The sequence below is a fragment of the Nocardia sp. CY41 genome (genome assembly GCF_009829325.1).
Taxonomy (GTDB): Bacteria; Actinomycetota; Actinomycetes; order Mycobacteriales; family Mycobacteriaceae; genus Nocardia.
In genome coordinates, this window is record NZ_VUOS01000034.1 from 1 (window position 1) to 57,671 (window position 57,671).

The 57,671-nt window shown below is 69.5% G+C and carries 50 protein-coding genes; 31 read left to right on the top strand and 19 right to left on the bottom strand.

Features of this window, described 5'->3' with window-relative positions; translation table 11 throughout:
• Positions 1 to 343: 343 nt before the first annotated feature.
• From GVY64_RS31605 to GVY64_RS31615, 3 genes are all read right to left on the bottom strand, one after another.
• Positions 344 to 808, bottom strand: coding sequence for a MarR family winged helix-turn-helix transcriptional regulator (locus GVY64_RS31605; protein WP_159849484.1), 465 nt, complete (start codon positions 806 to 808; stop codon positions 344 to 346).
• Between the two features lie 9 nt (positions 809 to 817).
• Positions 818 to 1,228 (bottom strand): EVE domain-containing protein, encoded by a 411-nt coding sequence (locus GVY64_RS38180; RefSeq protein WP_268895688.1) that lies wholly within the window; start codon positions 1,226 to 1,228, stop codon positions 818 to 820.
• A gap of 158 nt (positions 1,229 to 1,386) precedes the next feature.
• Complete coding sequence (locus tag GVY64_RS31615; RefSeq protein ID WP_159849487.1) at positions 1,387 to 1,809, bottom strand: SRPBCC family protein; 423 nt, start codon at positions 1,807 to 1,809, stop codon at positions 1,387 to 1,389.
• A 121-nt stretch (positions 1,810 to 1,930) separates the two neighbouring features.
• On the opposite strand from GVY64_RS31615, the gene GVY64_RS31620 reads away from it, so the two are divergent.
• On the top strand, positions 1,931 to 2,161 hold the full coding sequence (locus tag GVY64_RS31620; protein ID WP_157115098.1) for a mycoredoxin: 231 nt from the start codon (positions 1,931 to 1,933) through the stop codon (positions 2,159 to 2,161).
• 42 nt (positions 2,162 to 2,203) lie between these two features.
• Here GVY64_RS31620 and nudC read toward each other — a convergent pair whose 3' ends face one another.
• Both nudC and GVY64_RS31630 read right to left on the bottom strand, forming a co-directional pair.
• Positions 2,204 to 3,109: an NAD(+) diphosphatase gene (gene nudC, locus GVY64_RS31625; RefSeq protein WP_159849489.1), complete on the bottom strand. Its 906-nt coding sequence runs from the start codon at positions 3,107 to 3,109 to the stop codon at positions 2,204 to 2,206.
• A 46-nt stretch (positions 3,110 to 3,155) separates the two neighbouring features.
• Positions 3,156 to 4,211: a potassium channel family protein gene (locus GVY64_RS31630; RefSeq protein WP_159849491.1), complete on the bottom strand. Its 1,056-nt coding sequence runs from the start codon at positions 4,209 to 4,211 to the stop codon at positions 3,156 to 3,158.
• A 539-nt stretch (positions 4,212 to 4,750) separates the two neighbouring features.
• Here GVY64_RS31630 and GVY64_RS31635 point away from each other — a divergent pair.
• Positions 4,751 to 5,164 (top strand): DoxX family protein, encoded by a 414-nt coding sequence (locus GVY64_RS31635; protein ID WP_159849493.1) that lies wholly within the window; start codon positions 4,751 to 4,753, stop codon positions 5,162 to 5,164.
• Here the strand turns inward: GVY64_RS31635 and GVY64_RS31640 are convergent.
• Both GVY64_RS31640 and GVY64_RS31645 read right to left on the bottom strand, forming a co-directional pair.
• Positions 5,121 to 9,293 carry a UvrD-helicase domain-containing protein gene (locus tag GVY64_RS31640; RefSeq protein WP_159849495.1) on the bottom strand — a complete coding sequence of 1,391 codons (4,173 nt, stop codon included), beginning with the start codon at positions 9,291 to 9,293 and terminating at the stop codon, positions 5,121 to 5,123. The genes GVY64_RS31635 and GVY64_RS31640 overlap by 44 nt on opposite strands.
• Positions 9,294 to 9,336: 43 nt before the next feature.
• Positions 9,337 to 12,753, bottom strand: coding sequence for an ATP-dependent helicase (locus GVY64_RS31645; protein WP_442939657.1), 3,417 nt, complete (start codon positions 12,751 to 12,753; stop codon positions 9,337 to 9,339).
• A 72-nt stretch (positions 12,754 to 12,825) separates the two neighbouring features.
• Between GVY64_RS31645 and GVY64_RS31650 the strand changes: the two genes are divergently transcribed.
• The 13 genes from GVY64_RS31650 to narI all read left to right on the top strand — a co-directional run bounded on the left by GVY64_RS31650 (position 12,826) and on the right by narI (position 28,625).
• The gene (locus GVY64_RS31650) at positions 12,826 to 13,602 is read left to right on the top strand and encodes an alpha/beta fold hydrolase (RefSeq protein ID WP_159849497.1); all 777 of its coding nucleotides are present in this window, start codon (positions 12,826 to 12,828) and stop codon (positions 13,600 to 13,602) included.
• Positions 13,603 to 13,606: 4 nt separating this feature from the next.
• Positions 13,607 to 13,918 (top strand): MGMT family protein, encoded by a 312-nt coding sequence (locus GVY64_RS31655; RefSeq protein WP_159849499.1) that lies wholly within the window; start codon positions 13,607 to 13,609, stop codon positions 13,916 to 13,918.
• Positions 13,919 to 13,972: 54 nt separating this feature from the next.
• A complete protein-coding gene (locus GVY64_RS31660) occupies positions 13,973 to 14,728 on the top strand; it encodes a VOC family protein (protein ID WP_159849501.1) in 756 nt (251 codons plus the stop codon).
• An 82-nt stretch (positions 14,729 to 14,810) separates the two neighbouring features.
• Positions 14,811 to 16,553: an NTP transferase domain-containing protein gene (locus GVY64_RS31665; protein WP_159849503.1), complete on the top strand. Its 1,743-nt coding sequence runs from the start codon at positions 14,811 to 14,813 to the stop codon at positions 16,551 to 16,553.
• Between the two features lie 495 nt (positions 16,554 to 17,048).
• A complete protein-coding gene (locus GVY64_RS31670) occupies positions 17,049 to 17,219 on the top strand; it encodes a hypothetical protein (RefSeq protein ID WP_159849505.1) in 171 nt (56 codons plus the stop codon).
• 170 nt (positions 17,220 to 17,389) lie between these two features.
• Entirely contained in the window at positions 17,390 to 17,731 is a 342-nt protein-coding gene (locus tag GVY64_RS31675; protein ID WP_159849507.1) for a DUF1330 domain-containing protein, read from the top strand.
• Between the two features lie 74 nt (positions 17,732 to 17,805).
• Positions 17,806 to 19,503 carry an S-methyl-5-thioribose-1-phosphate isomerase gene (gene mtnA / locus GVY64_RS31680; protein ID WP_159849509.1) on the top strand — a complete coding sequence of 566 codons (1,698 nt, stop codon included), beginning with the start codon at positions 17,806 to 17,808 and terminating at the stop codon, positions 19,501 to 19,503.
• Positions 19,500 to 20,075, top strand: coding sequence for a 1,2-dihydroxy-3-keto-5-methylthiopentene dioxygenase (locus GVY64_RS31685; protein WP_159849511.1), 576 nt, complete (start codon positions 19,500 to 19,502; stop codon positions 20,073 to 20,075). Before mtnA ends, GVY64_RS31685 begins: the two co-directional genes overlap by 4 nt.
• A complete protein-coding gene (gene mtnC / locus GVY64_RS31690; protein WP_159849513.1) occupies positions 20,072 to 20,764 on the top strand; it encodes an acireductone synthase in 693 nt (230 codons plus the stop codon). The genes GVY64_RS31685 and mtnC overlap by 4 nt, the downstream gene beginning before the upstream one ends.
• A gap of 877 nt (positions 20,765 to 21,641) precedes the next feature.
• Positions 21,642 to 25,352, top strand: coding sequence for a nitrate reductase subunit alpha (locus GVY64_RS31695; protein ID WP_159849515.1), 3,711 nt, complete (start codon positions 21,642 to 21,644; stop codon positions 25,350 to 25,352).
• A 71-nt stretch (positions 25,353 to 25,423) separates the two neighbouring features.
• Positions 25,424 to 27,193: a nitrate reductase subunit beta gene (narH, locus tag GVY64_RS31700; RefSeq protein WP_236567414.1), complete on the top strand. Its 1,770-nt coding sequence runs from the start codon at positions 25,424 to 25,426 to the stop codon at positions 27,191 to 27,193.
• Complete coding sequence (narJ, locus tag GVY64_RS31705) at positions 27,190 to 27,870, top strand: nitrate reductase molybdenum cofactor assembly chaperone (protein ID WP_159849519.1); 681 nt, start codon at positions 27,190 to 27,192, stop codon at positions 27,868 to 27,870. The genes narH and narJ overlap by 4 nt, the downstream gene beginning before the upstream one ends.
• Entirely contained in the window at positions 27,867 to 28,625 is a 759-nt protein-coding gene (narI, locus tag GVY64_RS31710) for a respiratory nitrate reductase subunit gamma (RefSeq protein WP_159849521.1), read from the top strand. Before narJ ends, narI begins: the two co-directional genes overlap by 4 nt.
• Before the next feature lie 75 nt (positions 28,626 to 28,700).
• Here the strand turns inward: narI and GVY64_RS31715 are convergent, their stop codons facing one another.
• Positions 28,701 to 29,156: a VOC family protein gene (locus GVY64_RS31715; RefSeq protein ID WP_159849523.1), complete on the bottom strand. Its 456-nt coding sequence runs from the start codon at positions 29,154 to 29,156 to the stop codon at positions 28,701 to 28,703.
• A gap of 318 nt (positions 29,157 to 29,474) precedes the next feature.
• Here GVY64_RS31715 and GVY64_RS31720 point away from each other — a divergent pair, with 318 nt between their 5' ends.
• The 11 genes from GVY64_RS31720 (at position 29,475) to GVY64_RS31770 (ending at position 35,757) form a co-directional block, all read left to right on the top strand.
• Positions 29,475 to 30,248, top strand: a complete 774-nt coding sequence (locus GVY64_RS31720; RefSeq protein ID WP_159849525.1) for a hypothetical protein — start codon at positions 29,475 to 29,477, stop codon at positions 30,246 to 30,248.
• 6 nt (positions 30,249 to 30,254) lie between these two features.
• Positions 30,255 to 31,436 (top strand): SRPBCC family protein, encoded by a 1,182-nt coding sequence (locus GVY64_RS31725; RefSeq protein WP_159849527.1) that lies wholly within the window; start codon positions 30,255 to 30,257, stop codon positions 31,434 to 31,436.
• Positions 31,433 to 31,843 carry a gas vesicle protein GvpJ gene (gene gvpJ / locus GVY64_RS31730; RefSeq protein WP_159849529.1) on the top strand — a complete coding sequence of 137 codons (411 nt, stop codon included), beginning with the start codon at positions 31,433 to 31,435 and terminating at the stop codon, positions 31,841 to 31,843. The genes GVY64_RS31725 and gvpJ overlap by 4 nt, the downstream gene beginning before the upstream one ends.
• Entirely contained in the window at positions 31,843 to 32,607 is a 765-nt protein-coding gene (locus tag GVY64_RS31735; RefSeq protein ID WP_159849531.1) for a GvpL/GvpF family gas vesicle protein, read from the top strand. Before gvpJ ends, GVY64_RS31735 begins: the two co-directional genes overlap by 1 nt.
• Positions 32,608 to 32,610: 3 nt before the next feature.
• Positions 32,611 to 32,841, top strand: a complete 231-nt coding sequence (locus GVY64_RS31740) for a gas vesicle protein GvpG (protein ID WP_159849533.1) — start codon at positions 32,611 to 32,613, stop codon at positions 32,839 to 32,841.
• 28 nt (positions 32,842 to 32,869) lie between these two features.
• Positions 32,870 to 33,205, top strand: coding sequence for a gas vesicle protein GvpO (locus GVY64_RS31745; protein ID WP_159849535.1), 336 nt, complete (start codon positions 32,870 to 32,872; stop codon positions 33,203 to 33,205).
• Positions 33,202 to 33,588: a gas vesicle protein gene (locus GVY64_RS31750; RefSeq protein WP_159849537.1), complete on the top strand. Its 387-nt coding sequence runs from the start codon at positions 33,202 to 33,204 to the stop codon at positions 33,586 to 33,588. Before GVY64_RS31745 ends, GVY64_RS31750 begins: the two co-directional genes overlap by 4 nt.
• On the top strand, positions 33,585 to 34,376 hold the full coding sequence (locus GVY64_RS31755; protein WP_159849539.1) for a GvpL/GvpF family gas vesicle protein: 792 nt from the start codon (positions 33,585 to 33,587) through the stop codon (positions 34,374 to 34,376). The genes GVY64_RS31750 and GVY64_RS31755 overlap by 4 nt, the downstream gene beginning before the upstream one ends.
• Positions 34,373 to 34,588, top strand: a complete 216-nt coding sequence (locus tag GVY64_RS31760; RefSeq protein WP_159849541.1) for a gas vesicle protein — start codon at positions 34,373 to 34,375, stop codon at positions 34,586 to 34,588. Before GVY64_RS31755 ends, GVY64_RS31760 begins: the two co-directional genes overlap by 4 nt.
• On the top strand, positions 34,581 to 34,880 hold the full coding sequence (locus GVY64_RS31765; protein WP_159849543.1) for a gas vesicle protein K: 300 nt from the start codon (positions 34,581 to 34,583) through the stop codon (positions 34,878 to 34,880). The genes GVY64_RS31760 and GVY64_RS31765 overlap by 8 nt, the downstream gene beginning before the upstream one ends.
• Before the next feature lie 142 nt (positions 34,881 to 35,022).
• Positions 35,023 to 35,757 (top strand): TVP38/TMEM64 family protein, encoded by a 735-nt coding sequence (locus tag GVY64_RS31770; protein WP_159849545.1) that lies wholly within the window; start codon positions 35,023 to 35,025, stop codon positions 35,755 to 35,757.
• Positions 35,758 to 35,789: 32 nt separating this feature from the next.
• Here the strand turns inward: GVY64_RS31770 and gcvH are convergent, their stop codons facing one another.
• Positions 35,790 to 36,182, bottom strand: a complete 393-nt coding sequence (gene gcvH / locus GVY64_RS31775; protein WP_159849547.1) for a glycine cleavage system protein GcvH — start codon at positions 36,180 to 36,182, stop codon at positions 35,790 to 35,792.
• A 725-nt stretch (positions 36,183 to 36,907) separates the two neighbouring features.
• Positions 36,908 to 37,354, bottom strand: coding sequence for a cupin domain-containing protein (locus GVY64_RS31780; RefSeq protein ID WP_159849549.1), 447 nt, complete (start codon positions 37,352 to 37,354; stop codon positions 36,908 to 36,910).
• 154 nt (positions 37,355 to 37,508) lie between these two features.
• Between GVY64_RS31780 and GVY64_RS31785 the strand changes: the two genes are divergently transcribed.
• Together GVY64_RS31785 and GVY64_RS31790 are read left to right on the top strand one after the other, a co-directional pair.
• Entirely contained in the window at positions 37,509 to 38,216 is a 708-nt protein-coding gene (locus GVY64_RS31785; protein ID WP_159849551.1) for a TetR family transcriptional regulator, read from the top strand.
• A 161-nt stretch (positions 38,217 to 38,377) separates the two neighbouring features.
• Positions 38,378 to 40,081, top strand: a complete 1,704-nt coding sequence (locus tag GVY64_RS31790) for a metallophosphoesterase (RefSeq protein ID WP_159849553.1) — start codon at positions 38,378 to 38,380, stop codon at positions 40,079 to 40,081.
• A gap of 6 nt (positions 40,082 to 40,087) precedes the next feature.
• On the opposite strand, the gene GVY64_RS31795 is transcribed toward GVY64_RS31790, so the two are convergent.
• Positions 40,088 to 40,423, bottom strand: a complete 336-nt coding sequence (locus GVY64_RS31795; protein WP_159849555.1) for a TfoX/Sxy family protein — start codon at positions 40,421 to 40,423, stop codon at positions 40,088 to 40,090.
• A 490-nt stretch (positions 40,424 to 40,913) separates the two neighbouring features.
• Here GVY64_RS31795 and GVY64_RS31800 point away from each other — a divergent pair, with 490 nt between their 5' ends.
• Positions 40,914 to 43,112, top strand: a complete 2,199-nt coding sequence (locus GVY64_RS31800) for a hypothetical protein (protein WP_159849557.1) — start codon at positions 40,914 to 40,916, stop codon at positions 43,110 to 43,112.
• A 56-nt stretch (positions 43,113 to 43,168) separates the two neighbouring features.
• Here the strand turns inward: GVY64_RS31800 and GVY64_RS31805 are convergent, their stop codons facing one another.
• The gene (locus GVY64_RS31805; protein WP_159849559.1) at positions 43,169 to 44,143 is read right to left on the bottom strand and encodes an alpha/beta hydrolase; all 975 of its coding nucleotides are present in this window, start codon (positions 44,141 to 44,143) and stop codon (positions 43,169 to 43,171) included.
• 428 nt (positions 44,144 to 44,571) lie between these two features.
• Positions 44,572 to 45,483: an NAD-dependent epimerase/dehydratase family protein gene (locus GVY64_RS31810; protein WP_159849561.1), complete on the bottom strand. Its 912-nt coding sequence runs from the start codon at positions 45,481 to 45,483 to the stop codon at positions 44,572 to 44,574.
• 141 nt (positions 45,484 to 45,624) lie between these two features.
• Between GVY64_RS31810 and GVY64_RS31815 the strand changes: the two genes are divergently transcribed.
• On the top strand, positions 45,625 to 46,632 hold the full coding sequence (locus tag GVY64_RS31815; RefSeq protein ID WP_159849563.1) for a GlxA family transcriptional regulator: 1,008 nt from the start codon (positions 45,625 to 45,627) through the stop codon (positions 46,630 to 46,632).
• 36 nt (positions 46,633 to 46,668) lie between these two features.
• On the opposite strand, the gene GVY64_RS31820 is transcribed toward GVY64_RS31815, so the two are convergent.
• On the bottom strand, positions 46,669 to 49,539 hold the full coding sequence (locus GVY64_RS31820) for a TIR domain-containing protein (protein ID WP_159849565.1): 2,871 nt from the start codon (positions 49,537 to 49,539) through the stop codon (positions 46,669 to 46,671).
• 459 nt (positions 49,540 to 49,998) lie between these two features.
• On the opposite strand from GVY64_RS31820, the gene GVY64_RS31825 reads away from it, so the two are divergent.
• A complete protein-coding gene (locus tag GVY64_RS31825) occupies positions 49,999 to 50,775 on the top strand; it encodes an SDR family oxidoreductase (RefSeq protein ID WP_201298246.1) in 777 nt (258 codons plus the stop codon).
• 172 nt (positions 50,776 to 50,947) lie between these two features.
• Here the strand turns inward: GVY64_RS31825 and GVY64_RS31830 are convergent, their stop codons facing one another.
• The 5 genes from GVY64_RS31830 to GVY64_RS31850 all read right to left on the bottom strand — a co-directional run bounded on the left by GVY64_RS31830 (position 50,948) and on the right by GVY64_RS31850 (position 57,459).
• Positions 50,948 to 51,697: a sirohydrochlorin chelatase gene (locus tag GVY64_RS31830; RefSeq protein WP_159849569.1), complete on the bottom strand. Its 750-nt coding sequence runs from the start codon at positions 51,695 to 51,697 to the stop codon at positions 50,948 to 50,950.
• Entirely contained in the window at positions 51,694 to 52,935 is a 1,242-nt protein-coding gene (locus GVY64_RS31835) for a uroporphyrinogen-III synthase (protein WP_159849571.1), read from the bottom strand. Before GVY64_RS31835 ends, GVY64_RS31830 begins: the two co-directional genes overlap by 4 nt.
• Before the next feature lie 6 nt (positions 52,936 to 52,941).
• On the bottom strand, positions 52,942 to 53,343 hold the full coding sequence (gene nirD, locus GVY64_RS31840) for a nitrite reductase small subunit NirD (RefSeq protein ID WP_159849573.1): 402 nt from the start codon (positions 53,341 to 53,343) through the stop codon (positions 52,942 to 52,944).
• A gap of 64 nt (positions 53,344 to 53,407) precedes the next feature.
• Positions 53,408 to 55,933, bottom strand: coding sequence for a nitrite reductase large subunit NirB (nirB, locus tag GVY64_RS31845; RefSeq protein WP_159849575.1), 2,526 nt, complete (start codon positions 55,931 to 55,933; stop codon positions 53,408 to 53,410).
• A gap of 29 nt (positions 55,934 to 55,962) precedes the next feature.
• Entirely contained in the window at positions 55,963 to 57,459 is a 1,497-nt protein-coding gene (locus GVY64_RS31850) for a nitrate/nitrite transporter (protein WP_236567415.1), read from the bottom strand.
• Positions 57,460 to 57,671 lie beyond the last annotated feature (212 nt).

A 57,671-nucleotide genomic window follows, 5' to 3' on the forward strand; every position in this document is an offset into this window, starting at 1 on the left:
ACCGCAATGGGCACCTACGTCACCAAAATCTGCCGCACCGAACTAGGCACCTACCCCGACTACGAACTCGCCCAACGCTATCGCGCATGGCTCGCCGCAGCATGACTTGACACAAATAGGAGCATCAGCCCCGGGGCCGCCTTCGCGATCTCGCGGTCGGGTCGGCGCAGTATCGCCTCTACGTGTTCGGCCTGCGGCGTAGGCCCTTGAAAGGTGTCAGGGATGGCGTGTTCCACCGGAATCATCACCGAGCCCGAGCACCGCTCGCCCGCTGCGCCATCGCTCGGCATGCGAGGTCGGTCGTACGCGAGGGAGCACGAACGGTCGAAACTTCGCGGACGGTTCAGCGGTCGCGCAGCAACCGCAGCGACCGCACGAAGGCACTCGTCCGGTCGTCGAGCGGCGCGAAGAACTCCGCGTCACACGCCTCGACCGCGACGATGGCCCGGTTGGCCAGTGCGACGCCGGTTTCGGTGGCGACCAGGGCCTTGGCCCGGCGATCGCTCGGATGGTCGCGGCGTTCGATCAAGCCCTTCTGCGCCAGCGCGCGCAGCACCTGAGAGGTCATCATCGGGTCGGTGGCGGCGTAGTCGGCCAGGTCACGTTGCCGCACCGGATCCGCGCGGCCCGCCGCGAGATAGGTGAGCGACGCCAGCAGCACGAATTGCACGTGGGTCAGGTCGAAAGGGGCGAGCGCCGCCCGCTGCGCGGCCTGCCAGCGATTGGTCACCTGCCACAACAGCAGACCGGGGCTTTCCTCGGCCGTGCCGAACCTGGAGCGCAGCTTTCCGTCCCCCGCCTCGTGCATCGGCCTCCCTCACTCGTCCGTCATCGCCCGCGCGATCAGCGCGTAGTCGTGCGGGCTGAGTTCTACCAGGCCACGGCGCAGGATCATCCCCCAATTCGGCGCCCTGGTGAACTCCAGGTCCCCGCGCAGCGCCTCGATCGGAGTCTCACGCGCCCCGGCTCGGTAGCTCACCGCACGCCGCCAGGGCTGGAAGCAGCCGCCGTCCTGCGGGCCGGCCTGCCAGGCCGGCCGGTCGTCGATGGCGCCGATCGCGGTGAACGAGCGCACCGGAGGTCCTGCGCGCATGCCCTCCCGTGGCGAGTAATAGACCAACCCGTCGCCGGGGCGCATGCGTTCCACCGCTGCGCGCTTGCCATGGTTGGCTTGCGCGATGCCCAACTCGACACCGCGCCGGACATGTTCCCTGGACACGACCGCCAGCCAATATCTCGTGTTCGGGCCGGAACAACCGCCGGCGGCGGCCGGACGCCCTCTCCGCTCCTGAGTCCCCGCCTCGGGGTGACCGGCCCCGCTCCGCCGCGCCTCGCCGACGCGGGAACCCGCCCCGGTGACGGCGGCGTCCGTCCCTCGCCCGTCGCTCACGCCGCGACCCCCTCGGCGACGGCGACCAGTGCGTCGAGGTCGGGTTGCACGGATCCGGCCAGGCCCGCGCCCAGGATCCTCGTCCACAGCCATCGCAGTGGTCCGTCGATCGAGACGGTCACCGTGATCGTGGTGCCGCCCTCGGCGACGGTGACCTCGTGAGCGAAGGTGAGCCGCGCGCCGAGCAAACGGGAGACGTCGACGAACTCGCGGTCGGTGAGACGGGCGACGACGAACCGGATGTTCGGACCGCCCTTCGGCCGCAACGTCCCGGTGGCGCCCTCGGCGAACGGTCCTTCCAGGCGCACCCACTCGATGTCGGTGTTCCATTCCGGCCAGGTGGCCATGTCCGCCCAGCGAGCGAAGAAGGCGCTCGGCGGCGCATCGGAGGTGGCGTGCGCGGTCGCGATGATCGTCATGCATTTAGTATGCGCGCATACTAAATGCAGGCGCAAGACCCTCCGAAAAGGTTCGAGTTGGAACAGTGAACGGCTCTCCGGCGTTGCAGTGTCCGTGACTGACGCGAATCCCACCCTGACGATGTACTCGACCACCTGGTGCGGCTATTGCCGCAGGCTCAAGAAGCAGCTGGACGAGGCGGGCATCACCTACGTCGAGATCGACATCGAGGACGACCCGGCGTCGGCCGAATTCGTCGGCAGCGTGAACGGGGGCAACCACGTCGTGCCCACCGTGAAGTTCGCCGACGGCTCCACCGCGACGAACCCGTCGCTGGCGACCGTCAAGCAGGTCCTCGCCGGACTGTCCTGATCAGCCGACGCGCGCGGGTCGCATCGCCCGCGCGCGGATGCGCTAGTCGAGCGCGGCCCAGGATTCGATGATGGTGCGAGCGATCGAGATCGAACCGGGCAGCAGCAGCTGGGCGCCCTCACCCCGCTTCGACCAGTCGCCCACCGCCAGCGCTTCGCGCACCTGCGCGCGCGTGAACCAGGCGGCCTCGGCGATCTCCCCGTCGGAGAAGACGAGCGGCTGTTCGGGATCGGCGACCGCCGCGAAGCCCAGCATGAGCGAGCGCGGGAACGGCCACGGCTGGCTGCCCAAGTAGCTGATCTCGCGCACGTCGAGACCGACTTCCTCGCGCATCTCCCGCTCCACGCAGCGCTCCAGCGACTCGCCCGCCTCGACGAATCCGGCCAGCAGCGAGAACAGCGATTCGGGCCAGGCGTGCTGGCGGGCGAGCAGCGCCCGGTCGCCGCCGTCGTGGATCAAGCAGATCACCGCCGGATCGATGCGCGGGAACTCCTCGTAGCCGCTCTCGGTGACGCGCGACCAACCGCCCTTCGCCGAGGTGGTCACCGTGCCGTCCGCGCCGTGGAAACCGGCCTTGTCGTGCCAGTTCAGCAGCGCGATCGCGGTGGACAGCAACCCGGCGGTGCGGTCGTCGACGGCGCCGCCCGCCAGCACGCGCAAGTCGGTGAGCGTGCCCTCCAGCTCCGGATCGCGCACCGCCCAGAGATGGATGCCGTCCTCGACCCCCAGGAATACCGCGGCCGGGCTCGGCTCCGCGGACAACTCCAGGGCCGGTTCCAGGAGCAGCACACCGTCCTCCAAGCGCACCTGCCCGCGGCGGTCGACCCGCAATAGTTTCGCGTCGGCCCAGCCCTCCTTCAGAGCCTGCGCATCACCCCGGATCAGCTCGGCGCGATCGATCACGGAACGGGACAGCAACGGAACACCATTGAGCTGAAAAGCCGGCACGCTTCGAGACTATCGCGCCCGAGCTACCGCCCGGCTCCCGGTGGGGTCACTTACCCGCCCGGCGGATGTACAGCAGTTTGTCGCCGGCGTCGACCGCGTCGACTTCCGGCTCGCCCACCCGGTACAGCACCCCGTTGCGCACCACGCCGAGGACGATGTCGCTGAGATGTCGTGGCGAACCGCCGATCTCGGACGACTCCACCTCGCGCTCCGCGACGGCGAATCCTTCCTCCGGGGTGAGCAGGTCTTCCATCATCTCCACGACCGTGGGCGTGGTGGTCGCGATGCCGAGCAACCGGCCCGCCGTCTCCGACGACACCACCACCGAGTTCGCGCCGGACTGCCGCACCAGGTGGGTGTTCTCCGCCTCCCGGATCGACACCACGATCTTGGCGGCCTTGTTCAGTTCCCGGGCGGTCAGAGTGACCAGCACGGCCGTGTCGTCTCGATTGGTGGCGACCACCACCGACTCCGCATGCTGCACGCCGGCCAGCCGGAGCACGTCGGATTGGGTAGCCGACCCGTGCACCGTGACCAGGCCGGCGTTCGCGGCCGCCTCCAACGCGACCACGTCGGTGTCGACCACCACGATGTCGGCGGGCTGCACTCCGTCGCCGAGCATGGCGTCGATCGCGGTCCGCCCCTTCGTGCCGTATCCGACGACCACGGTGTGATTGCGCACGGTGTGCCTCCATCGCTGAATCTTGAAAGCCTGCCGGGAACGTTCGGTCAGCACGCCCAATGTGGTTCCGACCAGGACGATCAGGAACAGGATGCGCAGCGGGGTGATGATGACGATGTTCGCCAGCCGCGCCTCGGGCGTCACCGGATGGATGTCGCCGTATCCGGTGGTCGACAGCGACACCGTCGCGTAATAGAACGCGTCGAGGAACGACAGTTCGTTACCCGAGTTGTCGTGGTAGCCCGCGCGCCCGAGATACACCACCAGCGCGGCCAGGAACAGCAACGTCGTCGCGAACAGCACGCGCCTGGTCAGCGAGATCCACGGGCTGCTCTGCACTTCCGGGATGCGCAGCACCCCGACCAAGGCGAAATCGGGACGGCTGGCCAGCCCCAGGCCGCGCGCTCGCTCACCGAACACCGGACGCACCCGTCATCTCGTCGCTCGTGTCGGTCATCCCCGGTATTCCTTGTCCCTCCGGCACAGCAGGGGAGCCTACTGTGTTTGGTTCTCCAGCGCTGTGTCGGTTTGCCGCGACTACGTCGCGGCGTGTTCGCGGCCCCTGGTGGCTCGCTCGGAAGACGTGGTTGCGGTGCGCGGGGGCGTCGGCGCTCGAACTCGTATGTGGGCATGCTGTCGAAGCGGCTGTCCGTCGAGTCGTCGCGTTCGCCGCTTTCGCGGTCGCCACTCGAAGGAAGCCGAACCGCGAACGGCTGATGCACAGGGGATGCATAGGGATCGCTTCGCTTGAAACCCGCGGCGGGGTCGAGCAGGGCTCGTGTGCGGTCGGAGATCGAGACATGGCACGGTCGTCGGCCCTCCGGCTCATGCGAAGGGCGCCTGGTCGGTATCGCACGGCACGAGAAGGCTTGTTCGGCGGACGTGCGGTGTATCGGGGGCCCGCGAGGCTGCGGGTGGCCCGGGTTCGACGCGCAGCGGCGTAGATGTGAGGGTGCCTCATGGCTGAAAATTCGCTGACATCCGTATCCGACGACGGGCGGCGGCCTGCGCTGGTCCTCGCCGGCCTGCTGTTCGGGGCCGGAGTGTTGCATTTCGTCCGGCCGAAGCCTTTCGATTCGATCGTGCCGCGCTTCCTGCCCGGCAAGGCTCGTGACTACACCTACGCTTCCGGCGTGGCCGAGATCGGCGTCGCCGCCGCCCTGGCGATCCCGCGTACCCGCAGCTTCGGCGGACGGATCGCGGCGCTGCTGTTCATCGCGGTGTTCCCGGCCAACGTGCAGTTCACCGCGGACATGCTGGCCAGCGAGAAAGCGCCGCGGTTGCTGAAAGCCGGCTCGGTCCTGCGGCTGCCGCTGCAAATCCCGCTGATCACTCAGGCGCTGGCGGTGAGCCGGCGGGCGCGGCGTTCCTGATCAGCTCGGCCAGTTCCTCCGGACCGGCCAGGTTCACCGGCGCGATGGTCCGCCCGGTGCACACGTAGTGGAACGCGGCGCCGATCCGGTGCAGCATCTCGTGCTCCGGCCGTCCTTCCCGCGCGGCCATCAACCGCGCCCAGGCCAGGCGATAGACGGCCAGCTGCATGGCGACCGCCGGTTCCTCGGCGGCGCCGGGTTCGGCGCCGGTCTTCCAGTCGACGACGATCCAGCGCCCGCCCGGTTCGGCGAACACCGCATCCATCCGGCCGCGGATCACGGTGCCCGCGATCGAGGTCTCGAACGGGATCTCGACCTCGATCGGGCTGCGATCGGCCCAGCGAGAATTCAGGAACGCCTGCTGCATCGCGGTCAGCTCGGCGTCCAGCCCCGCGTCGGCCGCGCCGCTGTCGGCCGCCCCCGGCAACTCGTCCAGACCCAGCAGTCGCGTGGAGCCGAACCACCGCTGCACCCAGGCGTGGAAGGCGGTACCGCGACGGGCCAGCGGGTTCGGCGGGTAGGGCAACGGGCGACGCAGGCGAGCGGCGAGTCGCGCCGGGTCGGCGCGCAGCTCGACCAGGGCGGTCGCCGCGATCTGTCCGGGTAGCTCGACCTCCTCGGCGGCCGTCGCGGCCGCCTGGTGCTCGGCCAGCAGGGCATCGACATCGGCGGCCCAGCCTTCGGGATCGTCGGGATCCGGGGCGGGCTGGATGTGCTCCGGCCGATACGGGTCCTCGGGTGGCGGCGGCGCGAAGCCGGTCGCGGCGAATGCACGGTCGTCGGACAGGTACTCCTCGACCGGGTCGGGTCCCGGGCCGAAGTAGGGCTCGAGGTCCGCGTAGGGGTCGGCGTACTCGGTTGCCGTGAAATCCGCGAAATCCTCGGGCGGATACTCATCGTCGGGCGGGTAGTAGAACGGTTCATCCGCTGAACCACCCGTCTGGTCGCCAGGCGGAAGGTAGATCGCTCGGCTCGCGGGCTTAAGCGCGTCGCGCGACGGGGACGAAGCCGCTGCGTCCATGAAGCTCGGATCATCGTCGGCGGGTGCAGAGCGGTCCTGGGTCCGGCGGTTCGGGCCCGCACCGGGCTCTTGATCGCCGCGTCCGGCATCGGCGGGGCGGGCGCGGAGGTCGGCGAGGGCGGCGCGGACCAGCGCGGCGCCCTGTTCGATCGGGTCGCGGCGGGTGCTGAGCGGGTCGCGGGGCCACTCGGCGGTTGCGGGGTTGTCGGTGAACGGGTTGACGGCGTCGGCGGCGGGCGGGTCGTCCCAGCGGTCGATTGTGAGGACGCCGTGCGCCGGGCTGCCGGTGTCGTCGTTCGCGTGCTTCAGTTCCAGCAGGAAGTCCGAGGGGCCCTTCGGGGTATTGCCGGTCTCCGCCCAGTAGTGCGCCGAAACCAGCAGCACACGTTCGGTTCTGGTGAGCGCGACGTAGAACAGGCGACGTTCTTCGTCGATCCGGCGGCGCTCCAGCGCTTCCTTGTGCGCCTTGATCGCGCGATCGAGGTCCGCCCGGTCGTACAGGTCGGTGAGATCGAGCACCGGCACGCCCTCGGCCGCGTCGTCCTGCTGACGGTCTCCCCGCAGCGAGGTCGGCAGCTCGGCGAGCGCACCCAGCCACGTGCCGGAACCGACCTTGGACGGGAACACGCCCTCCACCACGTGCGGGACCGCCACGATCTCCCATTCCAAGCCTTTGGCGGCGTGCACGGTCAACACCTGCACCCGGTCCTTGGCGACCTCGACCTCGCCGGGCTCCAGTCCGTTCTCGACCTCCTCCGCGGCGGCGAGGAACGCGAGTAACCCGCCGATCGAGGCGCCGGTGTCCGCGGCGTACCCGGCCACCACCTCGGCGAACGCGTCCAGATGCTCGCGCCCGGCTCCGGTGCCCGCCATGGCGCGCCGGGTCTGGGTCTCCACCCCCACGCCGATGGTGCGCTCGACGTCGGCGACCAACTCCGCCAGCGGCTGCCCGCTGCGTTCGCGCAAGGCGGCCAGCTCCCGGCCCAGCGCCTCGATACGGGCGAAGCCTGCGGGCGAATAGTTCTCCGCCGGACCGGGATCCGCGATCGCGTCGGCCAACCCGGCCTGTTCGGCGGGCTCCGGCGCCACTTCGCGCAACGCCTCGTCCAGCGCGGCGCCGTCGGTGATCTCGGCCGGGCCCTCCGACCCCGGACGCCGGATGGACAGGTCCCTGGCGCGCCGGGCGAGCGCGGCGATGTCGGCGACTCCGATGCGCCAGCGCGCGCCGGTCAGCACGCGCATGCCCGCGCTGCCCGACCCCGGTTCGGCGATCAACCGCAGGGTGGCGACGATGTCGGCGACCTCCGGTGTGGCGAGCAACCCGCCGAGCCCGACGATCTCCACCGGCAGTCCTCGCGCGCGTAGCGCTTCCGCGAGCGGCGCGGCATCGGCATTACGACGCACCAGTACCGCCGACGTGGGCGGCTGCTGTTGCGCCGCCCGCCGGGCTGCCCACTCCGCGGCGATCCGCTCGGCCACCCACTCCCGTTCGGCGGCCACGGTCTCGGTCGACGCCAGCGCGACCATTCCCGGCCCGGCGTCTGGTTTGGCCCGCAACGCGTCGACCGTCACGCCGCCGCCCTCCAGCGCCTTGCGCCGCAATGGTTCCGCGACGAGATTGGCCAGCGCCAGCGCTTCCGGCGGATTGCGCCAGCTGGTCAGCAACGCCAGCGTCGGAGCGGGCACGCCCGCCGCGCTGGGGAAGTCGGTGGCGAACCGGGGCAGATTCGCCGCCGAAGCGCCGCGCCAGCCGTAGATCGACTGCATCGGGTCGCCGACGGCGGTCACGGCAAGGCGCTGGGCTTCGTGCGGGCCCGGGGTGTGGTCGCGTCGCCGAGGTGCGGCGTGCGGGTCGTGCGCACCGGCAAACCTCGGTTGCCCTGCTCTTTCCGTATCGACGTCGAGGTCGTGCCGCGGAGAGTCACCGGCGCGAGCGTCGGCAGTCTGCGAGAACCCGATGCCCGGTGACGCATTCGGATCGCGCTTGCCCTCGGCCGACCGCTGCGCACGGCTATCCTGCGCAGGCCGGTCGGTGGCCGGAGCCAGAGCGTCGTCCGAGGACCACAGTTGCCCCGCAGACGGCTCGAGATGCGCCGCCCGCCAGACATCGGCGGGAACGTCCGCGTCAGCCGAATCTCGCCCTCCGGCAGCACCCAGATCACCGTGCGCGGCTTGCGTCGGTGCCGCCGAGTCCGGCGCACCGCCGAACAGGGCGGCGAGCAGAACTCGCTGCGCGTGACCGGTGTCCTGGTACTCGTCGAGCAGGACCAGGCGGAAGCGCGCGCGTTCGGCGGCGGCGACCTCCGGATGCTCGGCGGCCAGGCGGGCGGCGAGGGACATCTGCGCGCCGAAGTCCAGTGCGCCCCGGCGACGCAATGCCTCGGCGAGCTCCTGAACCAGGGGCAGCAGTGCTACCCGCTCCCGCTGCACCTGCACGATGTTCAGCAGCGTCTGGCTCGGTCCGCCCCGCTGCCGCGGACCGGCGGGCAGTGTGTACACCAGCTTCGCCAGTTCGGTGTGCGCCTCGGCCAGATCCTCGGGTTCGACCAGATGCTCGGCCAGTTGCCCGGACAACGCGAGCACCGCCTCGGTGACCGACACCGGGGTGCGCTCGGTCTCCAGGTCGCCGTCCCAGGTGCGAACTACCTGGTGGGCGAGCTGCCAGAGCTGGGTCTCGGTGAGCAGGGTCGCCGAGGGTTCCACCGGAAGCAGCAGGCCGTGTTCGGTGAGCAACCTGCCCGCGTACGAGTGGTAGGTGCTGATCTCCGGTTCCGCGCCGCTCAGCTGGGCGCGCAAGCGGCCGCTGGGGTCGAGTTCGCGCAGCAGCGGCGCGCCGGCGAGCCGGGCCAGTCTGGTCCGGATGCGGGCGGTCAGCTGCTGGGCGGCTTTGCGCGTGAAGGTCAGTCCGAGCACTTCGTCCGGGAGGACGAGCCCGTTCGCGACCATCCACACCACTCGCGCGGCCATCGTCTCGGTCTTGCCCGCGCCCGCGCCCGCCACCACCAGGGTGGGGCCGGGCGGCGCGGCGATCACGGCGGCCTGTTCCTCGGTGGGCGGTGGCAGGCCCAGCGCCTGCGCCAGCTGCTGCGGCGTCACCCGCCCGGTCATGGCGGCGCCCCGGCGACCGGCCGCGGCGAGACCGACGGCGCGCTCACTCGTCGGTCACCTGCCTCCCGCGGTCCTGCACGGGGCAGCTGCCCGCCACCGGGCAGTGGCGGCATCCGTCGTTGCGCATGGCGAGGTAGCCGGGGCCCTGAGTGGACGCGGCGGCCTGATGGATGGTGTCGCGCCAGTGCTCGAGCGCCTCGGCGTCCAGCGGCGGCTGCATGCGCTGAGTAGCGCCCTCCGCCTTGCTCGGCTTCGCGACGTACACCAACCGCGCACCACCGGGTTCACCGGTGCCTGCTTCCGCGTCGGCGGAGCCGGATTCCGCCGGTGCGTCGAGAGCGCCCGCGGCGGCCGCCACCTGATAGGTGGCCAGCTGCGCGTGATCGACGGCGGCCTGCTTGGTGATCGGGGACTTGCCGGTCTTCACGTCGACGATCACGAATCGGCCTTGCGCGTCGCGCTCCAGCCGGTCGATGCGGCCTCGGATCCGTACCGCGGGTTCGTCTTCGGTGCGCCCGGGCAACACACAGTCCACCGGCACCTCGACGCCGGCCTGGGTGAGTTCGCCGCGGGTGTTACGGACCCAGGCCAGGAAGGTCTCCAGCATCGCCTCGGTGCGGCGCAGCTCCTGGCGGGAATGCCAGCCTGTTCCCGGATCCACCGCCTGCCAGGCGCGATCCAGCGCCGCGTGCACTTGGTCCTCCGGCACCCGGCCCGCCAGCGCCTGCACCAGCGTGTGCACCAGGTTGCCTTTGACAGCGTGCGGATTGTCGCCGTCGGTGCCGCCGTGGCGTTCCAGCGCCCAGCGCAGCGGGCAGGTGCGCAGCAGTTCGACGGTGGAGGGCGACAACGCCACCGCGCCGTCGTCCTCGGTCCACAGCGGACGTCCGGAGCTGAGTTCGGCGGTGCCGTACCAGTCGTCGGGGTGGGTGCCGCGCACGCCCGCGTCCGCCAGGCGCGCGAGCTGGTACGCGGCGCGCCGCCTGCGTTCCGGGTCGGCCTCGGGATCGCAGACGACGCCGCGCAATTCGGCGACGAGCGAGTGCATCACCAGGGCGCGGCCGGGGTCGACCACCGGAAGCGCACCGGGCTCGCCGTCGTCGTCGTGGCCGAGCAGTTCGGCGAGAAAGCGCGAGGGCACCAGGTCGCGTTCGCCCGAGACCGACTCCACGGCAGTGACCAGCAGCGATCGCCTGGCCCGGCTGCACGCGACGAGCAGCAGCCTGCGCTCCTCGGCGAGGATCGGCGCAGCACGGCTCACCCACTCCCCCGCGTCCGACACGCCGGCGGTGAGATCGATCAAATCCTCGGTGTGCAGCAGGGTGCCCCGGGCGCGCGGGTTGGGCCAGATGCCCTCCTGGACGGCGGCGACGGCGACCACATCCCATTCCCGCCCGGCGGCGGCGTGCGCACTCAGCAGCGCCACGGCCTCGCCCGGCAGCGTGCGCGGCGCGGCGTCCTGCGGAATCTCTTGCTGAGACAGGTATTCGACGAATCCTTCGATGCTCGCGCGCGGCAGCCGGTCGACGTAGGCGGCGGCCGCGTCGAACAACGCGACCGCGGCGTCCAGATCGCGATCGGCCTGCATGCCGACCGCGCCGCCGCGCTCCGACTGCGCCACCCAGCGCCGCTCCAGCCGGGAACCGGTCCACAGCGCCCACAGCACGTCTTCCAGACCCGCACCGCGCCCGCGCGCCTTGCGGGCCCGGTGCAGTGCGTCCAGCACCCGGCGCAGCGGCGCGGCTTCGACCTCGGTGAGCCGGTTCAGGATCCCCGGATCGCCGGTTCCGATCAGCAAGTCACGCAGGACCAGTGCGGAGGGGCGGTCGAGGTCCGCGTCGCGGTCCGGATCGTCGTCGATTTCCCCACTTCTCACCCCGGCGCGTACCGCTTCCAGCACCGCGCGCCGGATGCCGCGCCGCAGCCTGCGCAAGGCGATCTGGTCGGCACCGCCCAGCGGCCCGGACAGCAGGTCGAGGGTGTCCTCGGGTTCGAACGCAGTCTCCGCGCCGTGCTGCGCCGCTTCACCGGCCAGGACCGCGCGCAGCGACAGCAGCATCCAGGCCGCCCCGCGCCTGCGCGCCAGCGGAGTGTCCAGCGCGGGCTGCTGCACCGGCACGCCCGCGGCGAGCAAAGCGCGCCGCAGCGGGGCCAGCGACAGCGGCACCGAACGGACGATCACCGCCATCCGCGACCACGGCACCCCGCCGGTGAGATGCGCGCGACGCAAGTGGTCGGCGATGAGCGCGGCCTCCTTCGCGGGCGTGGCCAGCACGCGCACCCGCACCTCGGTGCCGTCTTCCAGCGCAGCGGCGTGTTCGGGCACGGGAATGCGCTGAGGCTCACTGCCCGGCAGACGTGCCGCGATCCGCGCGACCGCCAGCTCCACCTGACCGCCGAACCGATGACTGTCGCGCAGCACGATGCGCCGCTCGGGCGGCACGTCGAGCTCGGCGACGAACCGCGCGTCCGCGCCGCGGAAGGCGAAGACGGCTTGATCGGGATCACCCGCGATCACCGTGGTCCGCGCGCTGTGCCCGATCGCCTTGATCAGGATCGCCGCCTGCGGGTCCAGGTGCTGCGCGTCGTCGACCAGCAGGTATCTGATCCTGGCGCGTTCGGCGGCAAGCAGATTCGGATCGGCGGCCAGCGCGTCCAGCGCCGCGCCGACCAGTTCGGCGGCGTCCAGCGCGGGCGCGGTGGCCTCCGGCGCCTCGACCCCGACCGACCAGCGCAGCAGCATCGTCTGCTCGTAGCGGATGGCGAACCGGCCCGCCGCCACCCACTCCGGCTTGTCGTGTTCCCGGCCGAGTCGCACCAGGTCTTCCGGCCCGATGCCGCGTTCGGTGGCGCGGAGCATGAGATCGCGTAATTGCTCGGCGAACCCGCCGAGCGCGAGTGCGGGCCGCAGCCGCTCCGGCCACAATCCGCGCGCGCCGTCGGCCATGTCGGCGAGATCACCGCGCAGCATCTCGCGCAGCACCGCGTCCTGTTCGGCCCCGGTCAGCAGACGCGGCGGCGGGTTGCCGTGCGCCGTGGCATGTCGGCGCAGCACGGAGAAGGCGTAGGAGTGCAGGGTGCGCACCAACGGTTCCCGGGTGGCGCCGGGCACACCGCCCTCGGCGCCGGGCTCGGGTCCGCTCAGCCGCGTGGTGACGGCGTCGCGCACGGCACTCGCCGCCTGCTTCGAATGGGCCAGTACCAGCACGGATTCCGGGTCTGCCCCGGCCGCGATGCGCTCGGCGGCGAGATCGACCAGCAAAGCGGTCTTGCCCGTGCCCGGCCCGCCGAGCACTTGCCAGGGCCGCCACCCGGGACGCGTGGGACCGGCCGCGGCCGCGGCGTCCAGCAGCGCGCGAACGTCGGCGCCCCAGTCTCGCGGCCGGGGCGCCACCACATTCCGGCGAACCAGTCGCACCGCGCCATCCGATCGCACCACGCGGGCTATTGCAACAGACACGACCGACACGCCGGTACACGCCTCCGCCCGACCGGCGCTGCGGCCGATCGCGACGCAGGTCAGAATGGACCGGTGTCTGTCTTGAATGTCCACCGGTTCGGTCCGACGACGGGACCGGTGGTGCTCGCCCTGCACGGTGTGACCGGTCACGGCAAACGCTGGGAAGACCTGGCGACCCGGCACCTGCCCGACGTCCGGGTCCTCGCACCCGATCTACGCGGGCACGGACGCTCCACCTCGCTGCCGCCGTGGAACTTCGAAACCATCGTCGAGGACCTGGTCGAACTGGTCGGCACGGAGGCCGACGGCCCGGTGGTGGTGGTCGCGCACTCCTTCGGCGGCGCGTGCGCGCTGCACCTGGCGCATCGGCATCCCGAGCTGGTGCGCAAGCTCGTACTGCTGGATCCGGCCATCGCGCTGGAACCGGAATGGCTCAACGAGATCGCGCTGTCCACCCTGGTCTCGGCCGACTACGACAGCGTCGAGCACGCGCGCCAGGACAAATTGGACACCGGCTGGGGCGACGTCGAGCCGCGGCTGCTCGAAGCCGAACTCGACGAACATCTGATGCCCACGGCGGACGGGCGCTTCGGCTGGCGGATGAGCCTGCCCGCCGTCAACTCCTACTGGGGCCAGCTGGCCCGGCACTGGGTGCTGCCGCCCGCCGATCTGCCGACCGTGCTGGTGCAGGCGATGAAGGTGCACCCGCCGTTCGTCACGCCGGAGTTCCGCGCGGCGCTCACCGAGCACATGGGCGCCAACTTGACCGTGCTCGAATGGAACTGCGATCACATGGTCGCCCAGGCGTATCCGGCGCAGACCGGTGAGCTGGTGCGCTCGGTGCTCTGAGCCGATGCCGACCACCGACGCCCAGATCGAGCAGGTCCGTGCCCTGGTGGCGGCGGTGCCACCCGGCCGGGTCGTCACCTACGGCGACATCGCCGCGGCCGCCGGGCTGTCCACACCGCGCACGGTGGGCTGGATCATGCGCACCGACTCGGCCGACCTGCCCTGGCATCGCGTGCTCGGCGCGAGCGGCAGACCCGCCGCGCACCTGGCCCATCGCCAGTTGCGCCTGCTCGCCGCGGAGGGCGTACCGATCCGGGACGGACGCGTCGACCTGCGCGCCGCGCGCTTCCCGTTGCCCGATCTCCCGGGTGCGTGAGCGCCCCTCACCGAAATTCCTCCCTGCCGCAACGGCGGCCAGTACCGTTGATCCATGCCCACCCGCCTGGCATGTGTCGTGTTCGACGCCGACCGGCCGCGTCCGGTCGCGGATTTCTGGGCCGAACTGCTCGGCTGGAGCGTGACGCTCGACCGTCCCGACGAGGTGAACGTCGCGGCCCCCGACGCCGACGGCGGCGAACTGGCGCTCACCTTCCTGCCCGCGATGCGGGCCAAGGTCGGCAAGAACCGCCTGCACCTCGATCTGGCCACCCGCTCGCTGGACCACCAGCGCACCCAGGTGGACCGGGCGCTGGCCCTGGGCGCGCGAGCGGTGAACATCGGCCAAGGCGCGGTGCCGTGGGCCGTGCTCGCCGACCCGGAGGGCAACGAGTTCTGCGTGCTCGAGCCCAGGGAGGAGTACGTGGACACCGGAGCCGTCGCCGCGGTCGTGGTCGACACGCGCGACCCGCAGCGCCTCGCCGAGTTCTGGTCGGCCGCCACCGGCTGGCCCGCCACCCGGCGCGGCGAGCGGCTGGCCGGGCTGCGTTCACCGACCGGTCTCGGCTCCTGGCTCGAGTTCGTGCGCACCCCCGACGCGGGATCCGGCCGGACCAGACTGCGCCTGGATCTCACCTCGTTCCCGGCCGACGACCGGGCCGCCGAGGTGGCCCGGCTGCAGGCCGCGGGCGCGACGACGGTCGACCGGGGCGCACCGGCGCCGGACCGGCACACCGATCTGGTCCTCGCCGACCCGGAACGCAACGAGTTCCGGCTGCTGCCACCGGCCCGCTTCTGGTCGAACGCCTGATCGACGCCGTCCGCTGCCGGGCTTCCCGGCGGTGACGAATTAGCATGGCCGCCATGGTGTACCTAGCTCGAGGTCGTGGCGTGTGACCGCCGCCGACGCGATCGTGCTCGCGGGCGGCCGGGCCAGCCGGATGGGCGGTGTGGACAAACCGGCCATCGTCATCGGCGGCCGTTCCATGCTCGAGGTGGCGCTCACCGCCGTGGCCTCGTGCGAGCACACGGCGGTGGTGGGGCCGCACCGGCCCGAGCTGGCGCCGGAGATCATCCAAGTTCGCGAGGTGCCGCCCGGTTCGGGTCCGGTGGCGGCGATCGAGACCGGTCTGCGCGCGCTCGGCTCCGCCGCCCCGCTGGTGGTGGTGCTCGCCGCCGACCTGCCGTTCCTGTCGCCGTGGGCGGTGACCGAGCTGATCCGGCACGCCACCGAATCCGGCGCGGACGCGGTGTTCGCGGCCGACGAGTCGGGGCGGCCGCAGTACCTGATCGGGGTATGGCGGCGCTCCGCGCTGGCCGCGGCGCTGGACGAGCTCGGCGCGTTGGTCAACCAGCCGATGAAGGCGCTGATACCCGCCGCCGCGGCGATCATCCCGCTCGCCGGCGTCGGCGACTGCGACACCGAGGAGCAGGTGCGGCAGGCAAGGGCGGCGGTCGACGTACCGCGGCAGCAGCCACCGATGGATCTCGCCGAGGCGCGAGATATGCTGCGCCACAGGCTTTCCCGGCTCACCGCCTACGAAGCCGACCTGCGTTCGGTGCTCGGCGCCGCGCTCGCAGGCCCGCTGACGGCCGCCGGTCCGCTGCCTCGTTTCGACGTCTCGGCGATGGACGGATACGCGGTGGCGGGCGACGGACCGTGGCGCCTGCGCCGCGACATCGGCTTCGCGGGCGGGCGGCGACCGGTGGGGTTGCTGCCCGGCGAGGCGGTGCGCATCGCGACGGGCGCGCACGTCCCCGACGGTACGACGCGCGTGCTGCGCGACGAGTTCGCGCATATCGCCGACGAAACGCTCTACCGCCTGCCGGACACCCCGCTGCGCGACGACATCCGCCGCCGCGGCGAGGACCGGGAGGCCGGTGATCCGGTCGCGCCGGAAGGCACGCCGGTGACCGCGGCGCTGATCTCCGCGGCCGCCAGCGTCGAGGTCGGCGCGGCGCCGGTGCGCGGCCCGGTACGCGCGCGCATCGTCATGACGGGTGACGAGATCCGCAGCGAGGGACCCCTGCAGGCGGGGCAGACGCGCGACTCGATCGGCCCGATCCTCCCGGACCTGTTGTCCTGGTGCGGTATTCGCACCACCGATCGGGTGCACCTGCGCGATACCCCGCACGGCTTCGACGAGGTCCTGACCGTCGCGCCGGATTGCGACCTGCTGACGATCGTCGGCGCGACCGGCGGCGGGGCGGCCGACCAGCTCCGCGCCGCCTTGACCCGCGCCGGAGCCGAGATCGTGGTGCCACGGCTGCGGCTGCGGCCCGGCGGTTCCACCGTCGTCGCGCAGCTCGTCTCGGGCACCACGGTGCTCGGCCTGCCCGGCAACCCCTTCGCCGCAGTGGCGACGCTGCTGGCGCTCGCGCCCGCGATCGTCGAGGGCCGCACCGGCGCCTCTCCCGCCCGCCCGCTGCGCGGCCCGCTGCACAACGCCGCGGAGATCGCCGCGCCGGTACCGCGCATCGTTCCGGCACGCGCCGCAGACGAAGGCGGCTGGATCGGTGACCCGGCGATCCGCACGGCGCATCTCGGGGGCCTGGTCGACCGCGACGGCCTGGTCGTCGTCCCACCCGGCGCCGAGGACGGCGCGATCGTCGAATTCCTGCCGCTGCGCCGCTGAGCGCTCGAGCGGCGGGCAGCGAAACAGATTGCGTCCCTTGACTATCAAGGCGACCACGAGCGCGCGGGAAGACGAGACACCGCCGACATCTCGGCGATCTTGCCGAAAGTCGTTCTGTCGCAGCATGTTCCGTCGCCCCGGGTAACGCCACTCGCATCGCATGTCCGCGTCCCCGCGACAGCGGAATTCAATTCGACGCAATATGCCGACAGTGCCGAACCAAGCGATATCGAAACTAACGGCCACACGTCTGCCGCGTTTGTTCCGAGTCACTCGATATCAGCCCGCCCACAGCCGTAGCAGGAAAATCCGACGCGCGGTAGATGCGAGTCTTATTTGTTATTCAAAACCGCGTCTCTAGGCACTTCACCTGGGCATATGCACGAACCAGCCGCTCATGGCCATATTTTTCAGTTCCCCTTCCAGAAGCCATACCCGCTCGCTATCGTGAGTTCGTTAGGCGAATATCAATCCCCCGGAAAGGACCGTGTGGAGATGACTGAAAAGTCGAAGAAAACGCCTAAGAAAATGCCGAAGCAGATGCCGAGGCAGCAGCAGCAACAGCGCCAAGAGCAGGACATGCGCGAGGGCGCGGACATGGAAGGCCGTCGGGGCATGAAGAACGATATGCCCGACCGGCGCGGCGAGCAGGAGCGCCGCCGCTAATTTCATCTGCGCCACCCGCGCCGCCGGCCCCACCTCCTCCCGGGACCGGCGGCAGCGGTCGTTTCGGACCGGCGTGCTTACCCCGAAGGTAATTGTCACCCGCGCAAGGCGGACCTACCGTCGATTCGACGCCATTCCCGGTGTCATCGAACGAAGGAATGCCAAACGCCATGCCCGCCTATGGCTTCGCCCACCTCCGCAGTCGCAGGCCCCATCCCGACATCCTCGAGTACCTGGAACGCATCCAGGCCACCTTGGACCCGTTCGGCGGTCGCTTCGTCATTCATGGCCCGCCGGCCGAAGTCGTCGAGGGCAGCTGGCCCGGCAGCATGGTGCTGATCGAGTTCCCCGGGATGACCGAAGCCCGGGAGTGGTACCACTCGCCCGCCTATCAGGAGATCCTGCCGTTGCGCGCCGAGCACATCGACGGTGACCTGCTGCTCATCGAGGGCGTCGACCCCGGCTACGACCCGCGCAAACGCGCCGCCGAGCTGCGCGCCGCGGCCGGCTGACGCGATTTCGGCGCGCCGTCCCCGTCCGATACCGTTGACCAGGCACGACACGCTCGACGGGATAAGGACGCCTGATGGACGACAGCTCTCTGGTCTGGGACGACGGCGCGCTCGTCACCATCGACCAGCGCGGACTGCCGCACGAGCTGCGCAAGCTGCGGCTGAGCACCGTGGACCAGGTCATCGACGCGATCCGGACGCTGGCCATTCGCGGCGCGCCCGCCATCGGCATCGCGGGAGCGTTCGGCGTCGTCCTGGCCACCGCGGCGCACACCGCGGACGGTGTGGTCGACGAGGTGGCGGCGCAAGCCGAGGCGGACCGAATCGCCGCGGCGCGGCCGACCGCGGTCAATCTGGCCTGGGCCGTGCGAAGGGTCCGGGCGAAGGTGGGCCATGGCGCCGACGCGGTCCTGGCCGAGACGCTGGAAATGCTCGCCGAGGACGGCCGGGTCAACCGGGCCGCCGCCACCAACGCCGCCGACCTCGTACTGGGCCTGTGCCCGGACCGGCCGCTGCGGGTGCTCACCCACTGCAACACCGGAAGGCTAGCGACCAGCGCGTTCGGCACCGCCATCGGCACGCTGCGGCTGCTGTCCGAGCGCGGCGCGCTCGCGCAGGTGCTGGTGGACGAGACGCGCCCGCTGTTGCAAGGCGCGCGGCTGACCACGTGGGAACTCGCCGAGGCGGGCATCCCGCACCGGCTGACCATCGATTCCGCCGCCGCCTGGGCGATGGCGACGGGACAGGTCGACTGCGTGCTGGTCGGCGCCGACCGGGTCACCGCCAACGGCGACGTCGCCAACAAGATCGGCACCTACGGTCTGGCGCTGGCCGCCCGCCACCACGGCATCCCGTTCGTCGTGGTGGCCCCGGAGTCCACCCGCGACCTCTCGATGGCCACGGGCGGGGAGATCGTCGTCGAAGAACGCGCGTCGGCCGAGGTGACCGGATTCGGCGGTGTCGCAACGGCTCCCGCGGATACCGAGGTCTTCAACCCGGCGTTCGACGTGACGCCGGGTGAGCTGGTGACCGCGGTGGTCACGGAGAACGGCGTCGTGCACCGCAGCGGTCCGTCACGCGGGCCCGCGGCCGCGAGCACCGCCCCGGAGCTCGGATCCGATCCGTCGCCCGGCGCGGCCATCGCCGACCTCGCCCGCGAGCTGTACCGGCGCGGCTGGATGCCGGGCACCGCGGGCAACATCTCGGTACGCACCGGCGCCACCGCCGTCGTCACCGGAAGCGGTTTGTCCAAGGGTGAACTCACCGCGGCCGACATGGTCACCGTGCGCGTGGCGGACTCCGCGCCCGTCGCCGGCCACGGGCGCAGACCTTCCGCAGAGACGACGATCCACACCGCCGTCTACCGGACCCGCCCGGCCCAGGCGGTCGTGCACATCCATCCGCCGTTCGCCACGGCACTGGCCACCCGCTCGGCGGTCCCCGGCACGCTCGGCATGCTGCGGATCACCGACTACGATCTGATCAAGGGGCTCGGCGGCGACGATCCGGCTGTCGCGGAGATCCCGGTCTTCCCGAACTGGCCCGAGGTGCCGCGCATCGGAGCGGACATCGAGCGCTACCTGCTCGACCATCCCGGCGCCCTGCCGGTCCTGATCATCGCCGGGCACGGGATCACCTCGTGGGGCGCCGATCTCGCCCAGGCGCGCGATCGCGCCGAATGCCTGGAAGCATTGTGTGAGCTGGTGTCCCGCACCGGCAGTCCGGCCGCTTTCGGCCCACGCGACGAATTTCTCGAGATTGGACTGACATGACCCTCCTGCAGGTGATGGCCGCGGCCGACGCGGCCGACGTGCGCGTACGCACCAGCGACGACGAGGTGATCGGCGCCGAACTGGCCAGGCACGGCATCACCTTCGGCCGCTGGCCGGTGGTCGAGAACGCCGCGTCGGTGCCGTCGGAGGAATTGCTCGCGCACTACGCGAAGAACGTCGCGGAACTGAACGAATCCGGGCGCTACAAGCACATCGACATCGCCCGCATCCACCCCGACGACAGCGACCCGCAGTGGCCGGAGACCGCCGCGGGCGCGCGCGGGAAGTTCCTCGACGAGCACCGGCACGCCGAGGACGAGGTGCGCTTCTTCGCCGCCGGGCGCGGCTGCTTCTACCTGCACCTGGGCGAGGAAGTCCTCGCGGTGGTGTGTGAGGGCGGAGACCTGCTTTCGGTGCCCGCGGGCACGCTGCACTGGTTCGACATGGGCGAGCGCCCGGATTTCATCGTCATCCGCTTCTTCGAAGAAGAGGACGGGTGGGTCGGCGACTTCACCGGTGACAAGATCAGCGCGGGCTTTCCCACCCTCGACGAGCTGCTGACCGCGCCGTGATCCAGGCCGTCGTCGTCGACATCGAGGGCACCACCAGCCCCACCGCCGCGGTCCGCGAAGACCTGTACGGCTATACGCGGGAGCGGCTTCCGGCGTGGCTGGCCGCGAACAGCTCCGCGGCCGCGGCGCCGGTGCTGACCGCGACCAGGGAACTGGCCGGGCGTCCGGACGCGGACCCGGATGAGGCCGCCGCGATCCTGCGCGAATGGCTCGACACCGACGTCAAGGCCGAGCCGCTGAAGACCGCGCAGGGTCTGATCTGTGCGGAAGGCTTCCGCAACGGCGCGCTGCACGGCGAGTTCTTCCCGGACGTGCCTGCGGCGCTGGCCGCGTGGCACGAGGCCGGGCTCGCGCTGTACGTCTACTCGTCGGGATCGGTTCGCAACCAGCAGGATTGGTTCGCCTTCGCACGCGGCGGCAGCCTGTCCCCGCTGATCAGCGGATACTTCGATCTGTCGACGGCAGGCGGCAAACGCGAATCGTCCTCCTACGACAAGATCGCCGGAGCCATCGGCACGCCCGCCGAGCACATCCTGTTCCTGTCCGACCACCCCGACGAACTCGACGCCGCCGTCGCTGCCGGATGGCGGGTCGTCGGCTTGGCGCGTCCCGGCGAGCCGAATCCGCCTCGGCCTCCGCACCGCTGGGTCGGCACGTTCGCCGACATCGATCCCGCCGACCAGGTCTGAACGGGCATACTCCTTCCGGTGGTCCAGCCGGGCCCTCTTTCGCCCGCATGATCACGTGCGGAACGGGGCCATGATCAGCTGACGCTCACCGTGATTCGGCATCCGAACACCGGAGCAAGCGTCCGCCGTCGCCGGGCAGAGTGGCACTGGTGACGAAACCGCAGGCCCGGAACCGGCGAACCGCGGCGGCGCAGCCGACCACGAGGCAGTTCGTCTCGGTTGATTCCGGAACGTGGGTTGCCTCATCGCAATTCAGCGACGCGCCGCGGACACGAACCTGCGTCACGCTCGACCACCACCACCGTGTGACCGGGAGCCGGCGGCCGGTCGACCGCGCGGCCGGTTCCCGTCCACCCCCGCTCGCCCCGATGACAGCGTCATCCAGCCGGTGGTAACCAACCGGCCACGACGACCGCCGCCCCACCGCGGCACAGGCGACGCCGGATCGGGCGCAGCCCGGCGCCCACCGCAATTGATCGACGCCAGGCGAAATTTCAGCGAATTGTGATTACGCTTACAATACATTGCGGGGAAACCGCGAGCGAAACTCACCGGGACGGATAAAACACACCCCGGAGACGGCCGATCCGATGTGTTAACAAATGTAAAGCACTGGAGAACCAGCCGTTTCCAAAGCATCACCGACGCACCTGCGAGCTGACCCCTCGGATCCGGATCAGGCCAGTTCAGAGCATTTTTCCCCTGGTCGGCCCACTGCATGCCACGCGGAAACCGCGCGTTACCGTGACCGTGACGTTGCGCCGATCTCACAACTCACCACATCATCGAATGGGCTGTGAGAAAGAGGTTTGGCCAGCCGTGCACGCCTCTTTACAGTCGGAACATCAACCCGATCGCACAGCTCGAAGGGGACGTCGTGGTTAATTCGCGTACCCAGGGTCACGTACCCTCCGCCCCGGCCACCGACGCCGGGGACGCGCTCCTGCGGCTGGGGAAATACTTCCACCGGGGCGAAGTATCGTCCGATCACCGGACGCTGCACAAGGTCGGCGGGCGCAGCGCCGACGAGTTCTACCGCGACCGCTGGTCCCACGACAAGGTGGTGCGCTCCACGCACGGTGTGAACTGCACCGGGTCGTGCTCGTGGAAGATCTACGTGAAAGACGGCGTGATCACCTGGGAGTCGCAGCAGACCGACTACCCGTCGGTGGGCGCCGACAAGCCGGAGTACGAGCCGCGCGGCTGTCCCCGTGGCGCGTCGTTCTCCTGGTACACCTACTCGCCGGCCCGGGTGCGCTATCCCTATGTGCGCGGCACGTTGCTCGAGCTGTACCGGGACGCCAAGTCCCGGCTCAAGGATCCGGTGCTGGCCTGGGCCGATGTCGTCGAGGACCCGGAGAAGGCGCGCAGCTACAAGGCCGCCCGCGGCAAGGGCGGATTCGTGCGCGCCGAGTGGTGGGAGGCGGCCGAGATCGCCGCCGCGGCACACGTTTACACGATCAAGCAGTACGGCCCGGACCGGGTGGCGGGGTTCTCGCCGATCCCGGCCATGTCCATGGTCAGCCACGCCGTGGGCGCGCGGTTCATCTCGCTGCTCGGCGGCTCCATGCTGTCGTTCTACGACTGGTACGCCGACCTGCCGGTGGCCTCACCACAGGTGTTCGGCGACCAGACCGACGTGCCGGAGTCCGCGGACTGGTTCGACGCGGGGTACCTCATCATGTGGGGCTCGAACGTGCCGGTCACCCGGACGCCGGACGCGCACTACATGACCGAGGCCCGCTACCGGGGCCAGAAGGTGGTCGTGGTCTCCCCCGACTACGCCGACAACACCAAGTTCGCCGACGAGTGGGTGCCCGCCCGTCCCGGCACCGACGCGGCCCTGGCCATGGCGATGGGCCACGTGGTGCTGAAGGAATTCTTCGTCGAGAAGTCGACGCCGCGATTCCTCGACTACATCAAACGCTTCACCGACCTGCCTTTCCTGATCACGCTGGACGAGCAGGACGGGGCCCATGTCCCCGGGAAGTTCCTCACCGCCGCCGACCTCGGGCGAACCGGTGAGGGCGTGGAGTTCCAGACGGTCCTGCTGGACGCGCAGGCACAGCCGGTCGTGCCCAACGGGTCGCTCGGTCATCGGTTCGGTGAAGAAGGAACCGGACGCTGGAACCTCGATCTGGGGGACGTCGATCCCCTCCTGAGTCTGTACGGCCGCACCGACGACGCTGCGGCCGTACGGATTCCCCGCTTCGACAGCGACACCCCCGGCGTGCTCACCCGCGGCGTGCCGACCACGACCGTCGCGGGCAGGCGCGTCACGACGGTCTTCGATCTGCTGCTGGCGCAGTACGGCGTCGGTCGCGACGGCCTGCCCGGGACGTGGCCCAGCGGCTACGACGACGCGGACGAGCCATACACCCCGGCCTGGCAGGAGGCCATCACCGGCGTGCCCGCCGTGCAGGCCCAGCGCATCGCGCGGGAGTTCGCCGACAACGCCGACCGTTCCGGCGGCCGCTCGATGATCCTCATGGGCGCGGGGACCAATCACTGGTTCCACTCCGATCAGATCTACCGCGCGTTCTTCACCTTGACCCTGCTGACCGGCTGCCAGGGCGTCAACGGCGGCGGCTGGGCGCATTACGTCGGGCAGGAGAAGTGCCGCCCGGTCACCGGCTGGTCCACCCTGGCCTTCGGCCTGGACTGGCAGCGGCCGCCGCGGCAGATGCAGGGCACGGTGTTCTGGTATCTGACCAACGATCAGTGGCGCTACGACCCGTTCACCGCGGAGTCGTTCGCCTCGCCGCTCGGCGCGGGCAAGTTCGCCGGCCGCACGGCCGCCGACAACATCGCGCTGGCCAGCCGGCTCGGCTGGATGCCGAGCTATCCCACCTTCGACCGCAATCCGCTCGACCTGGTGGACGAGGCCGAGGCCGCGGGCAAGACCGCGCCCGAGCACGTGGTGGACGGGCTGAAGTCCGGCGACCTGAAGTTCGCCTGCGAGGACCCGGACGCGCCGGAGAACTTCCCGCGCTGCCTGACCGTGTGGCGGGCGAATCTCCTCGGCTCCTCCGGCAAGGGCAACGAGTACTTCCAGCGCCACCTGCTCGGCGCCGACTCCAACCTGCAGACCACCGACGCCACCGGCGTGCGGCCGCAGGAGCTGAACTGGCGCGAGACCGCCGCCACCGGCAAGCTGGATCTGCTGCTGTCGCTGGACTTCCGGATGACCAGCACCACGCTGTTCTCCGATATCTTGCTGCCCGCCGCCACCTGGTACGAGAAGCACGACCTGTCCTCCACCGACATGCACCCGTTCGTGCACGCCTTCTCCCCGGCCATCTCGCCGCCGTGGGAGGCCAAGACCGACTTCGACGCGTTCCACCGGATCGCGCGCGGTTTCTCCTGGATGGCCGAGAAGCACCTGGGCAAGCGCAAGGACATCGTCGCCGTGCCGCTGCAGCACGACTCGCCGGACGCGACGGCGCAGGCGGGCGGGCGCGTGCTGGACTGGAAAGCCGGTGAGTGCGAACCGATCCCGGGCAAGACCATGCCGAAACTGGTGGTCGTCGAACGCGACTACCCGAAGCTGGCGGAGAAGATGGCCGCGCTGGGGCCGCTGGTCGACACCCTCGGCGTCACCACCAAGGGTGTCACCACCTACCCCGACCAGGAGGTCGAGTACCTCGCCGGGGTGAACGGCACGGTGGTGTCGGGTGTGGCGCAGGGCCGCCCGTCGCTGGCCAAGGACACGCACGCGGCCGAGGCGATCCTCGCCTTGTCGGGCACCACGAACGGCCGCCTGGCGGTGGAGGGCTTCCACGCCCTCGAGCGCCGCACCGGCACCAAGCTGGCCGACCTGGCCGCCGAGCACGAGGGCAAACGGATCACCTTCGCCGACACCCAGGCCCGTCCGGTGCCGGTGATCACCTCGCCGGAGTGGTCGGGCAGCGAGACCGGCGGCCGCCGGTACTCGCCGTTCACCATCAACACCGAGCGGCTCAAGCCCTGGCACACGCTGACCGGGCGGCAGCACTTCTACCTCGATCACGACTGGATGATCGAGCTCGGTGAGCAGCTGCCGATCTTCCGTCCGCCGCTGGACATGACCGCGCTGTTCCGTGAGCCCACGATCGGCGAGGTCGGCGACAAGGGCGTCACCGTGCGGTATCTGACCCCGCACTCGAAGTGGTCGATCCACTCCGCCTACCAGGACAACCTGCACATGCTGACGCTTTCGCGCGGCGGGCAGACGATCTGGATGTCCGATCGCGACGCGGCGAAGATCGGGGTGGCCGACAACGACTGGATCGAGGCGATCAACCGCAACGGCATCGTGGTGGCGCGCGCCATCGTCAGCCACCGCATGCCGGAGGGCACGGTGTTCATGTACCACGCCCAGGACCGCGCGGTCGACGTGCCGCGCATCGAGGGTCTCGGCGAGGACACCAAGGGCCGGGGCAAGCGCGGCGGCATCCACAACGCGCTCACCCGCATCATGATCAAGCCCTCGCATCTGATCGGCGGCTACGCGCAGCAGTCCTTCGCGCTGAACTACCACGGCCCCACCGGAAACCAGCGCGACGAAGTCACGACGATCCGCAAACGGTCGCAGGAAGTGGAGTACTGACATGCGCGAGGGCGGAACGAAGACGCACGAGGCACTTACCGACGCAAGAAAGCGGTACTGACATGCGCGTCATGGCACAGCTGGCCATGGTGATGAACCTGGACAAGTGCATCGGCTGCCACACCTGCTCGGTCACCTGCAAGCAGGCGTGGACCAACCGCGGCGGCACCGAATACGTCTGGTTCAACAACGTGGAAACCCGTCCGGGACAGGGGTACCCGCGCCGATACCAGGATCAGGAGAAGTGGAAGGGCGGCTGGACGCTGAACAAGCGCGGCAAGCTCACCCTGAAGTCCGGGTCCCGGTTGAAGCGGCTGCTGAACATCTTCGCGAACCCGGATCTGCCCACGGTCGAGGACTACTACGAGCCGTGGAGCTACGACTACGACAACCTGCTGTCCTCGCCGCCGGTCGACACGACGCCGGTCGCGCGGCCCAAGTCGCTGATCACCGGCCAGGACACGAAGGTCACCTGGGGCGCCAACTGGGACGACGACCTGGGTTCGGGTCCGGAGCAGGTCGGCAAGGACCCGCTGCTGGCGAAGCTGTCCGATCAGGTGAAACTGGAGTTCGAAGAGACCTTCATGTTCTACCTGCCGCGCATCTGCGAGCACTGCCTCAATCCCTCGTGCGCGGCGTCCTGCCCCTCCGGCGCGATCTACAAGCGCGCCGAGGACGGCATCGTGCTGGTGGATCAGGACAAGTGCCGCGGCTGGCGACAGTGCGTGTCGGGCTGCCCGTACAAGAAGATCTACTTCAACCACAAGACGGGCAAGGCGGAGAAGTGCACCTTCTGCTACCCGCGCGTGGAGGTCGGCATCCCGACGGTGTGCTCGGAGACCTGCGTGGGACGGCTGCGCTACATCGGCGTCATGCTCTACGACGCCGACGCGGTGCTGGAGGCCGCGTCGGTCACCGAGGACAAGGATCTCTACCCGTCCCAGCTCGGTGTGTTCCTGAACCCACACGACCCCCGGGTGATCGCGGAGGCGGAGCGCGCCGGGATCTCGCCGGAATGGCTTCAGGCCGCTCAGGATTCGCCGGTCTACAAGCTGATCGTGGACTACCAGATCGCGCTGCCGTTGCATCCGGAGTACCGCACCATGCCGATGGTCTGGTACGTGCCGCCGCTGTCGCCGGTGGTCGATGTGCTCAGCGAGACAGGCCACGACGGCGAGAACGTGTCCAACCTGTTCGGCGCCATCGACGCGCTGCGTATCCCGGTGGAGTACCTGGCCGAGTTGTTCACCGCGGGCGATGTGGGGCCGGTGCGCGCGGCGTTGCAGCGGCTGGCGGCGATGCGCTCGTTCATGCGGTCGGTGAACCTCGGTGAGGAGCCCGATCCCACGATCGCGCCGTCGGTGCGACTGGAGCCGGAAGAGATCGAGGCGATGTACCGGCTGCTGGCCATCGCGAAATACGAGCACCGCTACGTCATCCCGACCGGCGCGGGCGCCCGTGCGCACGAACTGGACTCGCTGGCCACCGGATGCAGTCTGGACACCGACGGCGGACCGGGTATGACGGCGTTCGACCAGATGGTGGAGAAATTCCACCTCACCGACACCAATGGGGCCGCGCCGCAGGAGAAGTCCTCTCGGATCAACCTGCTGAACTGGGACGGCAAGAGCACCGAAGGCTTGGTGCCTGCCGGTGCCGCGGCGAACGGCAACGGCAACGGAGCTACCAACGGCCATGCGAACGGTGCGGCCGACGGGCCTGAGAACGCCGCCGCGAACGGGCGTACGAACGGCACGGCCGACAGCAACGGAAACGGCGACGGGCACGCCGACGCGACCGCGACCGGAGACCCGGCCGCTCGGACCGGAGCCGGGCGATGAGCCTGCTGAAACTGCGCCGCCGCCCGGAACCGGCGGTGCAGCTCGCACAACGCGACCGTCAATTGGTCTGGCGGATCGCCGCGCTGCTGCTGGACTACCCGACCGAGCAGACGCTGGCCATGATCGACCAATTGACCACGGCCGCGGCCGCGTTGCCGGACGAGGTGCGCGCCCACCTGAGCGGATGCCTCGATCACCTGCGGACGACCCCACCGCTCGAGCTTGCCGCGGACTACGTCGCGACCTTCGACATGCGCCGCCGCGCCAGCCTGCACCTGAGCTTCTACGCCTACGGCGACACCCGCAAGCGCGGGATGGCGTTGCTGCGGTTCAAGCACGCCTACCGGCACGCGGGTGTCGAACTCGGCGACGAGGAACTGCCCGACCATCTGCCGGTGCTGCTGGAGTTCGCCGCCACCGTCGATCCGATCGGCGGCGAGCGGCTGCTCGGCGAGCACGTGCCGGTGCTGGAGCTGCTGCGGCTTTCCCTGTCCGACAACGGCTCTCCCTACGCCGGAGTGCTCGCGGCGATCGGGTCCACCCTGCCGCCGCCGACCACCGCGGACCGCAGGCGCATCGCCGAGCTCGCCGCGCAGGGCCCGCCCGAGGAGGAAGTCGGGCTGGAACCCTTCGCGATGGACCCCTCCCTGTTCGACGGATCGGAAGGCCGACGATGAACGCAACGCCGCATCTGCCCACCTCGCTGTGGCTGATCCTGCCGTACGTCGCGTTCACGTCGTTCGTGCTCGGGCACCTGTGGCGCTACCGCAACGACCAGTTCGGCTGGACCACCCGTTCCTCGCAGATCTACGAGAGCCGTCTGCTGCGGCTGGGCAGCCCGCTGTTCCACTTCGGCATGCTGGGGGTGTTCGGCGGTCACGTACTCGGCGTCCTGATCCCGGAGTCGTGGACTTCCGCGGTCGGTATCTCCGAGCACGTCTATCACGTGATCGCCGTTTCGGCGGGGTCGGTGGCCGGACTCGCCGTGCTGGCAGGCGTCGGCATCCTGCTCTACCGGCGTTTCACCGTTACCGCCGTCCGCAAGGCGACGACCGGCAACGACAAGCTGATGTACGTGCTGCTGGCCGCCGCGCTGATCACCGGTCTGCTCAACACCTGGGGCAGCAACCTGCTGTGGGGCACCTACAACTACCGCGAGACGGTCTCGCCCTGGTTCCGCAGTCTGTTCACCCTCGCGCCCCGGCCCGAGCTCATGGTGGACACCCCGTGGACCTTCCAACTGCACGGCCTGGTCGTGCTCGCGTTGATCGGGCTGTGGCCCTACACCCGGCTGGTGCACATGTTCAGCGCCCCGGTCGGCTATCTGGTGCGGCCGTACGTGGTCTACCGCAGCAAGGAGTACGACGCCGCCGACAAACGCCGTTACGCCCGCGCGTGGGACGCGCCCGTGACACCCGAACGCTGGCGCTGACGACGCCGTCGCCCGAGAGCCCGCCCGGACAACGGCGTCCGAGCGGGCTCTTCGGCATGCACGGCGCCGGACCGATCAGGCGTTGTCGTAGGCGTCCTGGAGAACCGCGAGATCGAGCTTCGACATCGACCGCAACGCGGTGCCGACGGCGATGGTCTTGGCGGGATCGTCACCGCTCATCAGCTTCGGCAGCGCCGAAGGCACCACCTGCCAGGACAGGCCGAAGCGGTCGGTCAGCCAGCCGCACGGCCCGGGCTCGCCGCCGTCCGCGGTGAGGGCCTCCCACAGGCGGTCGACCTCGTCCTGGGTGTCCACGACCACCTGCAGCGACGCGGCATCGGTGAGCGGGTGGTCCGGGCCGCCGTTCATCAGCGTGACCGCCTGACCGTCCAAGTCCAGGGCGACGATGAACGCCGAGCCGTCGGAGTTGCGGGAGACCTCGACCACCCGGGAGTCGGGGATCACCGACGCGTAGAACGCGGCGGCTTCCTCGGCGGCGTTGTCGAACCAGAAGAAGGTGTTGACGGACATGATGTGCTCCTGTGCTCTGTGGTGACCTGCTGTCACCTACTGGTCGGAGCCGGCGGTTAGTCTTCGACGTACTTCGCGAAGTTTCCGAGAAATTTTTTTCCGCTGTGCCGACTGCCAGGGCCGAATGGTCGCTGACAGCATTCCGACCGCCCGGTCTTTCGGGTCTTCTCGCAGGCAGACCCATCGACCCATTCGGTAACCAGGAATACGCTGATGTTTGGCCACTGCGATGTGGTCTACCCCACTTCTGAGGACGTCAAGTCTCGGCGCCCCGGCTCCGCCGGTGGGGTTGCCGTCGAGGCGAGCAAGGAGTGAGCAATGAAGGGTGGAGGAAGAATTGCGTTAGGGGTGGGCATCGGGTACTTCCTGGGCCGCACGCGCAAGATGCGCTTCGCGATGTCGCTGGCGGGCGCCGCGATGGCCAGGCGATCCGCCGGAGCACCCGGGGGCCTGCTCGAGCGCGGGACGGAACTGCTCCGATCGACACCGGAGTTGACCCGGATCACCGACACCGTGCGCGGCGAGTTGGTCGGCGCGGTGCGCTCGGCCGCGGTCACCGCGGCGAGCAACCGCATAGACGCGCTCAGCGACCGGTTGCAGCAAGGTGCGACGCTTTTGACAGACCAGGGCCGACAGAGTTCCCGGGAGACGGATTCCGACGAGGACGAGTACGAAGACGAATCGTCCGAGTACGACGAGCAAGCGCCGGAGGACGAGGACGAGAACCAAGCGCCCGAGGACGAGTACGAAGGCGAGGATCAAGCGGCCGAGGACGAGTACGAAGACGAGGGCGAGGACGAAGACGAAGAGCGAACGCCCGACAACGAGCTCGAAGACGAAGCCGAGGACGAGGACGAGGACCGAACGCCCGGCGACGAGGAAGAATCCGACCAGGGTGCGGCGGAGGACGACACCGAGCGGCCCGCGGCGCGGACACGCACTCGCCGGTCGAGCACCGCTGCCAGGCGCGCGGCGAGCTCGCGTTCCGCGGACCGTGCGTCCGACTCCGCGGATCGCAAGCCATCCGGGACCGGTGGCCGCCGTAGTCGCACCGAGGCCGGTCAAGCGCCGGTGCGTCGGACGAGGAGGTGACCGGCGATGGCGAAGATTTTGCGCGACGCGACCGCAGGAGTCGGCAAAGTGGCTGCCGACACAGCAGGCCGGGCCACCAAAGCCGCGACGGGTGCGGGATCCTCCGCCAGAAAGGCCGGATCGTCCGCCAAGAAGGCGGGATCATCCGCCAAGCAGAAGGCGCCACCGCCCACGCCGACCGGCATCTTGCAGGAGTCGGTGCAGAACCTCACGGGAGCACTGGCCGAACGCGCGGTGGCCGGGTTGACGAACCAGGTGTCGAAGACCGCGGGCCGGTTGAACGACTACGCCGCCGGTAATCGCGGCAATCTGCTGTCGGCGCTGACCGGCGTGGAGAAACTCGCCGGTGGCGCGTCGCCGCTCAGCACGGCCATGAGCATGGGCAAGACCAAGATCGGCGCCACACTGCGCGACCAGTTCGAGACGGTGAAGCAATCGCTCACCGGTGGCAAGGGCAAGGGCGGCGGCAAGAAGATCAAGCTGACCAATATCGTCGAGCACATCGATGTCGGCGTCCCGGTCGACCTGGCTTACGACCAGTGGACCCAGTTCGCGGACTTCCCGAAGTTCACCAAGAAGCTAGAGCAGGTGGAGCAGGTCGCCGACGAGAAGCTCAGCTGGACCGGCAAAGTGTTCTGGTCCCGGCGCACCTGGGAATCCACGATTCTCGAGCAGGTGCCGTTCGAGCGGATCGTCTGGCGTTCCAAAGGCCACAAGGGCTACATCGACGGCGCGGTGACCTTCCACGAACTCTCACCGGGCTATACGCGCATCCTCGTGGTGCTGGAGTACCACCCCAAGGGCTTCTTCGAGAAGACCGCCAATATGTGGCGCGCGGCCGGTCGGCGCTGCCGCCTGGAGCTGAAGCACTTCCAGCGGCACGTGATGACCGAGGCGGTGTTGCACCCCGACGACATCGTCGGCTGGCATGGCGAAATCCACGAGAGCAAGGTCGTCAAAGACGACGAGACCGCCCGTCGCGAAGAAGAGGAGAACACCGAGGAAGACCACGCGGACGAAGAGGAACGCGAGCCGGACGAACAGGAGCCGGACGAGGAAGAAGACGAGACCGACGAGCAGGAGACGGACGAGCGAGACGAGGATCGGCGTCCTCGCCGGCGACCGGCCGCCCGCCGCCGCAGCACGGCGCCCCGCCGGTCGCGTGAGAAGCGAGGAGCACACGCATGACCATCGAACCCGCAGGAGGCGGCGGCGGTGGCGGAGCGGGCACCATGGCGCGCCCGAATTCCTCCAGCCTGGCCGACGTGATCGACACGATTCTGGACAAAGGCCTGGTCATCGACGCGTTCGCGCGCGTGTCCCTGGTCGGCATCGAACTGGTGACCATCGACGCCCGCGTCGTGGTGGCCAGCGTCGACACGTATCTACGTTTCGCCGAAGCCGTCAACCGGCTGGAGATCTCCACCAGCGAACCGAAGGGACTGACCGACATCGTCGGCGACGTCACACAAGGCGCGGCGAAGCACAAGACCCAAGGCGCGCTCGAGGCGGCGGGCGAGAAGGTCATGGATTTTCTCGGCGACGTGCAGGACAAGCGCCAGACCGCGAGCAGGCCCAAACGTAGGGAGGGCTGATGACCACCACCAGTGGATCCGCCGTCTACGTGTACGGCATTGTGCCCGCCGACGTGGAGCCCGAGCCGCACGCCAGCGGTGTCGGCGACCCCCCGGGCGAGGTGTCGGTGGTGCGGCACGGCGAGATCGCCGCGCTGGTCAGCACGCTCGCGTCGGACCGGCCGCTGGGTACGCCCGACGACCTCACCGCCCACGCCGAGTTGCTCGACGGGTCCGCCGCCGTCGCCCCGGTGCTGCCGCTGCGGTTCGGCGCTGTCATGACCGACGCGGAGGCGGTGGAGAACGAACTGCTCGGCGCCAACGAAGACGAGTTCCGCTCCGCACTGGAGCAACTCGAAGGGCGCGCCCAGTTCGTCGTGCGGGGACGCTATGTCGAAGACGCCATCCTGCGCGAGCTCCTCGACGAGAACGCCGAGGCCGCCCGGCTGCGCGACGCGATCCGCGACAAATCGGAGGACGCCACCCGTAACGAGCGCATCGCGCTGGGTGAGCTGATCAATCAGGCCATCGAGGCCAAGCGAGCCGAGGACACCCGCCGGGTGGTCAGCGAACTCGAAGCGTTGGACCCGCTCGTCAACCAGCGCGATCCCACCGACGAGGAGGACGCCGTCCACGTCGCGGTGCTGGTCGAGCTCGCCCGCCAGGAAGAGCTGGAGGACACGCTGCGCCGGCTCGGCGAAGACTGGGACGGCCGAGTGGAGCTGAATCTGCTCGGTCCCATGGCGGCCTACGACTTCGTGACGAAACGCACGCCCGAGGAGTGAGGCATGGGCCTGTTCTCAGCGATCCTCTCGTTGCCCGTCGCTCCTGTCCGCGGCGTGCTCTGGTTGGGGGAAGTGATCCAGGACCAAGTGGAGCAGAAGATGCGAGATCCCGCCGTCATGCGGCGGGAACTCGAAGCCATCGACGAGGCCGCGGCGGCCGGTCAACTGTCGGAGGAGGAGCGCAGACAAGCGCAGCAGGCGGTCCTGGATCGCATGACCGGTCGGCGGGCGTGACCGCGACCGACCGGAAGGAGTGAGGCGCGTGGCACGCAAGACGACTTCGGAAGACGCCCAGGGCGTGCACTCGGCCTCGGACGAACCGCCCGGGCTCACCGCGGCCCAGGCCGTCGCGGCGGCGGCCGAAAACCTCGTCGAGCTGACCTCCAAGCAAGTGGAGGGCGTCACCTCGATGGAACCGACCCAGGACGGCTGGCTGGTGGAGATCGAGGTGCTCGAGGACCGCCGCATCCCGTCCTCGGCGGACATCCTCGCGCTCTACGAGGTGGAGATCGATCTCGACGGAAACCTGCTGGCCTACCGCAGAACCAAACGCTACGGCCGCGGCAGTACCGATATCGGCGGAAGGGATCGGCGATGACGGTGGTCGGCGGCGGATCGTCCGCACCCCAGCCCTACGGCGGCGGACAGCATTCGACGAACCTCGCCGATATCCTCGAGCGGGTGCTCGACAAGGGCTTGGTGATCGCGGGCGACATCCAGGTGAACCTGCTCGACATCGAACTGCTCACGATCAAGCTGCGACTGGTGATCGCGTCCTTGGAGACGGCCAAGTCGGTGGGCATCGATTGGTGGGAGACCGACCCTTGGCTCAACAGCAAAGCCCGCACGCTGGAGCGGCAGGATCGCGATCTCGAACTGGAGAATCAGAAGCTTCGCGACCGAATCGCCCAACTGGAGGCCGCGCACGAACAACCTCGGCCCGTCGAGCGACGCCGCGCGCCGAGGGAAGATCGATCGTGACCGAAGATCTCGGCGTCTGGCTGTACGCGGTGACGCCCAGCCTGGGCGATGCGGCGGACCTCGGCGAGCTGACCGGCGTCGCGGGCGAGCCGGTGCGCGCCGTGGCTTCGGACGATCTGACCGCCCTCGTCGGATCGGTGCCGCTGGAGGTGTTCGGGGAGCAACCGCTGCGCAAGCATTTGGAAGATCTCGATTGGCTGGAGGGCACGGCCCGGGCGCATGACGCCGTCGTGTCGGCCGCGGTGCGCCGAGGTCCGGCCGTGCCGCTGCGGCTGGCCACCGTCTTCCTCGACGACGACCGCGTACGCGACCTGCTCGATGAGCGGCGAGCGGACTTCACCGCGGCTCTGGCGCTGGTCAGCGGCCGTACCGAATGGGGGGTGAAGGCCTACGGTGACCGCGCCGCGCTCACCGCGGCCGTAGCCGAGGCTCGCGCGAGCGAAGACAGCGGGAAGGGAACGGGCGCCGCGTATCTGGCCCGCCGCCGCGCGCAGCTGTCCGCGCAGGAAACCGTGGAACGCGACGCGGCGCAGCGCGCGGACGAGATCCACACACGCCTGGTTCGCCACGCGGCCGCCGGACGACGTCAGGCGCTGACCGATCCCACCCTGAGCGGCCGCCGGGACTGGATGGTGCTCAACGGGACCTACCTCGTGGACGACGATCGCGCCGACGATTTCGCCGCCACCGTCGACGCGCTCGGCGACGAATTCCCCGGCATCCGGCTCGAGCTCACCGGCCCGTGGCCGCCGTACTCGTTCGCCGGCGTGGAACGGGAGTCGGCATGAGCCGGGCTACCCGTGAGGTCGACGACGAGCGGCGCGTCGCGCTGGTCGACCTACTGGATCGGGTGCTGGCAGGCGGCGTGGTGATCTCCGGCGACATCAAGCTCGCCATCGCGGACGTCGACCTCGTGCAGATCTCGTTGCGGGCCCTCATCTCCTCCATCAGCACTCTGACCGGCCCGGTCCGCGCGCTGGAACCACCCGCCGATGACTGAGTTCGGCGGCATCCCACCGCGTATCGACACCGAACCCGAATCCGTCGAGCGCGGATTGGTCAGCCTCGTCCTCACCTTGGTGGAACTGCTCCGCCAACTCATGGAGCGCCAAGCGATCCGCCGCGTCGACGCCGGCGACCTCACCGACGACCAGATCGAACGCATCGGCACCACCCTCATGCTCCTGGAACAACGCATGGAGGAACTCCGCGACCACTTCGGCCTCACCCCCGAAGACCTCAACATCGACCTCGGCCCCTTGGGCACCCTCCTCCCCCGCGACCCGTCCTGAACCTCGAGATCAACGGCACATGAGCGAGAGATCGTCTCGGCAACGCCACAGCCATGTGCCGTCGATCTCGGGTCCATCCGACTTCGGCGGCCGGCCCTCGATGCGGGCGTCCCGGCCGGCTCGAGGCAGGATTGCGGTCGGCATGTTGGACAACGGCGGTTTCTTCCTCACCAGCCGACGGCGGCACATCGCGCGGTTGGCGCTGTTCGCCGTTTTCCTGGTCGGAATGTTTTATCTTGTCGCTATTGCCGGTGTGATCGACGTCGAGAGTGTGCGCGACGGGATCGCGGCGACCGGACCCGCGGCTCCGTTCGCCTACGTGGTGGCGTCGGCGGTCCTCGGCGCGATCTTCGTTCCCGGACCGTTGCTGGCCGCGGGAAGCGGTCTGCTGTTCGGGCCGCTGGTCGGCACGTTCGTGACGCTGGGCTCGGCGGTGGGCACGGCGACCATCACCAGTTTCCTCGGGCGGCGGGCAGGCCGCGAGAGCGCGCGCGGGTTGCTCGGTCCCGAGCGGGCCGAGCGCATCGACGCGCAGATCCAGCGGCGCGGCCTGTGGGCGGTCGTCGGGCAGCGCTTCGTTCCCGGCATCTCCGATGCGCTCGCGTCCTATGTGTTCGGCGCGTTCGGAGTTCCGTTGTGGCAGATGGCAGTCGGCGCCTTCATCGGATCCGCGCCGCGCGCGTTCGTCTACACCGCGCTGGGCGCATCGATCGGTGACCTGTCTGCCCCTTTGGCCTATACCGCGATCACGGTATGGTGCGTCACCGCGATCATCGGAGCTTTCGCCGCACATCGCGGCTACCGGAGTTGGCGCGGCTGGGGTCCACGTGCCGAGGGAGCCAGGGTGCCGGACCGCCAGCCCGAGCGGGAAGACTGAAGCCAAGCCTGCGGGCGGGGCGGCGTTCCCGGTTACGCGCCGAGATCCTTCAGCAACCGGCGGTAGGCGGCGGCGTCGAGCAGTTCGTCATCCGAGACGCCCTCCGCTCGCCTGATCTTGAACAGCCAGGCCGCGTACGGGTCGTTGTTCACCTGCTCGGGGTCATCCACGATCGCCGGGTTGACCTGGACCACTACGCCGCGGGCCGGGCTGTACATCTCGGCGATGGCCGAGACCGCCTCCACGGCGCCGACGGCCTCGCCGGTGCCGACGAACATGCCCACCCGGGGCGTGGTGACGAAGAGGATCGTGCCCAAGTTCTGTTGCGCGTGGTCGGTGAGTCCGACCGCCAGCGTGCCGTCAGGCTCCCGCCGCGCCCACATGTGCGCATCGGTGTACATCAATCCAGCAGGAATCATCGACATATCTGGTCTCCATCCGGAAGTCGATGCACCGGGAATCGGGCGCTGCGGACGATCACCACACAGCTTGCTACGCCACCCGCGGCCGTCGAGTCCGCACACACCGACCCGGAGACAGCGTCGCCGAATCGTGCTCCTTTGTTCCCACGGCGCGAACGTACGCGCCCCGGGCCGCCATCGTCGCCGGTCCCTCCCCGAACGGCCACCGTCACCGGTCTCTCCCCGAACGGCCACCGTCACCGGTCCCTCTCCGGGCGGCCACCGTCACCGGTCCATCCCCGGGCCGCCATCGTCGCCGGTCCCTCTCCGGGCGGCCACCGTCACCAGTCCGTCCCCGGGCCGCCACCGTCACCGGTCCGCCGCAGGGCCGCCACCGTCGCCGGTCCCTCTCCGGGCGGCCACCATCACCAGTCCCTCCCCGGGCCGCCACCGTCACCGGTCCGCCGCAGGGCCGCCACCGTCGCCGGTCCCTCTCCGGGCGGCCACCATCACCAGTCCCTCCCCGGGCGACCACCATCACCAGTCCCTCCCCGGGCGACCACCATCACCAGTCCCTCCCCGGGCGACCACCGTCACCGGTCCGTCGCGGGGCATCGTCGTCTACCCGACCAGGCGATCGGGACAACCGCTTATCCGGCCGATCGGATACCTCCGGGAACCGCCGGAACGCCGAGTCCGACCGCTCGGCGTAACCGACCGAGGATTCGCGCGATCGAGGGAGGGGCTCGCTACGCGCAGGGTGGGGCGGGGGCGTCGATGAACAGCGGCTCGCCGGCGGGTGGGGCGTAGACGACGTCGAGGACGAGTGGTTCGGCGCCGAGGTTCAGGCCGACGTGGACGTTCCATTCGCCCGCGGGCTCGTAGATGAACTCGCCGGTGCGGTAGACCGGAGCGTCGCAGTCGGGGCCGGGATGGGTCAGCGTGCCCGATCGGATGAAGCCGAAGACGGGGCCGACGTGGTAATGCCAACCGGTGGAACCACCGGGACCGATCGTGATCTCGCGGACGACCAGATCCGTCCCCGCGACGAAGGGCACCAACCCCGCGGGAATCCGGGCCTGCCCGAGGGTGACGGCGGTGATGTCGCTGCCGGGCGTCGCGTCGGCGGGAGCCGCGCTCACCAGCGCGCCGGCGAGCACGACCGGCGCCACGGCGACGCGGAGAAAGAGCGTCATCCCCGCAGCTTAGCCACGGGCGTGCCGCACCGGAACCTCGTTGCACCGAACCGGCCGTTGACGGCCTCCGGTGACGGTCGCGCCGGCGCGCACCGGCAGCCACACGCGGTCGTGGCGAGTATCCGCGATCGGATCGCTGGATTACCGTACGTACGTGGCCCGGACAGACGAAGGAGATTCGGCGGCGAAGATCATCGACGTCGTCCTGTCGATGCTCGAGTCCGAGGGTTACGACGCCGTCCAGTTGCGGGCCGTCGCCCGGGACGCGCACGTCTCCCTCGCCACGGTCTACAAGCGGTATCCCACCCGGGACGACCTGCTGCTCGCCGCGGTGGAGCGATGGATGGCGACCAATACCTACGCCACTCCCGCGCGGCCGATCGAAGGCGAGCCGCTGACCGATGGCCTGATGCGTCTGCTGCGGTACGTGTTCGAACCGTGGGAACGGCATCCCCGGATGCTCGAGGCCTACTATCGCGCGCGATCCAGTCCCGGCGGCCGGCGACTGGACGCCCAAGGCTTCGACGCCGTGCTGCCCGCCGCGAGCGCGCTGCTGGCCGGCGCCGATCCCGCCTACATCGCCGATATCGCGCTCGTGCTGACCAACATGATCTATGCGCTGATCGGCCGCTTCACCAACGCCGACCTCGACATCGCCGAGATCCTGCCCGCGCTCGAACGGACGGTGCGCAGGCTGACCGCGAACAACGAACCGCTGGCAGCCGCCGCCGAATGCCAGCCGACGGGCACGCCGAGTTTCCCTTGGGGCGCTTCACTCATGTCCCCGTTCTCCCCCGGTCCGCCCTCGGCGGGGAATCGGTCGCCGAATCCCTCGGCCGCGACGGATCGGTCACCTGAGTAACGCGCCCTGCTTCGCGAAATACGTTCAGCCATCGCCTATTTCCCACATTTCCGACAAATGCCCCGAATCGTAGATGCCGAAATAGACTGTTCACGGGGTATTCCCGCCCCCGGTGCGGTGTCGAGTTGCTCCGTGCGCCAGGCCACGACAGCATCTGCGGTATGCCGTCCACACCGCTGAATCCAGCAGGCGACATTCCGGACACCGGAATTCCCGGCCAGCTCGCTGCCCACATGACCATGACCGAGCAGCACGAATGGCACCGTGCCTACCTGCGCCGCCGTCCGGTGTCGCGGCGCAACATCTTGCGCGGCGCGGCGGCGGCCGCAGCGGTGGCCGCGGTCGGCGCCACACCGTTCGGCGGGCGAGCCTACGCCGACGACGCCCAGCTCGCGGTGGGCGGCCGGCGCGTGGCCTTCGGTCAGGACGCGGCCAGCCAGTTGCGTTTCGCGGCACAGCTGTCGCGGCGTCCGGCAGGCGCCACGGTGTACCTCGACCACGGACCGACACCGGCCCTCGGCGCGACGGTCGAAGCCGAGGTGCGCAACCTGCTGACCCAATTGCCCACGGCCGACGGCGGTGTGCTCGCGGCCGAACAGTTCTACGCCCACGCCCCGGTGGACGGGCTACCCGGCCGGGTTCCGCACTTCTACCGCTGGCGGACCTCCGACGGATTCGTCGGCGACATCCGCGCCGCCGCGCCCGCGATGCCCAGCGCACGACCGGCGGTTCTTCCGTTCCGCTTCACCATGATGGGCGACCAGGGCACCGACCAGACCCCGGCGCTGCCGGAGGGCATAGCTCCCGGCGACTACGACGACAAGTACTACAAGGCCGACAACGATCCGGCCGCGCCGCACGCGAGCAACGTGTTGCGCCAGATCGCCGCGGCCCGGCCGGATTTCCACATCCTCGCAGGCGACATCGCCTACGCCGACCCTTCGGGTGCGGGCAAGCCGGGGCAGTTCGTCACGCACGGCGCGCACGCGGCGAGCGGGTTCGACAAGTACAACCCCTACGTCTGGGACGTCTACTTCAACGCGATCGAGACCAGCGCCGCGCAGACGCCGTGGATGTTCGCCACCGGCAACCACGACATGGAAGCGACCTACGGCGAGCACGGCTACGGCGGCCATCTGGCGCGGCTGGACTTCCCCGGCAACGGTCCGGCGGGTTGTCCGTCGGCGTACTCGTTCACCTACGGCAACCTCGCGGTGCTCTCCCTGGACGCCAACGACGTCTCCTACGAGATCCGCGCGAACAGCGGCTATTCCAGCGGGGCGCAGACGAGCTGGGTGGAACGCACCTTGGCGGCCTACCGCGCCGACCCCGATATCGACTTCATCGTCTGCTTCTTCCATCACTGCGCCTACTCGACCACCGAATCGCACGCCAGCGACGGCGGCGTGCGGGACGCGTGGGTGGGCTTGTTCGACCGCTACCAGGTGGATCTGGTGTTGCAGGGCCACAACCACGTCTACGAGCGCACCGATCCGCTCCGCGGCGGTCGGGTGACGAAGGTGGCGGGCGACAACTCGATCGTCTATCCGGAGACCGACGGCACCGTCTACTACACCGTGGGCGGCGGCGGACGCCCGCGCTACGAATTCCAGCCCGGGTCGCGAGAGACCTTCCGTGGCGACGAGTTGCCCGACACCTCGGTGCCGAACAGCTACGTCTGGACGCCGGGCGGCGGCAAGCAGGACGAAGCCGCGCCGTGGTCGCGGGTCCGGTTCCGCAACTACTCGTTCCTGCGCGTCGACGTGCGTCCGGGCGTGTTCGCCAGCGAGATGGACGTGGTCGCGGTGGACGAGTACGGCCGCGAATTCGACCGCGTGCTCTTCCGGCGGCAGGTCCGCCCCTGAGCGGGATCAGTTCTTGTTCTTCTTCGGCGGGAGGGTCCGAGCGTAGGCGACGCCGCGCTCGACCCATTCCCGCAGCACCCCGTCGTCGTCGACGGCGGTGACCCGCAGCCAGCCGGCCATCTCACGCCCGCCCATGACCATGGGCTGCACGGCGTCACCGAGCAGCCGCTCCCCCTCGTCGGGGTCGACTCGCACCAGCAGACCACCCTGTCCACTGGCGGCCACCGCCATATTGCCGCGGATCAAGAAGGCGAGACCGCCGAACATCTTCCGCTCGGTGAACTCGGGCCCGGGTGGGATCAGTTCCCGGATTCGCTCGGCCAACTCCTCGTCGTATGCCATAGCGGCATTGTTCACCCGGTGTACGACAAGCCGGGTGATCCGCGATCGAGAGCGGGCCGCGTGTCCCTTTCCGACACCCGCCGGGGCGGAGGCGGTCGAGCAGCCACACCCCGATGAGACGGCATGCCCTCGTCCGGTGACCTCGCATACGAAACACACTGAACCACAGTGAGTTTGCTGAGCATCACAGGTAGCGGGTGGAGGTACTTACGTACACTCCCGAGCCGTTTGGATGTCATTGGACGTTCAAGCGGATGTTTCCGTACCTGTCTGTAATACAGGCGTGAGACGGGGCGGGCAGTGCCATCGGCGGTCGCGCGCAACCCGTTTCGGAATTCGCAGTCGACTGCGCCCCCAAGACGGGACGAAGGACGCTTCCGTGCACATCCCAGCGGTGCGACCACGCACTGTCCGCCCGGGTTCATCCCGGCGGAGATCGTTTCCAGCTCTCGATATCCGCTCCGCCGCCGCGCGCGCATTCCGCGGTGATGTGCCGCACCGGTGGCCGCGTTCCGGATCAGGCGCTTGGCGGCGGCGGGTCATCTGGATCGCCCTCACCTTCTTCGCGCTGTTCGTCTTCCCCGGCTTCGTCGGTGCGCTGGCCACCGCCCAGGACGCGGCGGGCGCCACGTCGGGCACGTCCGGGATCGACGGGCTCAGCTGGATGAACATCCACGACTCGTCGGGGATCGCGCTGTCGGACTACCGCTTCGCGACCGGCGACGAAAGCTTGTTCAAGCCGCGCGCCACCATCTTGTGGGCGGTCCTGGGCTTCGAATTCATCGGCTACATAGCCATCGTGACGACGGCGATCTGGTTGATCGGTTACGCGTTGAGCTTCCGGTGGCTGGACATGTTCAGCTCGGCGCTGCACGGTGTCGCCGACGCGTTGACCGCACAGATCGCGACCCCGATCATGCTGGTCACCGCGGCGACCATCGGCGCGTTCTTCGTCGGATGGTTCATGGTCCGCGGCTACCACGCGAAGGCCACCATGCAGGTGGTGACGATGGTGGGCGTGGCGTTGCTCGGCCCGCTGTTCCTGGCCGAGCCGTTGGCGGACGTGCTGTCCTCCCACGGGTTGCTGGCCCAGGGCCGCGACCTCGGCATCTCGGTGGCAGCCGGCCTGAACGGGAACTCCCACCCGAATCCCACCCAGTTGGTGGCGACGATGCAGAGCGATCTGGCCGACAATTTCGCCCGGCAACCGCTGCAGGTCTGGAATTTCGGGCACACGGTGGACCAGCGGCCCGCCTGCCGGTCGGCGTGGTCGGCGGGCGTGGCGGCAGGTGACGACAACCGGGTGATCAACGGCTTGAAGTCGTGCGGAGACGCCGCCGCGCACGCGAAGGCGGAGAACCCTTCCATGGGGCAGGTCGCCACCGGGCTCATGCTGCTGACCTGCGGCGGCATCCTGCTGGCTTTCGCGATGTATCTCGGACTGAAGGTCATCAAGGCGGCACTGGACACGATCTATCACGGGTTCATGTCGATATTCGGCTTCGCCGCGGGCGGATTCGTCTACGGCCCCACACAGACGTTCTTGGTGCGCAATGTCGTCGACAGTTTCGTCGCGGCGGCGCGAATGACGGCCTACACCATATTCCTCGGGGTGTATGTGCTGTTCATGGGCAACCTTTTCGCGCAGGCTCGCGGCCAGGTCATGGCGGTGATCATCATCGCGGGCACGGTCGAGATCGTCGCCATATTCCAGCTCAAACGCCTCAGCAGCGGCCTCAGCCGCGGCAACGACTGGATCGCCAACCGATTCGGACTCGCGATCCAGGGCAGCGGCAAGTCCGCTGGCGGCAGCGGCACCGCTCTCGGCATGAGCGGTGGTGGCGGGAAGTCCGGGCCGGGGATGGGTTTGGTGAACACGCTCACCACGCTGAACGCCATCAACGCCTCGCCGGTGACGGCTTGGCTCGCGGGCGGCCGGGTCAATCCGTTGAACCCGCTGGCCAGCACCCGAAGGAGAATCGAGCGCTCCACCAGGAGAATCCTGGCCAGTCGCGAAGAGGGATACATCGAGCACCAACTGTCCCGCACGAACTGGCGTGGCGTGGCGGTCGACGCGGCTACGGCGGTGGGCGGCATACACACCCAACTGGGTGTCACCCGCGCCCTGAAAGTACTGCGCGACAACAAAGTTCCCGATTCCCGGATCCATTCCGTGCTGCTCTCCTCCGGCGCCACCAACGAGCGGGTCACCAACGCGTTCACGGCGTACTCGGTCCAGGAATCGACGGCATCGCAGAATCCGTACAGCTTCGCACCGTTGCAGAAGGCGATCGCGGCGGCGTGGGCGGTCGACAACCACGTCGGCCACGAGGCGCACGAAGCCTTCGCCGCTCAGGCGGTCATCGCGGCGGACAGTTTCGTCCGGCACAGCAACGCGCCCGCGCCCGGGGCCGACATCGATCAAGCGTTCGTGCGGCGGGTCGAGCAGAACTGGCATTCGGACCGGGCGCTGCGCGCGGCGATCACACCGGACGAGTGGGACAACGCGGGCCGCGACACCCGATGGGCGATCGGTCACCGCGTCGCGACCATGCACCAGCAGGCGGCCCGGGATTACTACGAGAATCCGAACGATATGACAAGAGAAGCACTGATGCGATCGGCCAGACGCGTCGCGAACCTCGATCACCTCGATCCCGAGGGTGGACTCGACCCCTGGAATCCGTAGCGAACCGCATCCGCCGGTGACCGGGACGGCCCAGCCATGCCGCCGGGCCGCCCCGGTCAGACGCCCAGCGCGCCGGCGAACAGCGGCCAGGACTCGTGCACGTCGTCCTGCCAATACATCCAGGCGTGCGTGCCCGCGGGGCGGAGATTCGCCGTGAACGGGATGCCGAGAGCGCTCAACCGGTCCACGAAGGCGCGGGTGCAGCCGTTGATCACCGTCTCCATGGCCCCGCCGACCAGCAGCCGATCCACCAGCCGGGCGGGATTGCCGTCGATGCTCGGATCCGTGAGCGCCTCGTGGGCTCCCGGCGCACCGGTGCCCGCCGAGATGTAGAGCGCCACACCGCGCAGCCGGTCGGCTTGCACCATGGGGTCGTTCGCCGCCCAGAGCGGGTCGCCCGGCGGACCCCACATATTGGCCGGGTCCGCGCCGAACACGCCCAGTTGCGCTCGCACCATCGCCTGACCCATCGGGTCGCTGGTGCGCGGGCACCCGCTGTAGGCGCCGACCGCCCGATACAGGCCCGGCGCGCTGATCGCGAGATTCAACGCGGAGGTCGCCGACATCGACAGGCCCGCCACGGCGTTGCGGCCGTTCATGCCGAATCTGGCCCCGAGCACCGGCGGCAGCTCCCTGGTCAGGAACGTGGTCCACTTGACGCGACCGAGCGCGGGATCGTCACGCAGCCAATCGGTGTAGTAGCTGGCGCGCCCGCTCAGCGGCACGATCACGTTGACCGGTTTGTCGGCGAAGAAGGCCGCGACGTCGGTGCGCCGCGTCCACGGCCCGCCGTCCTCGCCGCCGTCCACGGCGTTGAGCAGGTACAGCGCGGGAGCGCCCGCACCCGGATGCGACATCCACAGTGTGATGGGGCGGTCCATCGCCGCCGAGTGGACCACGACTTCGAACTCCCGCCCGCCCAGCGGGCGCACGTCGAGGATGCTCGCGCCGGGGTCGGCGGTGGTCGTGGCCGGGACGAAGGCGGCGCACACCGCGAGAAGGGGAACCAGGCATCGCAGGAGCCGGTACATGGAACGAGTTTCTACCACGCCCTGCTCGGCGCTTCCGGCATTCGGCAGGCGTGTTCCCTATCGACATGAAATAGCTGGTCACCGACGATTCACAGCGACAGTGTCGAATCGTGCATACGAGGGCAATCAACCAGCTATCGATTCGGATGGGCCGGTGCGTCCGCAGATCCGGGCAACTCACCTCGGATGCTCGTCCGGGAGAGCCTGCACCTGCCGCCTATCTGCCGGTCACGCATCTGCGCGCGAAGCCCGAACCGAGCGGGCACCTGCACTCCGCAAGCCACGGCGACATGACCGTCTCCGAGGCACGACGGGCGGGGCGACGCTGCGATACGGGACGGAAGCGATGACGTGGAGGCGCGCCGGATATCCGAGCCCGGTGCGCCGAATCGCGGCCGACGACTCCGCGCACCTGCCGCGCATCCCGGTCAGGCCGCGCGCACGACCTGCGCGAACACCTCGTCCGGATCGGACGCCTTCAGACCGAAGGTGTCGCGGACCGCCGAGTCGTCGACTGTGAAAGGCGCGTGCGACATGTGGTAGGTCTCGAACAACTCGGCCCAGAAGGGATCGGTGAGGCCGAGCAACGTCAGCTCCCGCTCGCTCATGACCGCCAGCCGCGGCTCGGGCGCCCCGGCGGCCGCGGCGAACCGTCCTGCCAGCTCCCGCACGGTGGCGGTGATGACAGGGGCGTGCCAGGGGCGGCCCCACGAGCGCTCGTCGCGGGCGGCGACGACCGCTGCCGCCGCCGCGTCACCGACCGCGGTGTACGCGTGCGGCAGGTCGAGTTCCTGCGGCAGCAGCGCCAACTGCCCGGACCATATCTTCGGCTGTGCGATGAGGGAGAACAGGGAGATCGCGCCAGGCCCGATGAATTGCGAGGCCCTGACCTCGGTGACGCGCACTCGTCCCGCCCGGTGCGCTTCCTCGGCTTCTCGCCACATTCTCGCTCGCACAAGACCTTTCGGCCCGGTGGCGGCGAGCGGCGACTGCTCGGTGACCGGACCGTCGGCCGGACCGTAGCCGTACAGATTGCCCAGCATCACCAAGTTCGCGCCGGTCCGCTCGGCGACGGAGCGGATGGAACCGAATAGCGGCGGAATGGTCTCCGGCCAGGTGTGATACGCGGGCATGGCCATGTTGAACAAGGTTTCGGCACCCTCGGCCACGGCGGTCAGCGCGGCCGTATCCAGCGCGTCCAGTGCGATTCGCTCGATGTTCGGGTGCTCGGGCCCCGCGCCACTGCGGCTCACCACGCGCACCCGGTCGCCGGACCCGGCGAGTAGCTCCGCGGTGGCCGAAGCGGTGGCGCCACGTCCGACGATGACCTGCGTAGGCATGCGATTTCTCCTCTGCGACAACGAAATACAACGACCGGCGGGCACACTCCGCGCCATTCGCCGATCGCGTGCCATCGAGCCTGCCGTGGCGCGGCCGGGTAGGCTACTGGCCGGACTGCCAACTATCCCAAGGATCAGGCCATGCATACTGTCGCCGTCGTCGCGGTTCCTCCGGTGAAAGCTTTCGACCTGGCCATGCCGGAAACGGTGCTCGGCGCGGCCATCGTGGACGGCGAACCCGGTTATCGCATCCTGGTGTGCACCGCCGTGCCCGGCGTCCTGCCCGCGGGGCTGGGCGGTTTCGATGTGGTCGTCTCCCGGGGACTCGACGCGATCGAGGAGGCGGACATCGTGATCGTGCCGAGCACCGGCAGCCGCGCCGACGCCGACGCCGCCACGCTGGCCGCCCTGCGTCGCGCGATGGCCGCGGGCAAGCGCGTCACCTCGATCTGCAGCGGGGCCTTCGTCCTGGCGCAGGCGGGTCTACTGGCCGGCCGCACCGCGACCACGCACTGGGGCCTGGCCGACGAACTGGCGGCCAACCATCCGGACGTATCGGTCCGCAGCGACGCGTTGTTCATCGAGGACGGCCCGATCACCACGGCTGCGGGCGCGGCGGCCGGAATAGACCTGTGCCTGCATCTGATTCGCGCCGACTACGGCGCGACGGTGGCGAACGCCGCGGCCCGCACCGCCGTCGTCACTCCGGTGCGGCCCGGCGGGCAGGCGCAGTTCGTGGACGCGCCCCTGCCCGCCGAGAACGGCATGACGCTCGCCGAGACCCGCGCCTGGGCGCTGCGACGACTGGACACACCGCTGTCGCTGGACGACCTGGCCGCCCACGCGCGCATCAGCGTTCGCACTCTGACCCGCCGCTTCCACGAGGAGACCGGGCTCAGCCCGCAGAAATGGCTGCTGCACCAACGCCTGCAACGCGCCAGGGAACTGCTGGAATCCACCACGCTGCCGATGGACCAGGTCGCCAGGCACAGCGGCATCGGCTCGGCGGAATCGTTGCGCCAGCACATGATCCGGCATGTCGGGGTGCCACCGAGCAGCTACCGCGCGTCGTTCACGCGTTCGCCCGCAGGCCCGGGCCGCGACGAAAGGGCGGTCGGCGCAGGAGGACCGACCACCGATCGCCGGTGAAGCAGCCGCCACGCCCGTGGGCAAGTCGAACGCGAACTACGGACAGCGGGCTTGTGCGGGACGCGCAACCCCCATCAGTGCGTTCCATTCGGCGTCGGTGAGATCGGTACCGGCGTGCTCGCAGGCGGTCCGAATCAGGCCGTCCGGTGAGATGTCGCGTTCGATCAACGTTCCATCCGCGCCGCCGGAGAATGCGGGACCGGGATTGACCGTCACGAGGTACCGTCCGTCAGCGGACACGGCGACCGCAGATTCGACGTGCCAGACGGCATCCGGTTCCAGCTCTCCGAGATTCGTGCCGTCGGCGGCGAAGAGAGTCAATCGGCCTGTCGCGCCTTTCGCGACGACCACGGTCGCGTCCGCGGCGGCGGCGATCTGCGGGTTCGCGGTCCCATCGCCGCGGAAGACGATCGTCCGCTCACGAGTCGAGCCGGTCCGATCCCATAGCTCGATGCTGTCCTTGCGCTGGATCAGCAGATGCCGCCCGGCGAACTCGATTGCCTGCACGTCCTTGCCGTCGATGTCGTGCGTGATCTCCTGTCGCGACAAGTCGTAGACCGATATGTCGTCGGCATCGCGCATGACCAAGAATTCTCCGGCCGCATCGATCCGCGCTTCCGAGATATTGTCGGTGTCGACCGCACCGCCCAGCGGGATGAATTCCGTCTCGACACCACCGGTGGCCAGGTCGTGCAGGAACACCCTTCCTCTGTCGTCGAAAGACACGGCGGTTCCGGATGCGGACAACACGCCGGCCGCTCGGACGGTGTGCGAGGGTGGTGGCGACGACAGCACCGCCACCTCGAATGGCGTCTGCACCGACGGCCGGTGGGCAGAGACGCGACGGTCGTAGCCGGATACCGGATTCGCGGCGAGCACCAGCATGCCGCCGTCCGCGCGCCAGGAGAGAATTCCGGACAAGCCCGGTATGGAGAATTGACGGGACGAGTCCGGCCGGAGCTGCTGGATGATCACGACGTCGCTGTTCAGCGCCGAACTTCCCGGGTCCTTGGCCTGGCCTGTGATGGCCGCGGTGCGTCCGTCCGGGGACAGGGACAAGCTGGGCGGACAACGATTGCATCCCTTGACGATCGGCACCGGGACGGATTTCGCCAGCCGGTCGCGCTGCGCGAGATCCCACAGGGTGATCAGTCGCCCGGACGCCGAAACCAGTTGTGTCTCAGAGGTCCCGAGGAAACGCAGTAGCTTCCGGCCGAAGTCGACAGCGGCACCGGTGATCAGGGGTGGCGGCTGTGGAGGTGTTATCTCGCCGGTCACGGGCGCAACGTATAACCCGGCGTCAGCGCTGGGTACCGCCGCCGTGCGCGCCGAGCGGCTGAGCACGGCGGGAGCCGACCGGCTGGGCATGACGACACCTACATATCCGGGCTCCGGGCGGCCCGCGTCCGGCGTCGGACGCGGCCGGAGAACCGGCACCGGAATACCGGGCAAGACCGCGCACGTGAACGACGACCCGTCGGCCGACAATTCTCCGACATCTTGGCCGGTGCCACAGGCGTTGTCGGTGTCGAGGGGGGAAAGATCTACGACGGCGCCGTCGCGCAGCGAGATCTGTCGCACGCTGCCGTTGGTGTCGAGGAGACGCAAGGTAGCGCCATCGGTGAACACCATGCTCGTCAGTGCCCGTTCGGTCGGATGTGACGCGAGAACCCGCCCAGCGGCGATATCGATGAGGTCGACCGCCCCTGGGGTGCCTGCCGCCGCCGTGGTATCGCGGCGATGAACCGCACCCACCTTCCCGGATTCGGATATGGCGACAAGATCGACCTTCGTCGCGTCGGGCACGTCGAGGTCCGGACGACCGGAGTTTCCACCCCACAATGCGATCGAGTCGCCGTCCGTGGCGAGGACGGTCCGGCCGTCCGCTGCGACGGCCAGTGACCGGATCTCACCGGGCAAACGCCCGACCGAAGTCGTCGCCGGATCACCGGGCGCCCAGGTCACGACTTGCCCGTCGGCGAGCCCGGCAACGACGGCTCGACCGTCGGCGCTGCTCTGCAGAGCGGTGACGTCCGCGGGCGTCGCAACGTAACGAGCGACTTTCGAACCGGCCAGATTCGCGCGGAGCAGAGCGGCATGGTGACGTGCGCTCGGGTCGAGACGGTACGCCGCGACGGCCAGAAGCAGGGCCGCGCGGACATCCGTGGCCATCCTCGTGTCCGAGACGGAAGCCATGAGCCGCGCCGTGGCGATCCTGGCTTCCTCCTCGGCGCGATTGCTCTGCACCAAGGCGATGAACGCTGCGACCAGCGCGGCGACCAACAGCATGGCCAATGCGCCGACGGCGACATTCGCCACACGCAAGTTTCGCTTGGTCTGCTGATAGCCCTCGGATTTGACGTCGGCCTCGGAGACGCCGCGAATCACCGCGGCGATACCCACCGCGATGGCGTCGATGTCCGGCCGGGGCACGCCATCGTTGTCCTCGCGCCATTTGATCGTTTTGTATACGGGTTCGGACGCGAAAACCCCGAACAGGCGAGGCGGTAGCGCGGTGGAGCGCGCGCGGTCCCAATCCCCGGCTCCCTCGTCCCAGACCAGGGACCCGGCACTGAGAACCAGCAGTATCGTCTCGGGAGACCGATGCGCCAGCCACCACTCGATTTCGCGGTCCACCCATATGGAGCCGGCCGCCTCGGGCGAAGCCACCACGACGAGCCACTTCGAACGCGACAGGCCTGCGACGATCTTGTCCCGGAGTTCCGGCCCGATCGAGACACCGCTGTAGTCGAGGAAGATGCGCAGGTGCGGAAAGCGGTACCACGGCCGTGGCAGTTTTTCGATCGCGTTCTGGACCAGCGGAAGCACCGCCCGGTCCCGGTCGCCGCTGTAGGACAGGAACGCGCCGTACCCGGTGTCCGCACGTGTGGTACGACGCCTCGGCACCACACTCACAATCGTGCCTCGCGTCCTACTGCGTTCGCGCCTGCCGTCGCGCCGCCGAGATGTCGCAGAGCACGCCGATGAACACGAGAACTCGACCCGCCCGCACCCTCGCGACCTAACACCTCCCGCGTCGCCATACCCTTCGACGCGTCCGGTACCGACGTTCCGAAGTTCATCGCCGCCCGCCATTGCGAACCGGCTTGCACACCTCCGACCGGCATCAGGCCCTCCTCGCCGACTGCCGAGGTTCCGGCACTCCGATTCAACCATCGCGCCTGCGTTCCGTACCGGAAACAGAAGAATATGTCCCGCAAATGATTTCGGGTGTGACGACCACCGCGACACTTCCGGCGACACATCGGCGAATCTTCGCCGGGTCGGTCGGACGATCGCTGTGCGACTCGCCACTGTGACGACGGGTTTTCGTATACCGGACGGATTCATCGGTAGAAGTTGTCCATGACCAAGATTCTCGTCACGGGCGGAACCGGTGCGCTGGGCAGGCTCGTGGTCGACCGGCTGCGCGAAGCGGGCGATGACGTACGAGTGCTGTCCCGTCGCCCAGGGGCGGGCACGCATGTGGGCGACCTGCGCACGGGCACGGGTCTGGCGGAGGCCGTGGCGGACGCCGACGTCATCGTGCACGCGGCCACGGATACCCGCCGGATGGGCGGCTCGGACCTCGCCCAGACCGAGAGCCTGCTGCGGCACGCGCGCGGCGTCCGGCACCTGCTGTACGTGTCGATCGTCGGGATCGACCGCATCCCGTTCCGGTACTACCGCAACAAGCTGGCCTGCGAACGAGCTGTCACCGACAGCGGTGTGCCGCACACCGTTCTGCGCGCGACCCAATTCCACGAACTGATCGCGGCGGTGCTGCAGACCGTCGAGAAATGGCCGGTGGCGCCGCTGCCGCAGGACTTCCGTTTCCAGCCGGTCGCCGCCGCCGATGTGGCGCGGCGGATCGCCGCGTTGGCCGAGGGCGAGCCGCTCGGCCGGGCTCCCGACTTCGGGGGCCCGGAAGTGCGGACGATGGCGCAGTTGGCGCAGGTCTGGCAAGCCACCAGGCAACGCCCCCGCCGGATCGTCCCGCTGCCGGTGCCCGGGCGGATCGGGAGCGCGTTCCGCGCGGGACTGAACACGTGCCCGGATCATGCCGACGGCGTGCAGACGTGGTCGCAGTTCGTTGCGTCGGGGCCGGTGAATCCCTATGCGGGCGACAGAAAGCGTCGATGATCGCAGATCCGCGACAGGACCGACTCTGCACCGAATCGTCCGTGCGTGCTCCGAACGCGTGACTTACCCCAGATCGCTCAACCACCCCAGACCCGCACCGATCGCCTGCGGCCCGCCGCACTCGGTAATCGAGCAGGCTCGACCGGCTGGGCCGGAAACCCGATCGCGGGGCTCAGCGCGCCCGCGCTCGCACCAGCTCCCCCGCCGCGACCCGGTAGCGGTCGGCGATCAACCGGACCACCGCCGGGTGCACGCCGATGGGCTCGGCGACGCCGTCCGCGCCCGACTCGTGCAGGCGCTGCTGGAACAAGCCGTGCGCGAGCAGATAGGAGGCCACGAAGACTCGGCTCGCGCCGCTCGCGCGCAAGTCCGCGACGACATCCGGGACGCGCGGCGCACCGGTGGCGACGTAGCCGATGCGGACTCCTGCGCCGAGGCGCTCGGCCAGCAGTGCGGCCGCGCGCCGGATATCCTGGCGGGCCCGGGCGTCCGAGGAGCCCGCCGCGGCGAAGACCACCGCGTCGCCCGGAGACCAGCCCGCGGCGCGCAGACGCATCGCCATGATCCGCGCCAGCGCCGGATCCGGCCCCATCGCGGGTGTGACCGTCACGGCGGGATGGTCGCTCTCGGCGACCTCACTCGGCACGTCCTGATAGACGTGATAACCAGAGGCAAGGAACGCCGGAACAACGACGGCGGGAACGGATTCCCCGGCCGGAGTCACCAGATCACGCAGAACTTCCGACGGCGAAGGACCGAGCACGTCCACGAATGCCGTACGCACCCGAGGCGTCTCGGTGCCGGGCCCCGAAATCCCGGCACCGAGTTCCTTCGTCACGGCCTCGGCTAGCGCCGCGATCATCTGCACGCCCTTGGTGCTGCGGGTCCCGTGGGCCACCAGCACCAGAGCGGGCGCGTTCACCAGCTCCCCGCAGCCTGGATGTACCGAGGTGCCCGGGTCGGGATTCCGACGCCGGGCACCTGCGGTCCTCCTGTCGCGGTGGGCCGTGGATTGTTGTCGGTACATTCCGCCGGGTCCAGCGCGAGCCGGTAGCCGCGTTTGACCACCGTCTGAATCGCTTTCGGCGTGCCGAGTCCGGCGCGCAGGCGCGCGATGGCGGTCTCCACCGCGTGCGTGTCGTCCCCGCCGCCGGGCAGCGCGGCGAGCAGGTCCTCGCGCGAGACGACGCGGCCGGGCTGGCGGGCCAGCGAGCGCATCAGGGCCATCGGCGCGGGCGCCAGCTGACGCACCTGACCGTCGACCACCACGCAGGCGCCGCGCACGCTGATGATGTGGCCCGCGGCGTGGATCCGGTTGGCCCGCCTGGGCAGTTCCTCGGCGACGTGGCGGGCCAGCGCGCCGAGCCGGGCCCGGCCCGGCATCGAGGTGGGCACCCCGAGTTCTTCCAGCGGCGCGGCCGTGATCGGGCCGACGCAAGCGGGCAGCACCCGGCCGCGCAGCGCGTACAGCAGCCCTTCCAGTAGTCCGGTTTCCTTGGCGCGCATCAACATCGACGCCACGGCGGGCGCGCTGGTGAAGGTGACGCAGTCGATCCCGGAGGTGACGACGGCCTCGATGAGATGATCCATCGGCCCCTGGTCGTCCGGCGGCACCCAGCGGTACACCGGCACCGGCACGACATCCGCGCCCGCACAACGCAATACCTCGCAGAAGTCGGGCACCGGCTCCCACTCGGTGGTGGCCCCGTGCAGCTGCACGGCGATCCGGACGCCCTCCACGCCCTCGGCGAGCAGGTGATCGAGCACTTCGGCGGAGGACTCGGAGGCGGGAGACCATTCCTCGCGCAGTTCCGCGGCGCGGATGGCGCCCTTGGCCTTCGGGCCGCGGGCGAGCATGCGGGTGGTGCCCAGCGTCGCGCGCAGGTCCTCGGCCAGGCCCCAGCCCTCGGCCGCCTCCATCCATCCGCGGAAGCCGATCCCCGTGGTGGCCACGGTGATCTGCGGTGGATCGGCGACCAGCTGCCGGGTCACCCGCTCCAGCTCGTTGTCATCGGCCAGCGGGATGATCCGGATGGCCGGCGCCGAAACGATGGTCGCGCCACGGCGTTCCAGCAGGGTGGCGAATTCCTCCGCCCGCCGGGCCGCCGTGATGCCCACCGTGAATCCGGCCAGGCTCGCGCCCGCGTCAACTGTTGTCATTGGCGTTCATCCATCCGAGGACGCGAGCGCGGAGGTCACCGGCTCGTTGGAAATCGAAACGATGCCGTCGTCCACGCGCACCGCGTACACCGGCAGCATCGCCGATTCGTCGTCCAGACAACGCCCGTCGACCAGGGAGAAGGCCTGCTTCAGCAGCGGGGAGGCCACGACCGGCACCCCGCCGCGATCGCCGACGATCCCGCGCGACATGACTGCCGCCCGGCCGATCGGATCGATATTGCCGACGGCATACAGCATGCCGTTCTCCAGCAGGAACAGGGCGGCTTGGCGGCCGCCTTTCAGCAACACCGCAACGCCGCGGCCGGGGATCAGGTAGTCGAGACGGCAAGCCTGCGTCCACCCCGTGGTGGTTGCTGCGGCGATGCCGGGGGTATCGATCACGGTCATCGGTGTCATCCTCCAAACGCCTTACTCATTGGTACCGACGTTCTGTTTCCAAGGGGTTAAGCGGTCATTTCCCCTGCGTGGCGACCGGGACTTCCGGCAGTCCGAGCAGGACGGGAACCTTCCGCTCCCCGGTTTCGTCGAAGGAAATCGTCGGATCGGCTTCCTCCGGGGCGTTGACGAACGACACGAAGCGAGAGAGCTTCTCTTCGTCCTCCAGCACCGCGGCCCATTCGTCGCGGTAGCCGGCGACGTGCTGGGCCATCGCCGACTCCAGGTCCTCGGCGATGCCGAGGCTGTCCTCGCAGATCACCTGCTTGAGGTAATCCATGCCGCCTTCCAGCGCCTCCTGCCACGGAGCGGTGCGCTGCAGACGGTCGGCGGTGCGGATGTAGAACATCAGGTACCGGTCGATGTACTTGATCAGCGTCTCGTCGTCGAGTTCACCGGCCAGCAGCACGGCGTGCTTCGGGGTGAGACCGCCGTTGCCGCCGACATAGAGGTTCCAGCCGTTCTCGGTGGCGATCACGCCGACGTCCTTGCCGCGCGCCTCGGCGCATTCGCGGGCGCAGCCGGACACCGCCAGCTTCAGCTTGTGCGGCGAGCGCAGACCGCGGTAGCGCTTCTCCAGCAGCACGGCCATGCCGACCGAGTCCTGCTGCCCGTAGCGGCACCAGGTGGAGCCGACGCAGCTCTTCACGGTGCGCAGCGACTTGCCGTACGCGTGACCGGATTCCATGCCCGCGTCGACCAGGCGCTTCCAGATCAACGGCAACTGCTCGACGCGCGCCCCGAACAGGTCGATGCGCTGGCCGCCGGTGACCTTCACGTACAGGTCGAATTCCTTGGCCACCTCACCGATGGTGATGAGCTGCTCGGCGGTCACCTCGCCGCCGGGCATCCGGGGCACCACCGAGTAGGTGCCGTTCTTCTGCAGGTTGGCCAGGAAGTGGTCGTTGGTGTCCTGCAGCGCGGCCTGCTCGCCGTCGAGGATGTGGTCGCTCGAGGTGGAGGCGAGGATGGACGCCACGGTCGGCTTGCAGATGTCGCAGCCCGCGCCCTTGCCGTACTTGGCGAGCAGCCCGGAGAAGGTGCGGATGCCGGTGACCTGGACGATCTGGAACAGCTCGGCGCGCGACTGCTCGAAGTGCTCGCACAGCGCCTTGGACATCTCCACGCCGGACTGCTCGAGCAGCTTCTTGAGCATCGGAACGCAACCGCCGCACGAGGTTCCGGCGCTGGTGCAGCTCTTGATCGCCGGGACGTCGCAGGCGCCGTCGGCGATCGCGCCGCAGATCGCGCCCTTCGACACGTTGTTGCAGGAGCAGATCTGCGCGTCGTCCGGCAGCGAGTCGGCGCCCAGTTCCGCGCCCGCGGGCGAGATCAGCGCGGCCGGTTCGGCGGGCAGCGGGCGGCCGACCAGCGGGCGCAGCGCCGAGTAGGCGGTGGCGTCGCCGACCAGGATGCCGCCGAGCAGCGTCTTGGCGTCATCGGAGACGACGAGCTTGGCGTAGGTGCCCTTGGCGGCGTCGTGCAGCACGACCGACAGCGCGCCCTCGGTGACGCCGTGCGCGTCACCGAAGCTGGCCACGTCGACGCCGAGCAGCTTGAGCTTGGTCGACATGTCCGCGCCCGGGAACTCGCCCGCACCGCCCAGGAGGCGGTCGGCGACGATCTCGGCGGTGCTGTAGCCCGGAGCGACGAGGCCGTAGCACACGCCTTCCACGGCGGCGCATTCGCCGATGGCCCAGATGTTCGGGTCGGAGGTCTGCAGGCCGAGATCGGTGATGATGCCGCCGCGGGGGCCGACCTCGAGCCCCGCGTCGCGGGCGATCTGGTCGCGCGGGCGGACACCGGCGGAGAACACGACCAACCCGGCATCGATCACGGTCTCGTCGGAGAGCGTGACCTTCACGCCCTGGCCCGCGGCCTCGATCGCGGAGGTGCCCACACCAGTGTGCACGTGCAGGCCGAGGTCGGTGACCAGGCGTTCCAGGATCGCGCCGCCGCCCTCGTCGACCTGGGCGGGCATCAGCCGGGTGTTGTACTCGACCACGTGCGGGGTCAGCCCGAGCAGGCGCAGCGCGTTCGCGGCCTCCAGGCCGAGCAGACCGCCGCCGACCACCACGCCCACCGCGCCGGGGCCGGCGGCTTCGGCGGCCGCGCGGATGCCGTCGAGGTCGTCGATGGTGCGGTAGACGAAGCACTCCGGCCGGTCGTGGCCGGGCACCGGCGGCACGAACGGGTAGGAGCCGGTGGCCAGCACCAGCGCGTCGTAGGCGAGGATGTCGCCGGAGGAGGTGGTCACCTTCCGCGCCGCCCGGTCGATGGACTCGGCGCTCTGGCCCAACCGCAGCTCCACCAGGTCGTCACCGACGTACTCGTTGCCGGGCAGCGCGAGCGCGCTCGCGTCCCACGCGCCGACGTAGGACGAGAGGCCGACGCGGTCGTAGGCGGGCAGCTGCTCCTCGCTGAGGATGATCACCTGCCACCGGCCTTCGGTGTCGCGCGAGCGCAGCGCCTCGACGAACCGGTGCCCGACCATTCCGTGGCCGACGACCACCGCGGTCTTGCGAACGACTGTGGGGTTCATCTGGGGGTCCTCCTGGACTGGGTCGGGTGTCAGGCGCGGGCCGAGCCGGCGGACGGGGACTGGGACTGACCGGCCTCGGCTTCGAGGACGAAGGTCTCGGCTTCGGTCACGACATCGGAGTCGGCGGACAGGCCCCGCAGGCCGGGACGGCGCAGGAACACCGCCCAGACCACCAAGGCGCAGAGCACGTAGAAGGCCATGAAGACCCAGAACGCGGTGGTGGCCGACTTGGTGGACGCGTAGGAGGAGCGCAGCACCAAGTTGATGCCCACACCGCCGAGGGCGCCGATCGCGCCGACGAAACCGATCAGCGCGCCGGAGGTGTTCTGCGACCAGGCCGACCGTTCGGCGGGCGTGGCGTCCAGGCTCCTCGACTTCGCCTCGAACACCGACGGGATGATCTTGGTGACCGACCCGTTGCCGATGCCGGAGAGCACGAACAGGGCGATGAAGCCGATGACCAGAGCGGTCATCACGCCGCCGCCGGCCACGCCGTTGTTGTTATCTGCCATCGTGCTCGCCACGGTGACCAGCAAGGCCGCCGCCATCATCGCGATGAACGTCAAAAGCGTCACTTTGCCGCCGCCGATGCGGTCGGCCCACTTGCCGCCGTAGGGCCGGGCCAGCGAGCCGAGCAGCGGCCCGATGAACGCGATCTGCGCGGCGTGCAGCGTGGCCTGCGCGACGGTGTCGCCACCCGCGCGGAAGCTGATCTGCAGGATCTGGCCGAAGGCGAAGCTGTAGCCGATGAACGAGCCGAAGGTGCCGATGTAGAGGAACGCGATCGCCCAGGACTGCGGCACCTTCAGCGCCGTGAGCATGTAGGACAGGTCGGCTTTCTGGTTGGGCAGGTTGTCCATGAACAGCGCGGCGCCGAGCCCGGCGATCGCGATGAGCACCAGGTAGACCGCGCAGATCAGCGAGGCGTAGCCGTTACCGAGGGTCGCGATGACCAGCAGGCCGATCAGCTGGATCACCGGAACGCCGATGTTGCCGCCGCCCGCGTTCAGGCCGAGCGCCCAGCCCTTGAGCCGCTGCGGGTAGAACGCGTTGATGTTGGTCATCGAGGAGGCGAAGTTGCCGCCGCCGAAGCCCGCGAACGCCGCGACCACGAGGAACGTCGTGTACGAGGTGCCGGGCTGGTTGACGAAGTACAGCGTGAGCAGCGTCGGGATGAGCAGCATCACCGCGCTGAAGACCGTCCAGTTGCGTCCGCCGAAGCGCGCGGTCGCCACGGTGTAGGGAATCCGCAGGAACGCGCCCACCAGGGTCGGCATGGCGACCAGGAAGAACTTGCCCGCCGGGTCGATGCCGAATTTGTCGGTCGGCATGAACAGCACCATCACCGACCAGATCGACCAGACGGAGAAGCCGACGTGCTCGGCGAAGACCGACCAGATCAGGTTGCGCCGGGCGATGTCCTTGCCGCCGGCTTCCCAGGCGGCGACGTCCTCGGCATCCCAGTGCTCGATCTGCTGCCTGCGGATCTTCGTCCGTCCCAGCGCTTCCAGACGGTTACGCGTCAGCGTGCTCAACGGGGCCTCCCAATGTCGGTTGGCTCCACGGTAGGAAAGGGGTATTGCCGAAATGCTGCGCGAAATGACCGTCAAATCAACGGTTGCTCACGATTACCCGCGACCCGGGGTGAGTTTCGCGGCAATGTTTCAGGCGTGTGACACAACGGTTTCCGCGCGTCACAAATGGGCCGATATCGAATTCGACGCGCGGTGAGGTGTGA

Excerpts from the sequence above, each read along its gene's own strand:
- GVY64_RS31605 (WP_159849484.1), bottom strand. The coding sequence starts at position 808 with ATGCACGAGGCGGGGGACGGAAAGCTGCGCTCCAGGTTCGGCACGGCC.
- GVY64_RS31615 (WP_159849487.1), bottom strand. The coding sequence starts at position 1,809 with ATGACGATCATCGCGACCGCGCACGCCACCTCCGATGCGCCGCCGAGC.
- GVY64_RS31620 (WP_157115098.1), top strand. The coding sequence starts at position 1,931 with ATGTACTCGACCACCTGGTGCGGCTATTGCCGCAGGCTCAAGAAGCAG.
- GVY64_RS31635 (WP_159849493.1), top strand. The coding sequence starts at position 4,751 with ATGGCTGAAAATTCGCTGACATCCGTATCCGACGACGGGCGGCGGCCT.
- GVY64_RS31640 (WP_159849495.1), bottom strand. The coding sequence starts at position 9,293 with ATGACCGGGCGGGTGACGCCGCAGCAGCTGGCGCAGGCGCTGGGCCTG.
- GVY64_RS31655 (WP_159849499.1), top strand. The coding sequence starts at position 13,607 with ATGCCGACCACCGACGCCCAGATCGAGCAGGTCCGTGCCCTGGTGGCG.
- GVY64_RS31660 (WP_159849501.1), top strand. The coding sequence starts at position 13,973 with ATGCCCACCCGCCTGGCATGTGTCGTGTTCGACGCCGACCGGCCGCGT.
- GVY64_RS31670 (WP_159849505.1), top strand. The coding sequence starts at position 17,049 with ATGACTGAAAAGTCGAAGAAAACGCCTAAGAAAATGCCGAAGCAGATG.
- GVY64_RS31675 (WP_159849507.1), top strand. The coding sequence starts at position 17,390 with ATGCCCGCCTATGGCTTCGCCCACCTCCGCAGTCGCAGGCCCCATCCC.
- mtnA (WP_159849509.1), top strand. The coding sequence starts at position 17,806 with ATGGACGACAGCTCTCTGGTCTGGGACGACGGCGCGCTCGTCACCATC.
- GVY64_RS31685 (WP_159849511.1), top strand. The coding sequence starts at position 19,500 with ATGACCCTCCTGCAGGTGATGGCCGCGGCCGACGCGGCCGACGTGCGC.
- narH (WP_236567414.1), top strand. The coding sequence starts at position 25,424 with ATGGCACAGCTGGCCATGGTGATGAACCTGGACAAGTGCATCGGCTGC.
- narJ (WP_159849519.1), top strand. The coding sequence starts at position 27,190 with ATGAGCCTGCTGAAACTGCGCCGCCGCCCGGAACCGGCGGTGCAGCTC.
- narI (WP_159849521.1), top strand. The coding sequence starts at position 27,867 with ATGAACGCAACGCCGCATCTGCCCACCTCGCTGTGGCTGATCCTGCCG.
- GVY64_RS31715 (WP_159849523.1), bottom strand. The coding sequence starts at position 29,156 with ATGTCCGTCAACACCTTCTTCTGGTTCGACAACGCCGCCGAGGAAGCC.
- GVY64_RS31720 (WP_159849525.1), top strand. The coding sequence starts at position 29,475 with ATGAAGGGTGGAGGAAGAATTGCGTTAGGGGTGGGCATCGGGTACTTC.
- GVY64_RS31725 (WP_159849527.1), top strand. The coding sequence starts at position 30,255 with ATGGCGAAGATTTTGCGCGACGCGACCGCAGGAGTCGGCAAAGTGGCT.
- gvpJ (WP_159849529.1), top strand. The coding sequence starts at position 31,433 with ATGACCATCGAACCCGCAGGAGGCGGCGGCGGTGGCGGAGCGGGCACC.
- GVY64_RS31735 (WP_159849531.1), top strand. The coding sequence starts at position 31,843 with ATGACCACCACCAGTGGATCCGCCGTCTACGTGTACGGCATTGTGCCC.
- GVY64_RS31740 (WP_159849533.1), top strand. The coding sequence starts at position 32,611 with ATGGGCCTGTTCTCAGCGATCCTCTCGTTGCCCGTCGCTCCTGTCCGC.
- GVY64_RS31750 (WP_159849537.1), top strand. The coding sequence starts at position 33,202 with ATGACGGTGGTCGGCGGCGGATCGTCCGCACCCCAGCCCTACGGCGGC.
- GVY64_RS31760 (WP_159849541.1), top strand. The coding sequence starts at position 34,373 with ATGAGCCGGGCTACCCGTGAGGTCGACGACGAGCGGCGCGTCGCGCTG.
- GVY64_RS31765 (WP_159849543.1), top strand. The coding sequence starts at position 34,581 with ATGACTGAGTTCGGCGGCATCCCACCGCGTATCGACACCGAACCCGAA.
- GVY64_RS31770 (WP_159849545.1), top strand. The coding sequence starts at position 35,023 with ATGTTGGACAACGGCGGTTTCTTCCTCACCAGCCGACGGCGGCACATC.
- gcvH (WP_159849547.1), bottom strand. The coding sequence starts at position 36,182 with ATGTCGATGATTCCTGCTGGATTGATGTACACCGATGCGCACATGTGG.
- GVY64_RS31780 (WP_159849549.1), bottom strand. The coding sequence starts at position 37,354 with ATGACGCTCTTTCTCCGCGTCGCCGTGGCGCCGGTCGTGCTCGCCGGC.
- GVY64_RS31790 (WP_159849553.1), top strand. The coding sequence starts at position 38,378 with ATGCCGTCCACACCGCTGAATCCAGCAGGCGACATTCCGGACACCGGA.
- GVY64_RS31795 (WP_159849555.1), bottom strand. The coding sequence starts at position 40,423 with ATGGCATACGACGAGGAGTTGGCCGAGCGAATCCGGGAACTGATCCCA.
- GVY64_RS31805 (WP_159849559.1), bottom strand. The coding sequence starts at position 44,143 with ATGTACCGGCTCCTGCGATGCCTGGTTCCCCTTCTCGCGGTGTGCGCC.
- GVY64_RS31810 (WP_159849561.1), bottom strand. The coding sequence starts at position 45,483 with ATGCCTACGCAGGTCATCGTCGGACGTGGCGCCACCGCTTCGGCCACC.
- GVY64_RS31815 (WP_159849563.1), top strand. The coding sequence starts at position 45,625 with ATGCATACTGTCGCCGTCGTCGCGGTTCCTCCGGTGAAAGCTTTCGAC.
- GVY64_RS31825 (WP_201298246.1), top strand. The coding sequence starts at position 49,999 with ATGACCAAGATTCTCGTCACGGGCGGAACCGGTGCGCTGGGCAGGCTC.
- GVY64_RS31835 (WP_159849571.1), bottom strand. The coding sequence starts at position 52,935 with ATGACAACAGTTGACGCGGGCGCGAGCCTGGCCGGATTCACGGTGGGC.
- nirD (WP_159849573.1), bottom strand. The coding sequence starts at position 53,343 with ATGACCGTGATCGATACCCCCGGCATCGCCGCAGCAACCACCACGGGG.
- nirB (WP_159849575.1), bottom strand. The coding sequence starts at position 55,933 with ATGAACCCCACAGTCGTTCGCAAGACCGCGGTGGTCGTCGGCCACGGA.